This is a genomic window from Streptomyces griseoluteus (genome assembly GCF_004784465.1).
GTDB lineage: Bacteria > Actinomycetota > Actinomycetes > Streptomycetales > Streptomycetaceae > Streptomyces > Streptomyces griseoluteus.
The window spans coordinates 1-56,556 of the sequence record NZ_SRRU01000005.1; the positions used below are offsets into that span (position 1 = coordinate 1).

Sequence of the window (56,556 nt, forward strand, 5' to 3'; positions counted from 1 at the left end):
GGGCTTTCCTCCGGGCTTCCCTTCGGTGTTTCCGACTCTATCAGATCTTTTTCCGATCCGATTTCCTCGGTGCTTTCCAGTTCTTCGCTTTCGCGTTTCCCTTTCCGGCGGTTCCGACTCTATCAGAGGTTTTCGGCCGGTCTTACCGGCTTCATTTCCGATTTATCGGGGGTGCTTCTCGGGAATCACATTCAGCGATGTTCCGACGAAGCCAGATAAAGCTTAATGGTTAGCCTTGAACTTGTCCAGCTCCAGGCAACTGTTCAACTCTACCTCCCCGCTCCACCCGTGTCAACAGGTTTTGTGGGGCGATGAGGAGACTAGCAGCTCGGCGGGGTCCCGCGCACATCAGGCGGCGGTAGGGACCGTGGAGCTGCGTTCGGCCTCCTGGAGGTCGCCGGTCTCCCCCTCGCGCACCGCCCGGCCGCCGAGGACGTACACATAGGTGAGGAAGGCCAGCTCGGCCAGGACGCCGATGGCGATCCGGGCCCAGGTGGGCAGGCCGGACGGGGTCACGAAGCCCTCGATGGCGCCGGACACGAACAGCACGAGGGCGAGGCCGATGGCCATGCCCACGGCGGCGCGGCCCTCTTCGGCGAGCGCGGCCCGGCGGGTGCGCGGGCCGGGGTCGATCACGGTCCAGCCGAGGCGCATGCCCGTGCCGGCGGCCACGAAGACCGCGGTGAGTTCGAGCAGGCCGTGCGGGAGGACGAGGCCGAGGAAGGTGTCGAGGCGACCCGCGGAGGACATCAGGCCGAAGCCGACCCCCAGGTTCAGCATGTTCTCGAACAGGATCCAGAGGACCGGGAGGCCCAGGAAGACGCCCAGGACAAGGCAGAGCGCGGCCGCCTGGGCGTTGTTCGTCCACACCTGTGCGGCGAAGGACGCGGCGGGGTGGCTGGAGTAATAGGTCTCGTAGCCGCCGCCGGGGCGAGTCAGTTCGCGGAGGTGGCCGGGGGCCGCGATCGACGCCTGCACCTCGGGGTGGGTGCCGATCCACCAGCCGAGGAGGATCGCCACGGCGGTGGAGACGAGGGCGGTCGGCACCCACCAGTGCCGGGCGCGGTAGACGGCGGCGGGGAAGCCTCGGCCCAGGAAGCGGGTCACGTCGCGCCAGGAGGCGCGGCGGGTTCCGGTGACGGCGCTGCGAGCGCGGGCCACGAGCTGGCTGAGGCGACCGGTGAGCTGGGGGTCCGGGGCGCTGGAGCGGATGAGGGAGAGGTGTGTCGCCGTGCGCTGGTAGAGGGTGACGAGTTCGTCGGCCTCCGCGCCGGTGAGGCGGCGCCGGCGGCGGATCAGGGCGTCGAGGCGGTCCCACTCGGCCCGGTGTGCGGAGACGAAGACGTCCAGGTCCATGGGGTCTGCCTGCTCCTCGACTCGTCGTGGCCAGCCGCCACCGGACAACGGGACACTGTCAGCTTGTCGTACCAGGATGCGATGCGCCCTCAGCTTGGCAGACTTGCGTCCACAGGGGTGGGCGAGGGAAGGACGGCGGGCGTGAGTGAGCTGGTGACCGGTGAGGCGGTGGCGTTGGAGCTGCGGCCCGCGAAGCTGCCGAGCAGGGCGTTGGCCGTGCTGATCGATCTGATCGTGGCCGTGCTCGTCTACATCGCCGTGGTGATCGGGCTCGTGGCGGCCACCTCTTCGCTGGACGATGCCGCGCAGGCCGCGATGTCGGTGGCGGCCTTTCTGCTGGTGCTGGTCGGCGGGCCGATCGCGGTGGAGACGCTGAGCCATGGGCGGTCGCTGGGGAAGCTGGCATTCGGGCTGCGCGTGGTGCGTGACGACGGTGGGCCGGTGCGGTTCCGGCATGCGCTGGTGCGCGGTGGCGTCGGGATGATCGAGATTCTGATGACGTTCGGGGTGGTGGCGTGCATCGCCTCGCTCGTCTCGGAACGGGGGCGGCGGCTCGGGGACGTGTTCGCGGGGACGCTGGTGGTGCGGGAGCGGATTCCGGTGGGCCGGGCCGGTGTGGTCCCGCCCCCGGCGCCGGAGTTGGCGGGCCGGTTCGCGGAGCTGGATCTGTCGGGCGTGCCCGACGGGCTCTGGCTGGCCGTGCGGCAGTACCTGACGCGGATGCACCAGCTTCAGCCGCAGGTCTCCTGGTCGATGGCGTCGCGGCTGGCCGCCGATGTGGCCGCGCGGACGGGGGCCGCGGTGCCGCCGGACCTCCAGGCGCGGCCTGCCGTGTTTCTGGCGGCCGTGGTGCATGAGCGGCAGTCCCGGCAGGCGCGGCAGCAGCCTCGGTACGAGGGCGGTGGGGACCACGCGGTGACTTCCGTGTCTCCGCCGCTCGTCGCGCCGGTGAGCGAGAAGAACGTGAAGGCGCCGGAGCACCCGCAGAGCCGGTCGACGGGGTTCGCGCCGCCCGCCTAGTCGGCCGGGCCGGTCAGGGGAACGTCGACGGTGGGGTCTGGAGGTCCTCCAGCTCGATGCCGGGGGCCGCGAGGACGACGTCTCCGGCGATGTGCACGGCGTGCCTTTCCCCCGTGTCCAGGGCTGTGACCTGGTATTCGTCCACGAGCAGGGGGCCGTTGTCAGTGGCGTGTGCTTCTCTGTCGATCAGCGCCCAGGACTGGTCCACGGTGCGGGGGGCGAGGACCGGGTCGGTCAGCGCGACGAGGCGTACGCGGGTCGCGGAGGAGGAGGGGGTGAGGCGCAGGAGACGTGCGGTGGCGACGAGGAATGCCGGGGACGTGCCGGTGAAGGCGTGGGCGGGCACATTGCCCTCCGTCGCTTCCAGCCCGGCCGGGTCGGTGCGGACCCAGGTGACGCCGTCGAGGGCGGCGCCGCGCACCTGCCAGCCGCCGGCGTGGAGTTCGAGGCGGATGGGGCGGCCGAGGTCGTCCAGGGCGAGGTCGACCGAGCCCCGGTGCGTGCCGTCGGGGGCGGTGAGCTGGGAGACGTAGCGCCAGCCGGAGGGGCCGGGGGCGCACTGGAAGTGTTCTTCTGCGAGGGGGGTGTGATCGTGCGGATCGTGGAGCGAATATCGGCCGCGCGGCATGGGAGGTCCTGGGGTCTGGCGGGCTGACGGTCCGGGGCCGCTGGTCCGGCGCAAAGGGGCAGGCCCCCGGCACGGGGGTGCGGGGGCCTGCCTCGGGTGGTGCGGGAATCAGCGGCTCAGTAGCGGTAGTGGTCCGACTTGAAGGGACCGTCGACCTCGACACCGATGTACGCGGCCTGCTCCGGGCGGAGCTGGGTGAGCTTGACGCCCAGCGAGTCCAGGTGGAGGCGGGCGACCTTCTCGTCCAGGTGCTTGGGGAGCACGTAGACGCCGGTCGGGTACTCGTCGGGCTTGGTGAACAGCTCGATCTGGGCCAGGGTCTGGTCCGCGAAGGAGTTGGACATCACGAACGAGGGGTGGCCGGTGGCGTTGCCCAGGTTCAGCAGGCGGCCCTCGGACAGGACGATGATCTTCTTGCCGTCGGGGAAGGTCCAGGTGTGGACCTGCGGCTTGACCTCGTCCTTGACGATGCCGGGGATCTTGGCGAGGCCGGCCATGTCGATCTCGTTGTCGAAGTGGCCGATGTTGCCGACGATGGCCTGGTGCTTCATCTTGGCCATGTCCGAGGCCATGATGATGTCCTTGTTACCGGTCGTGGTGACGAAGATGTCGGCCTTGTCGACGACCTCGTCCAGCGTGGTGACCTGGTAGCCGTCCATCGCCGCCTGGAGCGCGCAGATCGGGTCGATCTCGGTGACGATCACACGGGCGCCCTGGCCGCGGAGGGACTCGGCGCAGCCCTTGCCGACGTCGCCGTAGCCGCAGACGACGGCGGTCTTGCCGCCGATGAGGACGTCGGTGGCGCGGTTGATGCCGTCGACCAGGGAGTGGCGGCAGCCGTACTTGTTGTCGAACTTCGACTTGGTGACGGCGTCGTTCACGTTGATCGCCGGGAAGAGCAGGACGCCGTCGCGCTGCATCTCGTACAGGCGGTGGACGCCGGTGGTGGTCTCCTCGGTGACACCGCGGATCTCGGAGGCGAGCTGGGTCCACTTCTGGGAGCCGTCGGTGATGGTGCGGTTGAGCAGCTCGAGGATGACGCGGTGCTCGTCGGACTCGGCGGTGTCGGGCGAGGGGACCTTGCCGTCCTTCTCGTACTCGACGCCCTTGTGGACGAGGAGGGTGGCGTCGCCGCCGTCGTCCAGGATCATGTTCGGGCCGCCGGTGGGGCTGTTCGGCCAGGTCAGCGCCTGCTCGGTGCACCACCAGTACTCGTCCAGGGTCTCGCCCTTCCAGGCGAAGACGGGGACGCCCTGCGGGTTGTCCGGGGTGCCGTTCGGGCCGACGGCGATGGCGGCGGCCGCGTGGTCCTGGGTGGAGAAGATGTTGCAGGAGGCCCAGCGGACGTCGGCGCCGAGGGCGACGAGGGTCTCGATGAGCACGGCGGTCTGCACGGTCATGTGCAGGGAGCCGGTGACGCGGGCACCGGCCAGGGGCTGGGCCTCGGCGTACTCCTTGCGGATCGACATCAGGCCGGGCATCTCGTGCTCGGCGAGGGTGATCTCCTTGCGGCCGAACTCGGCCAGGGAGAGGTCGGCGACCTTGAAGTCCTGTCGGTTGTCGACAGTGGTCATGGCGGGCTGCTCCTCGAAGTCGGGGCGAGGTGGGTACGGCTGGTCTGCACGGCGACGGACACAGGGGTGCCCCGAGAAGAGGACACAGGCATGCCCGCGTACGCGCAGCGCAGTCCGTCGGAGGCCCTCTCTCCCTCGGCCGGTCCGCTCCGGGACCGCCCGACCGCCATCAGCAGCGACGTCTGGCTCCGTCCCAAGCTACACCGGACGGCGGGGCGCGCCCCAGTCCGCGTTCGGACACCGCGTGCCGTCCAGGTGACGGATGTGGCGCGAACGAATGGGTGCGGGGCTACATCTTCGGGCACGCCGAGGCCCCCGGCGCGGCCGGTGGGGACCGGGGTGCGGCGGGGGCCTCGGCGCGGCGGCCTGGGGGTCAGTGGTCGGCCGGGTGGGGGTTCGGGCCGCCCGGCGTGGCGAGGGGGTCGGGACCCTTGGCGGCCTCGGCGGCGCTGTAGATGTCCGGCTCCAGGTAGATGACGCGGGCGATCGGGACGGCCTCGCGGATGCGGGCCTCGGCGCGGTCGATCGCGTTGGCGACCTCGGCGGCCGTGTCGTCGTGCTGGACGGCGATCTTGGCGGCGACGAGCAGTTCCTCGGGGCCGAGGTGGAGGGTGCGCATGTGGATGACGCCGGTGACGGTGTCGCCGTCGACGATGGCGGCCTCGATCTTCTTGACGTCCTCCAGGCCGGCGGCCTCGCCGAGCAGCAGGGACTTGGTCTCGGAGGCGAGCACCAAGGCGATGGCGACGAGCAGGACACCGATGCAGACGGTGCCGATGCCGTCCCAGACGCCGTTGCCGGTGAGCAGGGCGATGCCGACGCCGCCGAGGGCGAGGACCAGGCCGATGAGCGCGCCGAAGTCCTCCAGCAGCACGACGGGCAGCTCGGGCGCCTTGGCGCGGCGGATGAACTGGGCCCAGGAGAGCTTGCCGCGCAGCTCGTTGGACTCCTTGATGGCCGTACGGAAGGAGAAGCCCTCGGCGATGATCGCGAAGACGAGGACGCCGACCGGCCAGTACCAGTGCTCCACCGGGTGGGGGTGGCTGATCTTCTCGTAGCCCTCGTAGATGGCGAACATGCCGCCGATGGAGAAGAGGACGATGGAGACCAGGAAGGCGTAGATGTACCGCTCGCGGCCGTAGCCGAAGGGGTGCTGCGGGGTGGCCTCGCGCTGGGCCTTCTTGCCGCCGATGAGCAGCAGGAACTGGTTGCCGGAGTCGGCGACCGAGTGGACGCCCTCGGCGAGCATCGACGAGGAGCCGCTGAACGCGAACGCCACGAACTTCGATGCCGCGATCGCCAGATTGGCGCCGAGTGCCGCCACGATCGCCTTGTTACCGCCTGACGCGCTCATGAGTTCGCGTTTTCCCTTCGCCCTTGTCGCCTTCTCGGCACCCCCGCACGGCTCTTGTGCCCCGACGGGTCGCTTCTTTGCACGTGCTTTGCCGGTGGGCCATTGTTGCAGTCCCACCGGCATGCGGCGCCTCAGGTAGCCACAGGGGCGGTCATACGATCACAGTGGCGCGGAACAGCGTGCCCTCGCCGGACGCCTCGGCCTTCTCGGCCGCCGGGACGAAGACCGACCGGCCGGGCAGCAGGCCGTGCTCGCCGACGCGGACCGAACCGGCCGTGCACAGGAGGACCTGGGGGGTCGGCAGGGTCAGGTCGCGGGTGGTCTCGCCGGGCAGGACCCAGCGGGAGAGCCGGAATTCGTCGATGGGGGTCTCGTAGACCTCCTCGCCCTCCGGGGACGCCTCGGGACGCAGGACACCGGGGTCGCTCGCCTCGAAACGGACCACGCGCAGGAGTTCGGGGACGTCGATGTGCTTGGGGGTCAGGCCGCAGCGCAGCACGTTGTCGGAGTTGGCCATGATCTCGACGCCGAGGCCGTCCAGGTAGGCGTGCGGGATGCCCGCGCCGAGGAACAGGGCCTCGCCGGGCTGGAGCCGGACGTGGTTGAGCAGCATGGCCGCGATCACGCCGGGGTCGCCGGGGTAGTCGCGGGCCATGTCGGCGTACGGGGTGTACGGGCCGCCGAGGCGGGTGCAGGCGGCGGTGGCCTCGGTGACGGTGTCGGCCATGTCCTCGGGGTTCGCGGTGAGGATGGCGGTGAGCACCTCCCGCAGGGCGGCGTCCTCGGGCTGGGCGCGCAGCAGGTCGACGTACGGCTTGAGGGAGTCCACGCCCAGGCCGTCGAGCAGGCCGGCCGCCTCGACGGGGGCGCGGAAGCCGCACAGGCCGTCGAACTCGGTGAGGGCGCAGATGAGTTCGGGCTTGTGGTTGGCGTCCTTGTAGTTGCGGTCGGGGGCGTCCACGGGGACGCCCCTGCGTTCCTCCTCGGCATAGCCCTCGCGCGCCTGGGCCAGGTCGGGGTGGACCTGGAGGGAGAGCGGGGCGCCCGCGGCGAGGATCTTGAGCAGGAAGGGCAGGCGCGGGCCGAACTTCGCCACCGCCCCGGCACCCAGCTCGCGCTCCGGGTCGGCGTCGATGACCTCCACCAGCGTGCCGCGCGAGGTGCGCGAGGGAGCGCCGGGATGGGCGCCCATCCACATCTCGGCCTGCGGTTCGCCGGTGGGCTCGGTGCCCAGCAGCCGCGGGATGGCGGTGGTCGACCCCCAGGCGTAGGGGCGGACGGTGTTGTCGAGGCGGTCCATGTGTCTTCTCTGTCTCCGTACGGGCGCCGCGGGCGGGTGCCTGGGGTCAGCTCAGGCGCCGGCGGCGAGCGCCAGGTAAACGGCGGCGAAATCGGTGACGGCGATCAGGTCGGCGAGGGTCTCCAGTTCGCCGCCCTCCTCCGGCTCGAGTTCGCTGATCGGCGTGTCGTGGCCGAGGGCCAGGTCGCGGGCGGCGGGGGCGGCGGTGAGGCCGCCGATGGGACGGTCCCGGAGCAGCACCACGCGCGCGTGCATCGCGGGCGCCTCCTCGACGCGGTCGCGGAAGAAGTCCTCCGGATCGGCGCGGGCGGCCAGCGGGCCGGAGAGCAGGGCCTCGTGCGCGAGGAGCGCCTCGGGGAGTTCGGCCACCAGGGCGGGGCGGCCCGCGAGTTCGGCCAGGGCGGCGGCGAAGCGGCGGCCCGCCGGGCCGGCGGAGGTGCCCTCCGTCCAGACGACGGGCAGGGCGTCGGCGAGTTCCGCGGCGAGCGTCTTGGCCGCGTTGCCGTACGTGGCGATGGCGGGGCCGCAGCGCTCGGCGACCTGGTCGAGGCGGTCGGCCACCTTCTCCAGCGCGTCGGGGCCCGCGGTCAGCAGGCCGACGCGGTCCAGGAGGGCCAGCAGCGGGGTGAGCAGGGCCCAGAAGACGCCGGAGGAGGACGCGGCGACCGGCTCGCCCTGGTCGTACGGGGCTGTCGCCATCGGGACGAACATGCCGTGCGCGGCCGCGACCGCCTCCGCGAGCGGGGTGCCGGCGGGGGCTACGGCCACCACGGAGCAGCCTCTGCGGTACGCCTGTTCCGCGAGGAGGCCGAGGCTCGGTTCGGTGCCGTCGGGGGTGGCGATCAGCAGCAGGTCCACGGAGCCCGCCCAGCCGGGCAGTTCCCAGCGCAGGGCGCCGGGGGCAGGGGCGACTCCGCTGGCCTCCAGGCGGATCACCGGGCTGCCGGGGCCGGCCAGGGTGCCGAGGAGGTCGGCGGTGTGGGTGGCGGCGGCGCCGGGGCCCGCGATCAGTACGGCGCGGGGGCGGCCGTCGGGCTGGAGCGCGCCGACTCCGGCCTCGGCGGCGTGCCGGGCCGCGGTACGGACCCTCGCGCCCGCCTCCGCCGCGCCGCGCAGCAACCCTCGGCGGTCGGCCTCGGCGAGGCCCTCCGGGGCGTCCAGGAGCGATTCGTCGAGCATGGGCGGGGTGCCTCCGATCGCCGGGGTCCTACTGCGCGGTGTGTTCCGGCCGTGCTTACGCCGGGCGGCGGGCCTCGTCGACCAGGAGGACGGGGATGCCGTCGCGGACGGGGTATGCCAGGCCGCAGTCCTGACCGGTGCAGATCAGCTCCGCGTCCTGCTCCTTGAGGGGAGCGTGGCAGGCCGGGCAGGCCAGGATCTCCAGGAGACCGGCTTCGAGCGGCATGGGGTGTCCCTTCGGGCGGAAACGGGTGCTACGGATGTGCTGGTCAGGGTACCGCGAGTCGCTTCGCGGGTTCGGGGGGATGTTGCCCACCCAGCCGCCCGTGCCGGTCGGCTGAGGGGGAGCCGTTGCGCTCCGCCAGGGCTACGCGCGGATGATCGCCAGAACCTCGTCCCTGATCTTCGTCATCGTCGCCTCGTCCTCCGCCTCGGCGTTCAGGCGGAGCAACGGCTCCGTGTTGGAAGGGCGGACGTTGAACCACCAGGTGGGGGTGGAGACCGTGAGGCCGTCGAGGTCGTCCAGGGTCGTGTCGGGGGCCGGGGCGTAGGCGGCGCGGAGGGCGGCCAGGCGGGCCTGCTGGTCGGCGACCGTGGAGTTGATCTCGCCGGAGCCCGCGTAGCGGTCGTACTGGGCGGTGAGGGTGGACAGGGGGGTGGGGTGGGTGCCCAGGGCGGCGAGGACGTGGAGGGCGGCCAGCATGCCGGTGTCCGCGTTCCAGAAGTCCTTGAAGTAGTAGTGGGCGGAGTGCTCGCCACCGAAGATCGCGCCGGTCCGGGCCATCTCCGCCTTGATGAAGGAGTGGCCGACGCGGGTGCGGACCGGGGTGCCGCCGTGCTCGTGGACCACCTCGGCGACCGTGCGGGAGGTGATCAGGTTGTGGATGACCGTGCCCCTACCGCCGTTGCGCGCGAGTTCGCGGGCGGCGACCAGGGCGGTGACGGCGGACGGGGAGACGGGGTCGCCGTTCTCGTCCACGACGAAGCAGCGGTCGGCGTCGCCGTCGAAGGCGAGGCCGATGTCCGCGCCCTCCTGCACGACCCGCTTGCGCAGGTCCACGATGTTGGCCGGGTCCAGCGGGTTGGCCTCGTGGTTGGGGAAGGTGCCGTCCAGCTCGAAGTACATCGGGACGACGGTGAGCGGCAGTCCCGCCAGGACCGTCGGGACGGTGTGCCCGCCCATGCCGTTGCCCGCGTCCACGACGGCCTTCAGCGGGCGGATCGCGGTCAGGTCGACCAGCGAGCGCAGGTAGGCGGCGTAGTCGTCGAGGGTGTCGCGCGCGGTGAGGGTGCCCGGTGCGGCGGCCGGGGCCGGGGCGCCCGTTTCCGTCCAGCGCTCGACCAAGGCGCGGATGTCGGCGAGCCCGGTGTCCTGGCCGACGGGGGCGGCGCCCGCGCGGCACATCTTGATGCCGTTGTACTGGGCCGGGTTGTGCGAGGCGGTGAACATCGCGCCGGGCAGGTCCAGCGCGCCGGAAGCGTAGTAGAGCTGGTCCGTGGAGCAGAGGCCGATCTCGGTGACGTCGACGCCCCGGTTCAGCGCGCCGCGTGCGAAGGCGTGGGAGAGGCCGGGCGAGGAGGGGCGCATGTCGTGGCCGACGACGATCGCGGTCGCGTCCGTCACCTCGGCGAAGGCGGCGCCGAAGAGTTCGGCCATGGCCTCGTCCCACTGGTCCGGAACGACTCCGCGCACGTCGTACGCCTTCACGATCTGCGACAGATCTGCCACGGCCGGCCCTCCTGAAAGTCCATTGGGGGCCCAAAACTACCCGTTGGGGTGCGCGGCTGCGGGGAGGGGCGCTCTAGTTGTCCGGCGAGCGGAGGACCCGTAGGTGGCCGCGCCGGGCGACTTCCATCGGGTCGGCGCTGCGTGCGCCGCCGCCCGCTCCGGCCGCGCGCTCCTGCGGACGGGCCGCCTCGCGAACCGCGTTGGCCAGTGCCTCCAGGTCGTCGCCGCTGGGGCGGGCCGGGGCGGAGCCGTCGAGCAGCCGGACGACTTCCCAGCCGCGCGGGGCGGTGAGGCGCTCGGAGTGCTCGGCGCACAGGTCGTAGCAGTGGGGCTCGGCGTAGGTGGCGAGGGGGCCGAGGACCGCGGTCGAGTCGGCGTAGACGTACGTCAGCGTCGCAACGGCGGGTCGGCCGCAGGCGGTGCGCGAACAGCGACGTACAAGGCTCACGATGTTGGACGGTACCGCACTCTTGAGCGGGCCGCGACGACTCTCCACCAGGTCACTCCCCCGTGTCGTGGCCTGCGGGGTTCCCCGGGCCCCTCGGGGGGAGCCCCGGTGAGCGCGCCGCGCGGGGGTGCATCCGGTGATGATCCGGGACAAAGCCCGGCGGACGACGTCGGTTCTCGGCCACCCGGCGCACCCGAGCGTGGCCGGAACCGTGGTGCGCCGCGCGGGAGACGACTGAGCGAACACCGGGAGAAAAGTGCGCGAAGAGTCCGGGGAGGGGGTGCGAAGGCGCGGTCCCTCCGGCGGGGAGCGGGTGGCTGTCGCGTGGAGCCGGGCGTCGGTGGCGGGCGAGGACTACGCTTCTGCGGTGATGGACAACCGTGTACCGCCCCGTGCCGCAGGTCCCCGACCCCGACGCCGTGATCGTCACGGGCGGGGCATGCGTGGCCCCATCGCACCGCCCCAGGTGCCCCTGGCGGCCAGCCGCGCCGACGTGTTCGCGGACCTCGTGCGGGACTCCGTGGAACGGCTGGAGCGGCGCTGGCAGCAGCTCGCCGAGGTGGAGTTCCTGGTGATGGAGGTGCCCCGGCTGGAGGGCACCGGCGACGGGCCGTGGAGCGACGAGGGTGTGCCGCTGGGCGGGATCGCCCCCGCGCGGGACGGCCGGCGGGCGCGGGTCGTGGTGTACCGGCGGCCGATCGAGATCCGCACCAAGGGGCGCGACGAACGCGCCGAGCTGGTGCACGAGGTGGTCGTGGAGCAGGTCGCCGAGCTGCTGGGGCTGACCCCGGAGACGGTGGACCCCCGGTACGGCGAGGAGTAGCGGGCGGCCGTCCCCGAGGGCGGCCGCCCGGCACTCGCCCTACCGCTGGAGCACCGACAGGTCCTGCTCCGCGCGCGGCACCGCCACCAGGCCCCGGTCGCTCGGCAGGGTCTGGATCGTGAAGCCGGGGACGCCGTCGGAGGAGCCCGTGAGGGTGCGGGCGGCGTAGACCGGGCCGCCGGAGACGGGTTCCACGGTCAGCGCGTAGGTGCCCTTGCCACCGGTGGGGGCGCTGATGTCCTGGCTGGTGCCGGACTTGATCGTGTACGTCTTCGTCGCGGGGGACCCGCCGTCGCTGCCCGCCGAGGCGGTCACCTTGACGGTCGCGTCGGCCGTCGGCGCGGTCAGGGACAGGGTGGTGCTCTTGGCGCTGTTGTCGGCGGCGGTGGCGCGGCGGCCGACGGGGGCGGTGGCGGGGATGTACGCCGTCTCCTGCGAGCTTCCCTTGCCGCGCACCACGCGCAGCGCCGCGACCACGGGGACCGCCTTGTCGGTGGGCGTGAGGATCAGCGAGCCCGGCTCGCCCCGGGTGACCGGGCCGAGGTCGACGGCGCTGGTCATGCCCGCCCTGACGTGCACGGTCTCGTTGCCGGCCGGGGTGATCGAGCCGTTCGGGGAGGCCAGGCGGACCTTGAGGTCGGCGTCGTCGTCGCCCGGCGTGAAGGCGACCAGGCGGACGTCGGCGGCGTCCTTGGGGATGCCGGGCAGGACCAGGCTGCCGGCCGGGTCGGCGGCCGCGGGCAGCCAGTCGCCGCCGCCCGCGTCGTCCTGGGCCTGCACGGTGGCGCCGACCCGGCCGCTGCGCACGCCGACGTGCACGGTCAGGTCGGTCTGTGCGTCATCGGTGAGCGTGGACAGCAGCACCGGCTCGCTGGAGTGCGGAGGCACGGTGATGCCGTCGGTCACCGTGGTCTTCACGGCACCGGACTTGCCGTACAGCTTGATGTCGACGACGGCCGCCCCGTCGTCGGGGTTGGTGAGGTGGACGTAGTCGGTGCGGCCCTTGGCGGTGCTGGCGCCGGGGAACCAGAAGTCGGTGTCGGCGGGGGTGCAGGTGACGCCCTGGAGGCCGCGTCCGGTGCCCGCGGCGATCCGGGTGGTCTCCTGGACGGTCCAGCCGGGCGCGTACTTGCCGTCGGCGGTGCCGATCAGGGCGGGTGTGTCGCTGCCGGAGGTGTCGCCCAGGGCCGGGGTGCCCGGCGGCTTGGGCGTGAGCACCGCCTGGTCCTTCTTGCCGGCGTCCTTGCCGCCCTTGCCGTCGGCGGACTGCTCGGCGGCCGCCTCCAGCGTGGCCTTGCCACCGCTGTCCGCGCCCTGGGTGACGGGCGTGAACGAGGTGTACGCGGTGTCGGCGATGTCGGAGAAGCTCGGCGCCGGGCACAGCAGGCCGGTGCGCTCCACGGGCCGCTCGGTGGCGCTGCCGGCCGCGCTCGTGCCGGGGGCGGGGGGCGGGTCGAAGGCGGCGAACCCGGTGACGGCGGCCAGGGCGACGGTGCAGGCGATCAGGGACAGGGTCGTGCGGTTCACTGCTGGCTCCCGTCGTGGCGCTCACTGCCGTCGCCGTAGGGCGGCTGCTGGGCGGGGTCGTAGCCCTGCGGGTGGGCCGCCGGGTCGTACGGCTGCTCCTGCTGCGCCCCGTACCCGTAGGGGTCGTAGGCGTTCTGGCCGTAGGGGTCGGGGTGGTAGGCGCCCTGGTCGTACCCGGTGTGCTGGTACGGGGCCTGGTAGGGGTCGGCGGGGTAGGCCGCGTACTCGGGGTCGGCGTAGGTGGTGGTGCCGGTGTCCCAGTCGGCGTAGGGCTGCTGGTGCGGGATGACCGGCTGCTCCTGCTGTCCGTACGGCGGCGCCTCCGGCCCTTCCTCGGCGGCCTCGGTGGCTTCCCGGGCCTCCGCGGCCTCTTCCGTCTCCTCGGCCTCGGCCTGCGCGCGCAGGCGACGGGCGCGGCGGCCCTCGCCCTCCATCGCCTGGGCCGGGACCGGCTCCTCCTCGGGGAGGTCGTCGTCGACGTCGCGGCGGCGGCCCGGCAGTGCGAGGACGACCAGGAGGACGGCGAGCGCGCCCTGCACCCACAGCCAGACGGTGTGGGTGAACGGGGCTTCGTAGGTGACGTCCAGCTTGCCGCCGCCGGCCGGGAGTTCGAAGCCCTGGGCCCAGCCGTCGACGGTCTTCGGGGTGAGGGGCTTGCCGTCCAGGGTGGCGGTCCAGCCGTCGGAGACAGCGTCGGCCAGGCGCAGCACACGGCCGCCCGAGCCCTGGGGGACGGTGGTGTGGATCTCCACCGGGCCCGCCGCGACGGCCTGCGGGGTGCCGGAGCCGCCCGCGCCGATCAGGGTGGCGCGGGAGACCTCACGGTCGACCCGCCACAGGGCGTTGCCGTTCTGCTGGCTGAGCCGGTTCAGGCCGGGGGTGGCGTCCAGGACGCGGGTGATCTGGCGCGGGGTGCCCTGGTGGACGAGGACGTAGCGGACGGCGAAGCCGCCGAGCTGGCCCGTCTGGTCGGCGCCGGAACCGGCGACCAGGTTGGCGACGACCTTGTCCAGCCCGGTGTCGGACCCGTCGGCCGCGGCGATCTCGCCGTCGCCCATGCGGGCGCCCGCGCCCCGGACCAGGGTGTAGCGGACCCGCGCGGTGGAGTCGCTGTCGAGGACCAGGGTGCGGGCCTGGTCGCGGGTGCCGGCGTCCTCGGCGACGAAGGCGGGGACCTGGGCGGGGTCGCGGCGCTCCAGGGGGCCGTCGGCGCCCCGGATCATCCAGCCGGCGGCGGCGACCAGCGGGCCCACGGCGCAGGCCAGCGCGATCAGCGCGGCGACCGGCTGGCGCCAGCCGAAGCTCTGCTCGGCCACCCGCGCGCGTGCCCCGTCGGCGCCGAGCGCGGCGGCGGCCAGCAGGGCGATGCCGTAGACCAGGGTGGCCGGGCCGGCCCAGGCGGAACGGTTGGCCAGCACCGCGAGCAGCAGCCCGGTCAGCGCGACGGCCCAGGCGGCGCGGATGCCCAGCCGGCGCTCGGAGCGCAGGAGGGCGGCCAGCGCGGCCGGCACGATGCCGATGAACAGCAGGCCGGAAAGGGTGCCGGGCCCGCCGGGGCTGGTGCCCAGCAGGTCGGAGGCGGAGGCCGCAGAGGCGCCGAAGTCCAGTCCGGCCTCGGTGAAGAAGCCGGTCGGCAGCAGGGTCAGCGACCAGGGCGCGAGGACCAGCAGCGGGGTGCCGAGCTGGGCCAGGAAGCGCAGGAGGTGCGCGACCGGGTCGGAGCGGCGCAGCACCAGCACGCCGACACCGAGCACCAGCGCGGCGGGCCAGACCACGGGCGTGAACGCGGTGGTGATGGTCAGCAGCAGCGCGTACGCCCAGGTGGCGCGCCAACTGCCGCGCCCGCCGGACGGGTTCGCGAGGCCGCTGGCGGCGACGCCCGCGCGGGCGATCAGCGGGAGCAGCACGGCGAGTACGGCGGTGCCGATGCGGCCCTGCGCCAGCGCGCCGGTGGTGGCGGGCAGGAAGGCGTACGCGACGGCCGTCCAGGCGCGCAGCAGCCGGGAGCTGACGAGGGGCCGGGAGGCGAAGTAGGCGGTGAAGCCGGCCAGGGGCACCGAGCAGACCAGCAGCACGGTGACCGCGAGCCCGGTGGAGCCGAGGAAGAGCGAGGCGAGCGTCGCCACCACCGCGAGGTAGGGCGGCGCGGAGGTGGTGCTGCCGGCGCCGACCGGGTGCCAGGCGGCGGCGAAGCCTGCCCACAGGTCGCTCGCGCCGGGCGGGACGGGCAGCAGCGCGCCTCCCGCGAGGGCACCGCCGCCCAGCAGGGCGCGGCAGGCGGCCAGGGAGATCACCAGCAGGGCGAGGAAGAGCACCGGGCCCGGCTTGCGGGCGATGCGCTTGAGCCGGGCGAACTGCTCGATCTCCAGGAAGTCGGCGTCGTCGCCGCCGGGTCCGGACTCGACCGCGCTGCCGTGGCGGCCGGCCGAGGTGTCGACGTCGGAGTTGCTGGAGAAGTTGGCGGCGATCTGCTCGGCCGTGGCGCGGATGGTGGCGCCGGGCGGCGGGAACAGCTGCCGCAGTTCGTCCTTGTCGATCTGGGAGGGGCCCCGGCTGCGGCGGGCGGCGAGGATGCGCTCGGGGCGCAGCAGGACGCCCAGCAGGCCGCGGATCTCGTCGAGGGCCTGGCCGGGCACCTTGCCGACCAGGTAGGCGAGGGTGCGCAGCAGGGTGCCGAGGACCAGCCGGAGCAGCACCCAGGGCAGCGCGGCCGTGCGGGTGTTGGCGAGCAGGGTGTGGACGGCACCGGCCTTGTCGACCTTGTGCGGGGAGGCGGTGGTGCGGCCCGCGCAGTCGACGGTGCGGCGCTCGCGGGAGGCGGCCTCCGCGTGCCGGACGACGGCGTCGGGGGCGATCAGGACGCGGTAGCCCTCGGTGTGGGCGCGCCAGCACAGGTCGACGTCGTCGCGCATCAGGGGCAGCCGGCGGTCGAACCCGCCGAGCCGCTCGAAGACATCACGGCGGATCAGCATGCCCGCGGTGGAGACGGAGAGCACGGTGCGGACGTGGTCGTGCTGGCCCTGGTCCTGTTCGCGGCGGTCCAGACCGGTCCAGCGGCGGCCGGAGTTGGCGATGGACACGCCGACCTCAAGCAGTTGCCTGCGGTCGTACCAGCCGCGGAGCTTGGGGCCGACCACGGCCACGTCGTCGCGGCCGAGTTCGAGTTCGTTGTCCACGACCCGCAGCATCTGGGCGAGCGCGTCGGGCTCCGGGGCGCAGTCGTCGTGCAGCAGCCAGAGCCACTGGACCGGCTCGCCGTACGGCAGTTCGGGCAGGTCGTAGGCGTCGTCGCGCCAGGTGCGCGTGGCCGGGTCCCAGCTGTTCGGGCGCCTGAGGTAGGGCAGGTCGTCCGGGGTGAGGACGGGGGCGAGGCGGGTGGCCTCGTCCACGGCCTGGCCGAAGCCGGTGCGCCGGGCCAGGTGGACGACGGCCTCGTCCCCCAGGGTCTCGGTGACCAGTTGGGCGGAGTCGTCCGCGCTGCCGGTGTCGGCCGCCACCGCGTACTGCACGGGGCGCTCCTGACTCAGCAGCCCGGCGAGCGCGTCGGGCAGCCAGCGGGCGCCGTCATGGGTGACGAGGACGGCCGTCACCACATGGCGCGGGAACTCAGGGGTGGCAGCGTCGTGTTGGGCTGCCGTATGGCTGTGCACGGACATCGAGGTACGGGCCCCGGTTCGATGGACTGCGGTGGACGCCTGTGCCCATCAAGGACAGCGGGGCGTCTCGGACGAGCGCCCACACTATCGGTCGGTCATGACGACGGCCCGCCGCCTGTGGACAACCCACGTGCGACGGACCGTTCGCCCCGTATGTGCCTGTGCCCGGCGGCCGTTCGCCGGCCGGCGGCGCGGGCGCCGGTCAGACGGCGGCCTTCTTCAGCCGGCGGCGCTCCCGCTCGGACAGACCGCCCCAGATGCCGAAGCGCTCGTCGTTGGCGAGGGCGTACTCGAGGCACTCGGAGCGCACCTCGCAGGCGAGGCAGACCTTCTTGGCCTCTCTCGTGGAGCCGCCCTTCTCCGGGAAGAAGGACTCGGGATCGGTCTGGGCGCACAGAGCGCGCTCCTGCCAGCCGAGTTCCTCGTCCGCGTCGTCGACCAGCAGTTGCTCCACCAGCTCGGTCATGTGCGCCCCTCGTCTGTTCTTCACGTCCCCGTGCCTGGCCGGTCCCGGCCGAACGACACGAGTGAAATTACAAGTGTGCTGCTCCGAGCGAGTCAAGCCGAGATCTGCTATTGAGCCCGTTATTCACTCTGCGGAACCAAGGCCTTGCGTTAAGTGTTCAAATCGGCATAAACCTTGACACACGGCTGTGGACGCCGAGGAGCGCCGCCCGGATGTGCGCCATGTGTCCCGAGGACTGGGTGCACAAACCTTTCACCTGAGAGATGCACCGGATGAGGTGACGGATGTCCCTCGAACCGGGCCCCGAGTTGACACGGCAGGTATGAACCGGTGTCCTATTGGGCATGCTCGCCGACTTCGCACCCGCCACGACCCGCACCGCCGGGTCCCTCGGTGCTGTCGGCATGCGTCTCAGCTGTTGTTGCTGTCCCTGCTGTTGAGCCGACCGCGCTCCAGCGGACCCCGGGCCCACTCCGGCCCCGCGTGTCCCGCCGTTCCCCCACCCCTTCGGGGACACCCGCCCGTACGCCCGTGATCCGGGCCGGGGCCCAGCGACACCCAGCCGCCACCTCTCCGCCGAGGAACCCCACACCCCCATGAACAGCGACAACGACCTCCAGATCGCCGGTGACCTCCTCGAAGTCCCCCACCTGCTGCAGCCGCCCCGCGAGCACCCGGTGACCGTCGCCGAGTTCGCCGGGCTGGCCCGCGCGGTCGCCGCCGACCGCGACCGGTGGGCAGACCTGGTCCGCTACGACGCCACCACCCGCTGGTACCACCGGCTGCGCACCGGCCCCGGCTACGAGGTGTGGCTGCTGTCCTGGGTGCCCGGCCAGGGCAGCGGGCCGCACGACCACGGCCGCTCCTCCGGCATCCTCACCGTGCTGGAGGGCACCCTGACCGAGCGCACCGACCGGGGCACCCGCACCCTTACCGCCGGCGCCCAGCGGGTCTTCGCGCCCGGCTATGTACACGACGTGGTCAACGACGCGCTGGAGCCCGCGGTCAGCCTGCACATCTACTACCCGGGCCTCACCGAGATGCCCATGCACACGGCACAGCACTGCGAGGCCCGTACGGAGCCGAGCCCGGCCGCGGTGTGATCACCGGCCGCACGCGCTGTCGGCGGCTGCTGACACACTGATCCCATGCGCATTGTGGTTCTGGCAGGCGGCATCGGTGGTGCCCGGTTCCTGCGCGGTCTGAAGCAGGCCGCCCCGGACGCGGACATCACGGTCATCGGCAACACCGGCGACGACATCCATCTCTTCGGGCTGAAGGTCTGTCCCGACCTCGACACCGTGATGTACACGCTCGGCGGCGGCATCAACGAGGAACAGGGGTGGGGGCGGGCGGACGAGACCTTCCACCTCAAGGAGGAGCTCGCGGCCTACGGCGCCGGACCGGGATGGTTCGGGCTCGGCGACCGGGACTTCGCCACTCACATCGTGCGGACCCAGATGCTGGGCGCCGGGTATCCGCTGAGCGCGGTCACCGAGGCGCTCTGCGACCGCTGGAAGCCGGGCGTGAAGCTGATCCCGATGACCGACGACCGGGTGGAGACCCACGTCGCCGTCGACCTGGACGGCGAGCGCAAGGCGGTCCACTTCCAGGAGTACTGGGTGCGGCTGCGCGCCTCGGTGCCCGCCGAGGCGGTCGTGCCGGTCGGCGCCGAGCAGGCCAAGCCCGCGCCCGGTGTGCTGGAGGCCATCGCGGAGGCCGACGTCATCCTCTTCCCGCCGTCCAACCCGGTGGTGTCCGTGGGCACCATCCTCGCGGTGCCCGGCATCCGGGAGGCCATCGCGGAGGCGGGCGTCCCGGTGGTCGGGCTCTCCCCCATCGTCGGTGACGCGCCGGTGCGCGGGATGGCCGACAAGGTGCTCGCCGCCGTCGGCGTGGAGTCCACCGCCGCCGCGGTCGCCGCACACTACGGCTCCGGGCTGCTGGACGGCTGGCTGGTCGACACCGTGGACGCCGGTTCCGTCGGGACGGTGGAGGCGGCCGGCATCCGCTGCCGTGCCGTCCCGCTGATGATGAGCGACCTGGACGCGACCGCCGCGATGGCGCGCGAGGCGCTGGAGCTGGCCGGGGAGGTGCGGACCGCGTGAGTGAGTACCGGGTCTGGGCCCCCTCCGGTCTGCCCGAGGTGGCGCCGGGCGCCGACCTGGCCAAGCTGATCGCCGCGGCCGAGCCGGGTCTTGCCGACGGGGACGTGCTGCTCGTCACCTCCAAGATCGTCTCCAAGGCCGAGGGACGCATCGTGCGGGCCGCCGACCGGGAGGCCGCGATCGACGCCGAGACCGTGCGCGTGGTCGCCCGGCGCGGGCCCCTGCGCATCGTGGAGAACCGGCAGGGCCTGGTCATGGCCGCCGCCGGGGTCGACGCGTCCAACACCGCCGAGGGCACCGTGCTGCTGCTGCCCGACGACCCGGACGCCTCCGCGCGGGCGATCCGCGAGGGCCTGCGGGAGGTGCTGGGCGTCACCGTGGGCGTGATCGTCACCGACACCTTCGGCCGCCCCTGGCGCGCCGGGCTCACCGACGTGGCGATCGGCGCGGCCGGGGTGCGGGTCCTGGACGACCTGCGTGGTGGCACCGACGCGCACGGCAACCCGCTCTCCGCGACCGTCGTCGCCACCGCCGACGAACTCGCCTCGGCCGGCGACCTGGTCAAGGGCAAGGCGTCGGGCCTGCCGGTGGCGGTCGTCCGCGGCCTGCCCCACGTGGTCACCGGCGCTACCGAGCAGGGCGAGGGCGCGCGGGCGATGGTGCGCTCCGCACGGGACGACATGTTCCGGCTCGGCACCTCCGAGGCGGTACGGGAGGCGCTGAGCCTGCGCCGTACCGTACGGGCCTTCACCGACGAGCCGGTCGACCCCGGCTCGGTGCGCCGGGCGGTGGCCGCCGCCGTGACCGCGCCCGCCCCGCACCACACCACCCCGTGGCGGTTCGTGCTGCTGGAGTCGGCCGAGTCCCGGCTCGCACTGCTGGACGCGATGCGGGACGCCTGGATCGCCGACCTGCGCCGGGACGGCAAGAGCGAGGAGTCCATCGCCAAGCGGGTCCGGCGCGGGGACGTACTGCGCAACGCGCCGTACCTGGCCGTGCCCTGCCTCGTGATGGACGGCTCGCACACCTACGGCGACGCGCGGCGGGACGCGGCCGAGCGGGAGATGTTCGTGGTCGCCACGGGCGCGGGCGTGCAGAACTTCCTGGTCGCGCTGGCCGGGGAGCGGCTCGGCTCGGCCTGGGTGTCGTCCACGATGTTCTGCCGTGACGTGGTCCGCGAGGTGCTGGATCTGCCCGCCGGCTGGGACCCGATGGGCGCGGTGGCGATCGGTCACCCGGCCCAGGAGCCCCCGGCCCGGCCGGCGCGGGAGGCGGGGGCCTTCATCGAGGTGCGCTGAGGCGGGTTCCGCCCAGGAGGCCCTAGTCTCATAGGGCACCCCCGCCCCATCCGCACCCCTAGGACCTCTCCCCGTGGCAGGACGTTTCGCCCCCCGGCCCCCGTCGCACGCGACCGTGCGCGACGCGGTTCCGGCACCCGTGGTGCCCCGGCAGGCGGCCGGCCCCCGGACGCGGACGTGGGTGCCCCAGGGGCCGTACGACCTCGGTCTGGTGCTCGGGCCGCTGCGGCGCGGGGGCGGTGACCCGACGTTCCGCGCGACGCGCGACGGCTCGGTGTGGCGGGCCACCCGTACCCCCGCCGGGCCCGGAACGCTGCGCGTGTCCGCGTGCGGCGGCGAGGTGCGCGGCGAGGCGTGGGGACCCGGCGCCGACTGGTTGCTCGACCGGCTGCCCGAGCTGCTGGGCGCCGCCGACGACCCCGACGTCTTCGAGCCCCGGCACCGGCTGGTCGCCCTGGCCCGGCACCGGCGCCCCGGACTGCGGCTGACCCGGACCGGGCTGGTGCTGGAGTCGCTGATCCCCTCGGTGCTGGAGCAGAAGGTCACCGCCGACGAGGCGTACCGGGCCTGGCGGCGGCTGGTGAGCTGGTTCGGGGAGCCCGCGCCCGGCCCCGCCGGTAGGGGCGAGCGGCCGATGTGGGTGATGCCCGCGCCCCGGACCTGGGCGCTGATCCCCTCGTGGGAGTGGCACCGGGCGGGCGTGGACGACAAGCGGGCCTCCACCATCCTGCGGGCCGTCCGGGTGGCCGCGCGGCTGGAGCAGGCGGTGGGGATGGCTCCGGCCGAGGCGCGGACCCGGCTGGAGGTCGTCCCCGGCATCGGCCCATGGACCTCGGCCGAGGTGGTGCAGCGCAGCCATGGCGCGCCGGACGCGGTGACCACGGGCGACCTGCACCTGCCCCGCATCGTCGGCTGGGCGCTGGCCGGGAACCGGGACGCGGACGACGCCGAGATGCTGCGCCTGCTGGAGCCGTACGCCCCCGACGGCCAGCGTCACCGGGCCGCCCGCTACGTTCTGCTCAGCGGCAGCACCCCGCCGCGCCGGCACCCGAAGATGCGGAAGACCGACATCGGCAAGTGGTGAACCGGGGTCACTGGTCCGAGGAGAACCTGACCGCCCCGGCCGGGATGCGTGCGTCGCACCACACCCGGACGCCGTCCCGCAGTTCGTTGTCGGCTCCGACCACGGCGCCGTCCCCGACCACCGCACCCGTGAGGACCGACCGTTCGCCCACGCGGGCCCGGCTGCCGATGAGGGAGTCGGTGACGACCGCGTCGGGCTCGATGACCGCGCCCGGCAGGATCGTGGAACCGCACACCCGCGCCCCCTCGGCGACGAACGCGCCCTCGCCCACCACCGTGCCCCCGGTCAGCTTGGCGTCCGGCGCGACCCTGGCCGTCGGCAGGATCAGCCGGTCCCCGCGCCGGCCGGGCACGGCGGGTGAGGGGGCGCGGCCCATGACGAGGTCGGCGGAGCCCCGGACGAAGGCGGCCGGGGTGCCGAGGTCCAGCCAGTAGGTGGAGTCGACCATGCCCTGGAGGTGGGCCCCGGCGGCCAGCAGGTCGGGGAAGGTCTCACGCTCCACGGACACCGGGCGCCCGGCGGGGATGGTGTCGATGACGGAACGGCGGAAGACGTAGGCGCCCGCGTTGATCTGGTCGGTGACGATCTCCTCCGGCGTCTGCGGCTTCTCCAGGAAGGCCAGCACGCGGCCGGTGTCGTCGGTGGGGACCAGTCCGTAGGCGCGGGGGTCGGTGACCTTGGTCAGGTGCAGGGAGACGTCGGCGCCGGTGGACTCGTGGGTGTCGACCAGGGCCCGGATGTCGAGGCCGGTGAGGATGTCGCCGTTGAAGATCAGGACGGGCTCGTCCGGGCCGGAGCGCAGCCGTTCGGCGACGTTGCGGATGGCGCCGCCGGTGCCGAGCGGCTCCTTCTCGGTGACGTACTCCAGGTGGAGGCCGAGGGCGGAGCCGTCGCCGAAGTGGGGTTCGAAGACCTCGGCGAGGTAGCTGGTGGCGAGGACGATGTGGTCCACGCCCGCGGCTCTCGCTCTCGCCAGCTGGTGCGTGAGGAACGGCACCCCGGCCGCCGGGACCATGGGCTTGGGCGTGTGCACCGTGAGCGGCCGCAGCCGCGTGCCCTTGCCGCCGACCAGGAGGATCGCTTCTGTCACCTGTCGTCTCCGCTTCCTGCCGGGACCGGCGGAACGTCTCGTTTTCGGCCGGCCAGTGTAGGCAGACGGTGCGGTGCCGGCCCTCGCCGGCCGCGCGGTGTCGGGAGGATCGGCGGGCGCCGTCCCCCGGCCGTACGCGTCCGCACATGCGAGTGGCAGCCGGACACCGGGCGCGGGCAGCGGTGCTGAGCGGCCGTCGGGCGCGGGCAGCGGTCCTGAGCGGCCGTCGGGCGCGGCGCCGCCCGCGTACCCTTGCGCGGATGAACGCCACCGATCGCACCCCAGCCGGCCTGCTGCGTTCCGCGCTCGCCGCGGACGCCGGACGCCCCCTGGTGACCTTCTACGACGACGCCACGGGCGAACGCGTCGAGCTGTCCGTCGCCACCTTCGCCAACTGGGTGGCCAAGACCGCCAATCTGCTCCAGGGCGAGCTCTCCGTGGCCCCCGGCGACCGGGTGGCGCTGCTGCTGCCCGCGCACTGGCAGACGGCCGTGTGGCTGCTGGCGTGCTCGTCGGTGGGCGCGGTGGCCGACGTCTCCGGGGACCCGGCCGCGGCCGACGTGGTGGTGAGCGGGCCGGACACCCTTGAGGAGGCGCGGGCCTGCCGGGGCGAGCGGGTCGCGCTGGCGCTGCGTCCGCTGGGCGGGCGGTTCCCGCAGGTGCCGGAGGGCTTCATGGACTACGCCGCCGAAGTGCCGGGGCAGGGCGACCGGTTCGCCCCCTTCGCGCCGGTGGACCCGGAGGAGCCCGCGCTGATCGTGGCCGGAGCCGAGTTCAGCGCGGCCGAGGTGGTGGAGCGGGCACTCGCCGACGCACCCGGCCTCGACCTGACCGGGCCGGGCTCCCGGCTGCTGTCGGGGCTGCCGTACGACACCTGGGCCGGGCTGAGCGCGGGGCTGTACGCGCCGCTGGCCGCCGGGGGCTCGGTGGTGCTGTGCCGCAACCTCGACAAGCTGCCCGCCGACGCGCTGGCGCAACGCATCGACACCGAGCGGGTGACGGCCTCCCGGCACTAGGGGGTGTCTTGTCGGTCGGGCCGGGTCCACGGAGCGGCGTCTGGCGCCGTGGACCGCAAGGCGGAGGAGGGAGTCGATGCGGAGCGGTGGGGCCCCCTGCTCGAGCGAAGCCGAGAGCTCGGGGGAGAGTGACGACAACGCGGCGAGGTGCGGTGCCATCATGCCGCGAGCCCGGCGTGATCGACGGGACACCCCCTGAGGGATGCCTCGTTCGGCCCAGTAAAGGGCGGCCCGGAGCCGTCCGCGCGGCCATGGTCGTAGGAGCAGGACGTGACGCCGGACGACCGCGAGGAGGGGTGCCGCCGTGCCCGAGAGCGGGGATGCCTCGTTCGGCCCAGTAAAGGGCGGCCCGGAACCGTCCGCGCGGCCATGGTCGTAGGAGCAGGACATGACGCCCGGACGACCGCGAGGAGGGGTGCCGCCGTGCCCGAGAGCGCGGACGATCCGGCCGTGCCCGGCGCCTCGGCCACCGGGGACGGGCTCGCGCGGCGGCGCCGGCGGCGGTGGCTGAGGGGCGGCGCGCTCGGCACGGCCGTACTGCTCCTGGCGGCGGGCGGGGCCGGCTGGGCGCTGTACGCCCGGCTCAGCGACAACATCACCCCCGACGAGGCGGCCGCGCGCGAGCTGGCCCGCTATGACAAGGAGCGGCCCACCGCGCTGGTGTCGGGCGCGCAGAACATCCTGCTGATCGGCACCGACAGCCGCGCCGGGGACGGCAACGGGCAGTACGGGCGGGACTCGGGCGCGGAGCGCTCGGACACCACGATCCTGCTCCACCTGGCGGCCGACCGGCGCAGCGCCACCGCCGTCTCGCTCCCCCGCGATCTGATGGTGCGCGTCCCGGCCTGCCCGCGCGCCGGCGGCGGGCGGACCGAACCGTCGTTCGCCATGTTCAACACCGCCTTCGAGGTCGGCGGTTCGGCCTGCACCATCCGTACCGTCGAGGAGCTGACCGGCATCCGGGTCGACCACCACATGGTCGTCGACTTCAGCGGTTTCAAGCAGATGGTGGACGCCGTCGACGGGGTGCCGGTGTGCCTGCGCAAGCCCGTCGACGACAAGGCGGCCAGGCTGAAGCTGCCCGCAGGACGGGTCACCCTCGACGGCGAGCAGGCGCTCGGCTACGTACGGGCCCGCAAGACGCTCGGGGACGGCAGCGACACCGAGCGGATGGGCCGCCAGCAGCGGTTTCTCGGCGCGCTGGTGGAGAAGGTCCGTGGTGACGGCGTCCTGCTGAACCCGGTGAAGCTGTATCCGCTGCTGGACGCGGCGACCTCGGCGCTCACCACCGATCCCGAACTGGCCAGTCTGCGCGGCTTGTACCGGTTGGTCCGGGGAGTGCGCGACATCCCCACCGCACATGTGCGGTTTCTTACCGCTCCGCGCGAGGCATATGTATACGACTCCGACCGTGACCAACTGGTGCAGCCCGAGGCCGGGGAACTGTTCGCCCGGCTGCGCGCGGACCGGCCCGTCGCGGTGGCGGACATTCCACCGGATACCGGTGGTAAATCCCCCGGCGACAACGCGGGAAACTCCCCTTCCGCCACCCCGACCTACCGGGGCAGCACGGCCGCCGCCCACACGTGTGAGTAATCCCCACACCAAATCGGCGAACTTTTGTTCAGAGGAATGAGCGGGATTGCCCAGTTCTAAGAACGTGGAATTCGTCACCGGCGTGGCCCGACCCTGAACAGGGCGGATAGTGTGAGCGATCCGGTGCACCCCGGCCCGTGAGGTCCGTCCTCCGACCGCGCACCGTTTCACCGAGACCCGAGCGCCTACAAGGGGGAAGGCGCCGCGTGGCCCCGACGGAGGATTCGGACAACCGTGGACGCGCAAAGCCGTGGGCGGGCGGAGAACATCGACCCCGCAGACCAGTGGGTACTCAATCCGAACACCGGCGAATACGAACTGCGACTGGGCAATTCCGCACCGCAGTCACCGGTTCCGGGACCGCGGGCCTCCCGGCGCGGCCGTCCCGCTGATCCCGGGGCCGAGCGCGGCCGGGGCGGTGCGGCGGTGCGGGAGGCTCCGGAGCGCGGCGCCGAGGTGCCGCAGCCGCGTCGCCGCAGGGGGGCCGAGCCGGAGCCGCCGCCGGGACGGCGCAGCCGGCGCCCGGTGAAGAAGAAGTCGAAGGCCAAGAAGATCGTGGCCTGGACCGGCGGGAGTCTGGCGGTGGTGCTGGTCGCCACGGGCTCGGCGGGCTACCTCTACCTCAAGCATCTCGAGGGCAACGTCTCCGCGACCGACGTCGGCAGCGCGGCGAAGCAGGGCTTCAGCAAGGACGACGCCTTCAACATACTGATCATCGGCACCGACAAGCGCACCGGTGCCGGCAACGAGGGCTACGGCGACAAGAACAGCGTCGGCCACGCGGACACCAACATCCTGCTGCACGTCGCCAAGGACCGGACCAACGCGACGGCGCTGAGCATCCCCCGCGACATGATCGTGGACGTGCCGGACTGCGAGACCCTCCAGCCCGACGGCAGCAGGAAGGTCATCCCCGGCTCCAGCGAGGTCCGCTTCAACACCAGCCTCGGCCAGGAGGGCCGGGACGCGGGCTGCACCATGCGCACGGTGAAGGCGGTCACGGGCATCACGCCGGACCACTTCATGATGGTCGACTTCAACGCGGTCAAGACGCTGACCTCGGCGGTCGGCGGCGTCAAGGTCTGCCTGAAGCACCCGGTGAACGACAAGGACTCCCACCTGCAGCTGCCCGCCGGCGAGTCCAAGATCGAGGGCGAGCAGGCGCTGGCGTTCGTCCGTACCCGGCACGCCTGGGGCAACCAGGGCGACCTGGACCGGATCAAGGTGCAGCAGCAGTTCATGGGGTCGCTGATGCGGGACATGTCCTCCAGCGACACCCTCACCAACCCGGGCAAGCTGCTGGACCTCGCCGAGGCGGCGACCAACGCGCTCACCGTCGACCAGGGCATCAAGTCCGTGAGCACGCTCAAGGACATCGCGCTGGAGATGAAGAAGGTGCCGCCGAAGAACATCACCTTCCTCACGGTGCCGGTGAAGGACAACCCCGCGGATGGCGTGATCCACAAGACCGTGATCGTCAACCCCGAGCTGGGGCCACCGGTCTTCGACGCCATCAACAACGACGTCTCCTTCACCGACGTCAAGAAGAAGGAGAAGGCCGCCAAGGACGCCCAGGCCGCCCGGCTGAAGGGCACCAGGTCGGCCCCCTCCGACGTGCGGGTGCGCATCATGAACGGCGGCGCGGCCGACGGCGCCGCGCAGGATGTCGTGAACTGGATGCAGACCGAGAAGGGCATCCTCAAGTCGGAGAACGCGGGCAACGCCCCGGCCGAGGTGAGCAGGACGACGCTGGAGTACGCGCCCGACCAGGCACCGCAGGCACGCGAACTGGCCGCCCTCATGGGTCTGTCCGGCTCGGCGCTGAAGCCGGGTAAGAGCGTCACCAACGCCCAGGGGCTGCCCACGATGTCGCTGACGCTGGGCAAGGACTTCAAGGGCGCGGGCGTCTCGCTCACGGCTCCGGCGAAGGCACCGGATGTGGGTGAGAAGTCCACCGCGGACAAGGTGGAGTGCGCCTCCTAGGTAACCCAATGGGCCCGTCGTGCGTCTAACTCGGCGCGGGACGGGCCCGTTTGCTGCGTGTGTGGTGGAAGGACGGGGAGTTGTCGCAAAGTCGGGTTCGGGGGAGGGGTTCGGTGGCGCAGGACACCAGAGAGCGCGCACCGAGGGCCAGGGGCCCGCGCGACGGAGGCTCGGGGCGGGGCGGCGGCCGGGGCCGCGCCGCGAAGGGGGGCGGGCGGCGCGCGCTGCGCTGGTCGGCGAGTGTGCTGGCGCTGCTGATACTCGGCACGGCCGGCGCCGGATACCTGTACTACCAGCATCTCAACGGCAACATCCAAAGGGGCGCGCGCAGCGGCAGCGACGACTCGCGGGCCCAGCGGACCCGGCCCAACGCGGACGGCCAGACCCCGCTGAACATCCTGCTGATCGGCTCCGACAGCCGCGCCTCCGCGGAGAACGTCAAGCTCGGCGGCAGCAAGGACAACCGCGACAACCCGCCCCTCGGTGACGTGCAGATGCTGATCCACGTCTCCGCGGACCGCAAGAGCGCCGCCATGGTGAGCATCCCCCGCGACACCCGCGTGGACATCCCCGAGTGCAAGGACGCCAGGACCGGACGGGTCTACCCGGCGACCAACGACATCATCAACACCACGCTCGCCCGGGGCGGCGCCGGCTGCACGCTGGCGACCTGGGAGAACCTCACCGGGGTCTACATCGACCACTGGATGACGATCGACTTCGCCGGTGTGGTGCGGATGGCGGACGCGATCCGCGGGGTCGACGTCTGCGTCAACCAGAACGTCTGGGACCGCTCCACCGCCGCCCAGCGCGGCGGCTCCGGCCTGAAGATGACGGCCGGGACGCACAAGGTCAAGGGCGAGCAGGCCCTCCAGTGGCTGCGCACCCGGCACGCCTGGGGCAGCGACGTGATGCGCGCCCGCGCCCAGCACATGTACCTGAACTCGATGATCCGCACCCTCAAGGGCCAGAACGTCTTCACCGACAGCGGCCGGCTGATGGACCTCGCCGAGGCGGCCACCAAGTCCCTGACCGTGTCCGACGAGATCAGCAGCGTCAAGAAGCTGTACGACCTCGGCATGGAGCTGAAGGCGGTGCCGACCAACCGGATCACCTCGGTGACGATGCCGAACATCGAGGACCCGCAGAACAGTTCGCATGTGCTCCCCGCCCAGGGCAGCGCTGACAAGCTGTGGCAAATGCTCCGCGAGGACGTCTCCCTCGACAAGAACGGCAAGCCGGCCAAGAAGACGGTGGCGGACGCCGAGCCCGCCAAGGCGCCTTCGGCGGCTCCCGAGCGGCTCGGGGTGCAGGTGCAGAACGGCACCCGCAGCGACACCCTGGCCCCGGTCAGCGGCCGCGCCCGCGCGGTGGCGAGCGCCCTGGGAGCCAAGGGGTACGGCCAGGCCCAGGCGGACACCACGGCCGCGCCGGCCGCCGACGAGACGGTGGTGCGCTACCCGAGCGCCGACCTGGAGGGCGACGCCCAGGCGGTGGCCAAGGCGCTGGGCATCCCGGTGAAGCAGGTGGAACGTTCCACCGACGTCTCCGGCGTGACCGTCGTGGTCGGCGCGGACTGGCGCACCGGCGACACGTACCCCAAGAAGGCCGCCCCGAAGGCCGGCGACCTCCCCACCGGCACGGACGCCATCAACGGCTCGGACGACAAGTCCTGCATGGACGTGTACAAGCCGTACCGCTGGTGACCGAGTGAGGGGCAGCGGTTCGCCGACCTGGAACCTAGGTGGCAGGTGGCAGGTGGCAGGTGGCGCACATCACATCCTGGCAAGTTGCCCACCCGTCACGTCCCCGAAATGATCACATCAAATCCTCAGGGACCTGACAGGAGATCAAGAATGCACGTGGGCAAGCGCATTGGCTCGGCCGCGGCCGTCCTCGGCCTGACCGCCGTCGGAATGGTCGCGGCCACCGGTACGGCCGCGGCCGCCTCCTACAACGGCGGCTGCGGGTCCGGCTACAGCGTGATCGACTCCAAGGACGTCGGGGACGGCAACACCTTCCTCACCTACAACAGCTCCACCGGGTACAACTGCGTCGTCACGGTCAGCGACACGCCGGGTAAGCCGATGCACCTGAGGGCCGCGCTGCGAATCCACCGGACGGACACCGTGTGGAAGGCGGCCGAGCTGGACGAGGGCACCTACAACTACTACGCAGGCCCCGTCTACCTGTACGCCTCCCACTCCTGCATCGACTTCGGTGGCTCGGCGAACTCGAGCTACTTCCAGGTCGACTACGGCGTGCACTGCGGCTGACGGTGATTGCGGAGCCCGGCAGATCTGCTCCGGGCTCCGCGAAGGACAGCGACGAGGGCCGACCCTGCTCAGACGGCGTCGTTCTCCAGCACCGCCGGGCGGCGGGAGGCGATGACGCGCTTCGCCAGGGATCTGGGGCTGGTCAGGAAGCCGAAGCCCCAGGACATGTGCATGGTGGCGAGGGCGACCGGGATCTGGAGGCGGGCCTTGAGGGGGAGGCCCTTGCCGGCCGGTATCGAGCCCGCGGCGATGGCGGCCAGGTAGCCGGCGGGAACCACGAAGCCCCAGGGGGTCAGGGCCACTCCGACCACCACGCCCGCCGCGATGGCGCACACGGCGGCCGGCGGGGCGAGGTAGCGGAGGTTGATGGAGCCCTCGTGGTAGCGGGCGACGACATGCCGCCAGCGGCCGTAGTCCTTGTACTGCTTGGCCAGCGCCTTGATGCTCGGGCGCGGCCGGTAGGAGACGCGCAGCTCGGGCGAGAACCAGATCAGGCCGCCGGCCTCGCGGATGCGGAAGTTCAGCTCCCAGTCCTGGGCGCGGATGAACTCCTCGTTGTATCCGCCCTGTTGCTCCAGCGCCTCGCGGCGGAACACCCCGAGGTAGACCGTCTCCGCGGGGGCGGCCGCGCCACCGGTGTGGAAGGCGGCGTTGCCGACACCGATCTTGGAGGTCATCGCGGCGGCGACCGCGTGCTCCCAGTCGTTCTCGCCCTCGGCGTGCATGACGCCGCCGACGTTCTGCGCGCCGGTCTCCTCCAGGAGCCGTACGGCGGTGGCGATGTAGTTCGGCGAGAGGATGCCGTGGCCGTCCACGCGGACGACGACCGGGTGCCGGGACGCCTTGATCGCGGCGTTCAGCGCGGCGGGGGTCCGGCCGGTGGGGTTGGGGACCGTGACCACGCGGGGGTCCTCGGCCACCAGCTCGGCCGCGATCTCGTCCGTACGGTCCGACGAGGGACCGAGGGCGATCACGACCTCCATGTCGCCGGCGTACTCCTGCGCGAGGATCGCCTGGACGGCGCCGCGCAGATGCCGCTCCTCGTTGAGCACGGGCATGATCACGGACACGGCGGGGTGCCGCACGTCGGGCTTGGCGTTCATAGGGGGCTCACGTTACCGCGAATGGGGGACACCATTGCGCGCCGCCGCGGCCGCGACGCGGGCTGGAGATCGTATCGGCCTACGGTGATCACATTCCCACGTACGGCCGCATCCCGGAGGTGTCCCTTGCCCAGACCGCCTCGGCCCCCCGCCCCGTCCGTCCGGGGTGCGGGGGGCGCTCCCACGCCGCCGCGCCGGCCGCGGCCGGCAGGCAGGGTGCGACGGGCTCCGCTCGCCCGCAGGCGGCGGCCGCGCTGGGCTGTGCGGGCGGTGACCGCGCTGTCGGTGACGGTCATGGCCTCGGCCGGGATCGGCCACGCGGTGGTCACCGGCCTGGACTCCGGCATCGCCCGGGTCGACGCCTTCAAGGACATGAAGAACCGGCCCCGCGCGGGCCACGGCATGAACGTGCTGCTGGTCGGCACCGACGGCCGGGACAAGATCACCGAGGCGGAGCGGCGCGCGTACAAGCTGGGCGGCGCGCCCTGCCACTGCACCGACACGGTGATGATCGTGCACATCTCGGAGGACCGGGAGCGGGCCAGTGTGGTGAGCCTGCCGCGCGACTCCTACACCGAGGTGCCCGAGCACGTCGACCAGAACACCGGCGTGCGGCACCCCGCGCACCCGACGAAGCTGAACGCGGCGTACGCCGAGGGCGGCCCCCAGCTCACCGTGCGCACGGTGGAGGCCATGACGCATGTGAAGGTCGACCACTACGTGGAGGTCGATTTCACCAGCTTCATGAAGACAGTGGACGCGCTCGGCGGGGTGAAGATCTGCACCCCGACCCCGCTGAAGGACTCCTACACCGGGCTCGACCTCGCGCCCGGCCCGCACACCCTGGGCGGCGGACAGGCACTCCAGTACGTCCGTGCCCGGCATGTGGACGGGGCGAGCGACCTGGGCCGGATGCAGCGCCAGCAGCGGTTCATGGCGGCGCTGATCGAGCGGGCCACGTCCTCGGGGGTGCTGTTCAACCCGATGCGGTTCCGGGACGTGACGCGGGCGGTGCTCGGCTCGGTGCGGGCGGACAACGGGTTCGGCACCGACGAGCTGCTCGACCTCGGCCGGGCCATGCGGAACTTCTCGCCCTCGTCCTCGGAGTTCACCACCGTGCCCATCGAACAGATGGGGTACGCCGTGAAGGGCATCGGCTCGACCCTGAAGTGGGACCCGGTCAAGTCCGAGCGGCTCTTCACGAACCTGCGCGACGACAAGCCGCTCGGCGCCCACCTGGCGACGAAGGCCACGGCGGCCACCACCGTCGAGGTAGACCCGCACACGGTCCAGGTCCGGGTGGAGAACGGCACCGGCACGGCGGGGCTCGGCCGCAAGGTGGACGCGGCCCTCGCCGCGACCGGCTTCGCCACCACCCGCCGGCCGCTGACCGCCGCGCACCCCGTCGCCCGCACGGTCATCTCCTACGACCCCCGCTGGGACCGCTCCGCCCGCTCCCTCGCCGTCGCCATCCCCGGCAGCGAACTCCACCCGACCCCCGGCCTCGGCCCCGTCCTCCGTGTGACAGCCGGCGCCGACTGGAAAGGCGTCCACCCGGTGAAGCCCCCTCAGATCGCCGCCTCGGAGGCCCCGGTGGTCCGGGGGGACGAGGTGGTGTGCTCCGGGGAGGCGTGACGCTGCGCGGCTTGGACGGGTATGGCGGTGCGGCACGGCCGCCCTCCCGGACCCGGCGAGGAGCGGGCGGGGCGACGGTCGGGTAGGGCTGCCCATCCCGCCCCAGCGTCGGCGCCGACTACGGCGGGACACATGGTCTGGTGAGGCGGCCGTCCGGTACCAACGACACATCCACCGCCGCACTCCGCCCCTCACGGCAGGGCGCGGAAAGCGAGACCCGTGGGTCTCGGTGGCGCACCAGCGACGCGCGGTACGCGGCGCCGCGGTTGGTCGACGCTCAGCGCGGGCGTTCAGTCGGTGATGCCCTCCGCCGCGCGGCGTTCGCGGAGTTCCCGGATGGCTCGGCGGCGGGCGAGACGGTGGGTGCGGCGGATCTGGGCTTCCTGGTGGCGGCGGCGGTCGCGTTCGGTCTCGGGGAGGACCGGGGGGACCTGACGGGGCTTGCCGTCGGCGTCGACGCCGGTGAAGACGAGGTAGGCGGAGCCGACCTGGGTGGGGGGCGCGGACTCGTTCCAGCGCTCGGCGAGGACCCGTACGCCGATCTCCATGGAGGTGCGGCCGGTCCAGTTCACCTGGGCCTTGACGTGCACCAGGTCGCCGACGCGCACCGGCTCCAGGAAGACCATCTCGTCCATGGACGCGGTGACGGCGGGCCCGCCGGAGTGGCGGCCCGCCACGGCGCCCGCGGCGTCGTCGACGAGCTTCATGATCACACCACCGTGCACCGTCCCCAGCAGGTTGGTGTCGTTGTGGGTCATGATGTGGCTGAGGGTGGTGCGGGAAGCGGAAGTGGGCTTGCCCGGAATCTCCGGAGAAGCGGCGGGCGCCTGGTGTGTCATGTCCCCCACCTTATGCCGAAGCGGCTTTCGCGGAATTTATGTCGGGTTCGCAACAGAGGCGCTCCGATTTTCCGACAACCCTTGTAAGGCATCCGTGGGCACCCTGCACACTGGGGCGCATGAATGACTGGCCCGAGGGATGGTCCGACGACGAGCGCGGCCCCCGCTACGGACGCGGCAGCGCCGGTGCGCAGCCGGAAGGCCCGCGCATGATGCGGCAAGTACGACGCCCGGCCGCGCCGCCCGGCGCTCCCGCGCCGCAGTACGGCGGCGGTGTGCCCCGGCAGCCGTCGTACGTCGACGGCCAGGGTCACGACGGCTACGACAGCGGTTACAACACCGGCCAGGTGTACGGCGGTGGCGGCCCGGGGGGTCCCGGCGCCCCGGCCGGTACTCGCGCACCCCGCCCGGCGCCCAATTGGGGCCGCCGGATCAAGGTCGGCGCGATCACCCTGGCCACCGTGCTGGTCGTCACCTCGGTGGCCACCTACTTCTGGGCCGACTCCAAGCTGAACCGGGACGTCGACCTGTCCCAGGTGATCGACCGCCCCTCGGAGGGTGAGGGCACCAACTACCTCATCGTCGGCTCCGACAGCCGCAAGGGCATGACGAGCGAGGACAAGAAGAGACTCCACACGGGGTCCGCCGAGGGCCAGCGCACGGACTCGGTGATGATCCTGCACGTCGGCTCAGGCGGCGACACCCTGATATCCCTGCCCCGCGACTCCGACGTGGTCGTCCCCTCCTACAAGGGCTCCACCTCGGGCAAGGTCTACCCCGCCACCGGCCGGCACGCGAAGCTGAACGCGACCTACGCCGAGGACGGCCCGACCCTGCTGACGCGGACCGTGGAGTACAACACCGGGCTGCGCATCGACCACTACGTGGAGATCGGCTTCGCCGGCTTCGCCAACATCGTGGACGCGGTCGGCGGCGTCGACATCAAGATCGACAAGGGCTTCAAGGACAAGTACTCCGGCGCCGACTTCCAGGCAGGCGAGCAGACTCTCAACGGCGAGCAGGCCCTCGCCTTCGTCCGTACCCGGCACGCCTTCGCCGCCTCCGACCTGGAGCGGACCAAGAACCAGCAGAAGTTCCTCGCGGCGCTGGCCCACCAGGTGGCGACCCCGTCGACCGTGCTGAACCCCTTCAAGTTCTATCCGACGATGGGCGCGGGCCTGGACTCCCTCAGCGTCGACAAGGACATGGGCCTGTTCGACCTGGCCTCGATGTTCTGGGCGATGAAGGGTGTCAACGGCGGCGACGGCACGTCCCTGAACATGCCCGTCTCCGGCTCCGTCGGCGGCAACCTCGTCTGGGACAAGGCGAAGGTGAAGACGCTGGTGGACGAGCTGAAGAACGACGAGAAGGTCACCGTCTCGGGCAACTGAGCCCGTACGTGCCGAAGGCGCCTCCCCCGCTCGGCCGGGGAGGCGCCTTCGTCGTCGGCTACTTCGGCAGGTTGCGGGCCATGACGATCCGCTGGACCTGGTTGGTGCCCTCGTAGATCTGGGTGATCTTGGCGTCGCGCATCATGCGCTCGACCGGGTAGTCACGGGTGTAGCCGTAGCCGCCGAGGAGCTGGACGGCGTCGGTGGTGACCTCCATCGCCACGTCCGAGGCGAAGCACTTGGCGGCGGCGCCCTGGAAGGTGAGGTCGGCGTCGACGCGCTCGGAGGCGGCCGCGGCCTGGTAGGTCAGGGCGCGGGCGGCGGCGATCTTCATCGCCATGTCGGCCAGCATGAACTGGATGCCCTGGAAGTCCGCGATCGGCTTACCGAACTGTTTGCGCTCCTGGACGTAGCCCTTGGCGTAGTCGAGGGCGCCCTGGGCGACACCGAGGGCCTGGGCGGCGATGGTGATGCGGGTGTGGTCCAGCGTCTTCATCGCGGTGGCGAAGCCGGTGCCCTCCTCGCCGATCATGCGGTCGGCGGGGATGCGGACATTGTCGAAGTAGACCTCGCGGGTCGGCGAGCCCTTGATGCCGAGCTTCTTCTCCGGGGCGCCGAAGGACACGCCCTCGTCCGACTTCTCCACCACGAAGGCGGAGATGCCCTTGGAGCGCTTGGTGGGGTCGGTCACGGCCATCACCGTGTAGTACTCGGAGACGCCCGCGTTGGTGATCCAGCGCTTGACGCCGTTGAGCACCCAGAAGTCGCCGTCGCGCACGGCCTTAGTCTTCATGCCGGCCGCGTCCGAGCCCGCCTCCGGCTCGGAGAGGCAGTACGAGAACATGCCGTCGCCCTTGGCCAGCGGGCCCAGGTACTTCTTCTTCAGCTCGGTGGAGCCGGAGAGGATCACCGGAAGGGAGCCGAGCTTGTTCACGGCCGGGATCAGCGAGGACGACACGCAGGCGCGGGCCACCTCCTCGATCACTATGACCGTGGCGAGCGCGTCGGCGCCGGCGCCGCCGAACTCCTCGGGGACATGGACTGCGTGCAGGTCGTTGGCGACCAGCGCGTCCAGCGCCTCCTGCGGGAAGCGGGCCTCCTCGTCCACCGCGGCGGCGAACGGCGCGATCTTCGCCTCGACCAGCGAGCGGACGGCGTCCCGGAGCATGTCGTGCTCCTCGGACGGGCGGTACAGGTCGAAGTCAGCCGATCCGGCCACGGTCTCTCACGCTCCAAAGACGCTGTGATACTGACGCTAATTACCGTTAAGTAACTGAAAGTTTAGAGCGCCGCCCCCGGCCCGCATAGGTGAGGTTGGCGACAGCTGGAGATTTCCCCCGGTCGCGACACGACTATGCTCGGGGGCCGCATCATCGACGTACCCCGGCTGGAGCACCCATGAGCCTGAAGATCACCGTGATCGGCACCGGCTATCTCGGCGCCACGCACGCCGCGGCCATGGCCGAACTCGGCTTCGAGGTGCTGGGGCTCGACGTGGTCCCCGAGAAGATCGCGATGCTGGAGCGGGGCGAGACCCCGATGTACGAGCCCGGTCTGGACGAATTGCTGCGCGCGCATGTCGCGGGCATCGAGGGCTCGACCGGCCGGCTCCGCTTCACCACCGACTTCGCCGAGGCGGCGGAGTTCGGCGACGTCCACTTCGTCTGCGTCAACACCCCGCAGAAGCACGGCGAGTACGCCTGCGACATGAGCTACGTGGACTCCGCGATCGCCTCCCTCGCCCCGCATCTGCGCCGCCCGGCGCTGGTGGTCGGCAAGTCGACGGTGCCGGTGGGCTCGGCCGACCGGCTCGCCGCCTACCTCGCCGAGCACGCGCCCGCCGGGGCCGACGCCGAGCTGGCCTGGAACCCCGAGTTCCTGCGTGAGGGCTTCGCCGTGCAGGACACCCTGCACCCGGACCGGGTCGTGGTCGGTGTGCGCGGGGAGCGCGCGGAGAAGCTGCTGCGCGAGGTGTACGCGACCCCGCTGGGCGAGGGCACGCCGTTCGTGGTGACCGACTTCCCGACCGCCGAGCTGGTGAAGACGGCCGCGAACTCCTTCCTCGCCACCAAGATCTCCTTCATCAACGCCATGGCCGAGGTGTGCGAGGCCGCCGACGGCGACGTCGTGAAGCTGGCCGAGGCCATCGGGCACGACGAGCGGATCGGCAAGAAGTTCCTGCGCGCCGGGATCGGCTTCGGCGGCGGCTGCCTGCCCAAGGACATCCGGGCCTTCATGGCGCGCGCCGGTGAGCTGGGCGCGGACCAGGCGCTCACGTTCCTCCGTGAGATCGACTCCATCAACATGCGCCGACGCGGCGAGATGGTGGAGATGGCGCGGGAGGCGCTCGGCGGGGGCTCGTTCCTCGGCAAGCGGGTCGCGGTGCTCGGGGCCACCTTCAAGCCCGACTCCGACGACGTCCGGGACTCCCCCGCGCTGAACGTGGCCGGCCAGATACACCTCCAGGGCGGCCAGGTCACGGTGTACGACCCGAAGGGCATGGACAACGCCCGCAAGCTGTTCCCGACACTGGGCTACGCCGAGTCGGCGCGCGAGGCGGTACGGGGCGCGGACGTGGTGCTGCACCTGACCGAGTGGCGGGAGTTCCGCGAGCTTGACCCGGCGGTGCTGGGCGAGGTCGCGGCGTCGCGGGTCGTACTGGACGGACGGAACGCGCTGGACCCGGTGCCGTGGCGCAAGGCGGGCTGGACGTTCCGGGCGATGGGCCGCCCGACCGCGTAACCCTGCATCTGTACGACGCCGGTTCGGCCGAGGCTCAGTCGGCCGAACCGGCGTCTGTGCGCATTGTGCACCACCGGGCCGGGCGGAGGCCGCACAACCCCCCGTCTCTTACCTGTCCTTGGCCCGGTAGCGGCGCATCTTCGCGCGCGCCCCGCACACCTGCATCGAGCACCATCGGCTCCGGCCCGCGGGGCTGCGGTCGTAGTACGCCCAGTGGCAGGCCGGCGCCTCGCACGCCTTGAGCCGCTGCCAGGTGCCCTCGACCAGCGCACCGGCCACGGCGGCGGCAACACGGCAGAGCAGCGGGCCGGGATCGGCGGGGGCGAGGGCGGCGGAGCCGTCGGTGTCGCCCACCGTGACCAACAGCGGGGCGTGGGCGAGCAGTTCACCGAGCGGGGTGACCGCGGCGTGCGGCGGGTGTCCGGCGTGCGCGAGGAGCGCGGCGCGCAGCGACTCCCGCAGGGCGCGGGCGGTGTCCAGCTCGCCGTCCCCGATGCCGAGGGCCGCGCGGCCCTCCTCGGTGTCGAGCGCGTCGCGGCCGCTCTCGATGTCCAGGGTGTTCACCAGGGACTCCACCAGGGCGAGGCTGCCCGGCGCGGCCGATCTCTCACTCATGCTTGCGACGTTACCCCTCATGAGGGACCATGGGGTAACCGTTACCGGTGACCGAGCTTTACTGGTAACCGAGCTCTACTAGCACCGAGGAGGAAGTCATGGCTCTCGCCGAGCTGGGCGCGATCGTCCTGGACTGTCCCGACCCCGAGGCACTGGCCGGTTTCTACGCCGAGATCCTGGGCGGTACGACGGAAGGAGACGCGGACTGGGTGGACCTGCGCACCCCCGCCGGCCAGACCATCGCCTTCCAGCACGCCCCGGACCACGTCCCCCCGGCCTGGCCCTCCCCCGACGCCCCGCAGCAGTTCCACCTCGACCTGAGGGTCCCGGACCTGGACGAGGCCGAGAAGCAGATCCTCACCCTGGGCGCCAAGCCCCTGGACACGGACGCCCCCAACCGCAACTGGCGCGTCTACGCCGACCCGGCGGGCCACCCCTTCTGCCTCTGCGCCTGCTGAGACCCCCGGCGGGTCAGCCGTAGTGGTACCGGGCCTTCAAGATCTTCACTTCCTTGTCGTCGGCCCGGTACACCAGCCGGTGCTCGTCGTCGATGCGACGGGACCAGTAGCCGGACAGGTCGGCCTTGAGCGGCTCCGGCTTGCCGATGCCGGTGAAGGGGTCCCGCTGGATCTCCGCGCTGAGCCGGGTGATCCGGCGGGCCATCCGACGGTCGGCGGCAAGCCAGAAGAGGAAGTCCTCCCACGCGTCGGGGTCGAAATGGACGCTCCTCACTCCTCACCCGCCAGCTCACGCAGTTCGTCCAGCGACTTGGTGACGGCGCCGGCCGCCGCCTTGTCGCGGGCCACCGCCTCCATCAGGCGCCGTGCGTTCGCGGGTGAACGCAGCAGGTACACCGTCTCCTGCCAGGACTCGTAGTCATCGGCGGACATCAGGACGGCGTCCCCGCCCCTGGAACTGATCCGGACCGGCTCGTGATCGTCGTTGACGCGCTTGATCAGGGGAAACAGATCCCGGCGTGCCTCGCCGGCGCTTATGGTCATGGTCCGTCGCCTTCCCTGGTGGTACCGAGAACCGGTACTACACGTGTACTACCTTCCGGCACCACGCCGCATCGCAATGGACGTCACTCTCCGCCCGCGGCCTCGATGACCTCGTCCAGCGTGTCCCTGGTGCGGTGGAGGTCGGTGATCAGGCGGTCTATGCGGGTGCGTTCCTCGGTGAGGTCGGCCAGGAGGCGGGGGGTGGCCTGGGCGGAGGGGCCGCCGTCCTGGTCGCGCATGCAGGGGAGGAGGTGGCGGATGCGGTCGCTGTGGAGGCCGGCCGCGTACAACTCCTGGATGCGGACCACGCGGTCGACGGCGGCCTCCGGGAACTCCCGGTGGCCGCCCGCCGTGCGGTCGGCCGCGAGCAGCCCACGGCTCTCGTAGTAGCGCAGCGACCGCTCGCTCACGCCGGTGCGCCGGGCCAGTTCACCGATCCGCATGTGCGCCTCCCCAGGGCTTGAACCTGACATCGGTGTCAGCTTCTACCGTACGGCCATGACGGACTTCCTGGCCCCGGCCCGGCTCGGCCAACTCGCCCTCCCCCACCACCTGTTGATGGCCCCGCTCACCCGCAACCGCGCGGAGGCGAACGGCACCCCGACCCCGCTCATGGCGGACTACTACGCCCAGCGCGCCTCCGCCGGGCTCATCATCGGCGAGGCCGCGACCCCGAACGCGGTCGGCCAGACGTACCCGGACATCGCCGCGCTGCACACCGACCGGCACACCGACGGCTGGCGCAAGGTCACCGACGCGGTGCGGGCGGCCGGCGGGCACATGTTCCTCCAGCTCCAGCACGGTGGCCGGGTCAGCCACCCGGCGACGACCGGGCTGACCCCCGTGGCGCCCTCGGCCGTGCCGCTCCCGGAGACGATCTTCACCCGGCAGGGGCACCTGCCCGCCCCTGTGCCGCGCGCGATGACGCCCGACGACATCCGCGCCACCGTGGCGGACTTCGCCTCCGCCGCCCGGCGGGCCGTCGACGCCGGGTTCAAGGGCGTGGAGGTGCACTCGGCCAACGGGCATCTGCTGCACCAGTTCCTCGCCGGGAACACCAACCGCCGCACCGACGGCTACGGCGGCCCGCCCGAGCACCGGGTGCGCTTCACCGTGGAGGTGACCGAGGCGGTGGCCGAGGCGATCGGTGCCGGGCGGACGGGCGTACGGATATCGCCGGGCGGCACGGTCAACGGCATCCAGGAGGACGACACCGCCGCCCTGTACCCGGCACTCGTGCACCGCCTGCGCGACCTGGGCCTCGCCTATCTGCACGTGGTCCGCGCCGACCCCGGCGACGAGCTGTACCGACGGCTGCGCGCCGACTGGCCGGGCACCCTGATCGGCAACCCGGTGCTGACCGACCTCACCACCGAGGCGGTGGCACGGGCGGCGCGGGAAATGCTGGCCTCCGGCGCGGATCTCGTCGCCCTGGGCCGCCCCTACATCGCCAACCCGGACCTGGTGGCCCGGCTGCGCCGGGGCGCCCCGCTCAACCCGCTCCGCGAGCGGTATCTGATGTACGTGGGCGGGGCGGACGGCTACACCGACTACCCCGCCCTCGCGGACCGCTAGGGCCTCTCGTTTGGATCTTGCCGAGCTCGCGGGCCCTGGCACCGCGCCCTGATCCGGCCTGATCCAAACGAAAGACGCTAGCCGTCCAGCGACTCGATCGTCGCGTGCGACGCCGGGCGGGCGGCGCGCTGCTCGCGGGCGACGTCCTCCGCCGCGCCCAGGACGCGGACCGCGTTCTGCCAGGTCAGCTTGGCGAGGTCCGGCTTGGACCAGCCGCGCTCCAGCAGCTCCGCGATCAGGTTCGGGTAGGCGGAGACGTCGTTCAGGCCGTCCGGGGTGAAGGCGGTGCCGTCGTAGTCGCCGCCGATGCCGAGGTGGTCGATCCCGGCGACCTCGCGCATGTGGTCGAGGTGGTCGGCGACCGTGGAGACGGTGGCGACCGGACGCGGGTGGCGCTCCTCGAACTGCCGGTGGACCTTCATGCCCTCCTCGGTGGTGTCGAGGTGGTGCAGACCGTGCGCGCGCATGTTCTCGTCCGCGGCCACCGTCCAGTCCACCGCGGCCTGGAGGACGAACTTCGGCACGAAGGTCACCATCGCCATGCCGCCGTTGGCCGGCAGCCGCTCCAGCACGTCGTCCGGGATGTTGCGCGGATGGTCGCAGACGGCACGGGAGGAGGAGTGCGAGAAGATCACCGGCGCCGAGCTGGTGTCCAGCGCGTCCCGCATCGTCGTCGCCGCGACGTGGGAGAGGTCGACCAGCATGCCGAGCCGGTTCATCTCGCGGACGACCTCACGGCCGAACGCGGTCAGACCCCCGGCCTTCGGCTCGTCGGTCGCGGAGTCCGCCCAGTCCACGTTGTCGTTGTGGGTGAGCGTCATGTACCGCACGCCCAGCGCGTACAACCCCCGCAGCGTGCCGAGGGAGTTGGCGATGGAGTGGCCGCCCTCGGCCCCCATCAGCGAGGCGATCCGCCCGGAGGCGCGGGCCGCCTCCATGTCCGCCGCTGTCAGCGCGGGCGCCAGCTCGGCCGGGTACCGCTCGATCAGCCGCGTCACACAGTCGATCTGCTCCAGCGTGGCCGGCACCGCGTCGGGCAGGTCCGACCGCACGTACACGGACCAGTACTGCGCCCCCACGCCGCCCTCGCGCAGCCGCGGGAGGTCGGTGTGCAGATGCGCGGCCTGGTCACCGGCGATGTCCCGCGCGTCCAGGTCGTAGGCGACCTGCTCCCGCAGCGCCCACGGCAGGTCGTTGTGCCCGTCGACGACGGGGAACTCCCGCAGCAGCGCGCGGGCCTCGTCCAGCGAAGTCATCCGGGCCTACTTCCCGAACCCGAAGCCGGCCGAGCCCTCGACCTTGGCGCGCAGACGCTTGCCCTTCTCGGTGGCCTGGTCGTTGAGGTCCTGCTGGAAGTCGCGCATCCGCTGGAGGAGGTCCTCGTCGTGCGCGGCGAGCATGCGGGCGGCCAGGAGACCGGCGTTGCGGGCGCCGCCGACGGAGACGGTGGCCACGGGCACACCAGCCGGCATCTGGACGATGGAGAGCAGCGAGTCCATGCCGTCGAGGTACTTCAGCGGCACCGGCACGCCGATGACCGGCAGCGGCGTCACCGAGGCGAGCATGCCGGGCAGGTGGGCCGCGCCGCCCGCGCCCGCGATGATGGCCTTCAGCCCCCGGTCGGCGGCGTGCTCCCCGTACGCGACCATCTCGCGCGGCATCCGGTGCGCGGAGACGACGTCGACCTCATACGGGATCTCGAACTCGTCGAGGGCCTTGGCGGCGGCCTCCATGACGGGCCAGTCGGAGTCCGACCCCATGACGATGCCAACAACGGGGCTCATTCGGTGATCGTGCCTCTCAGGTAGCCGGCTGCGTGACGGGCGCGCTCCAGCACGTCGTCCAGGTCGTCGCCGTAGGTGTTGACGTGCCCCACCTTGCGGCCGGGTTTGACGTCCTTGCCATACATGTGGATCTTGAGCTGCGGGTCGCGGGCCATGCAGTGGAGGTACGCGGAGTACATGTCCGGGTAGTCGCCGCCGAGCACGTTGACCATGACCGTCCAGGGCGCGCGCGGGCGCGGGTCGCCGAGGGGGAGGTCGAGGACCGCGCGGACGTGGTTGGCGAACTGCGAGGTGATCGCGCCGTCCATCGACCAGTGGCCGGAATTGTGCGGCCGCATCGCCAGCTCGTTGACGAGGACACGGCCGTCACGGGTCTCGAAGAGCTCCACCGCGAGGTGCCCGACGACGCCCAGCTCCTTGGCGATGTTCAGCGCCATCTCCTCGGCCCGCAGCGCGAGGGACTCGTCCAGGTCCGGCGCGGGCGCGATCACGGTGTCGCAGACCCCGGCGACCTGCCGGGACTCCACCACCGGGTAGGCGACGGCCTGGCCGTGCGGGGAGCGGACGACGTTGGCGGCCAGCTCGCGGACGTAGTCGACCTTCTCCTCGGCCAGTACCGGCACGCCCGCCTGGAAGGGCTCGGCGGCCTCGGCCTCGGAGTCGACGACCCACACGCCCTTGCCGTCGTAGCCGCCGCGCACCGTCTTGAGGACGACGGGGAAGCCCTCGCCCTCGGCGGCGAACGCGGCCACGTCGGCCGGGTCGCGCACGATGCGGTGGCGCGGGCAGGGCACGCCGATCTCCGTGAGCTTCGCGCGCATCACGCCCTTGTCCTGGGCGTGCACGAGCGCCTCGGGCCCCGGCCGGACGGGGATGCCGTCCGCCTCCAGGGCCTTGAGGTGCTCGGTCGGCACGTGCTCGTGATCGAAGGTGATCACGTCACAGCCGCGCGCGAACTCACGCAGCGTGTCGAGGTCGCGGTAGTCGCCGATGACGACATCGCTCACGACCTGCGCCGCGGAATCCTGTGGAGTGTCACTGAGGAGCTTGAACCTGATGCCCAACGGGATGCCCGCTTCGTGCGTCATACGCGCGAGCTGCCCCCCGCCGACCATGCCGACTACCGGGAACGTCACCCCCCTAGCGTATCGGCCGTGCGGACCGGCGCGGACGGCCGCCGTCCCGGCCGGCCGGACGCGCATCTCTTACCCGGCCCTTGTCCGCCTCTTGCCGACCCGTATCCCGGCCGGGGCCCGGCGCGCGGGCATGGGAGGGATCGCGTGGATAGCATGGCGGGGCCGAGAAGAACCTATGGACGGGAGCTGCACAGCCATGGAACGTCGTTCCTCGGGGCTGCAACGGCTCGCCCGTGAGGTGGCCAAGTTCGGTGCGGTCGGAGGAGCCGGGGTCCTGGTCAACCTCGGTGTGTTCAACCTGGTCCGGCATGTGTCCGACCTGCCCGTGGTCCGGGCCAGCGTCATCGCCACCATCGTGGCCATCGTCTTCAACTACCTGGGCTTCCGCTACTGGACGTACCGGGACCGCGACAGGGGCGGCCGCCCGCGCGAGCTGATGCTGTTCCTGGTGTTCAGCGTGATCGGCCTGGTCATCGAGAACGGGGTGCTCTACCTCGCCACCTACGGGTTCGGCTGGGACACCCCGCTGCAGAGCAACGTCTTCAAGTTCGTCGGCATCGGCGTGGCCACGCTGTTCCGCTTCTGGTCGTACCGCACCTGGGTTTTCCGCGCCCTGCCCAGCGAGCCGGGCAGGGAGCCGGTGGCCCGGCACGAGCCGGACAGCTCCGAGCGGGTCCGCTAGCGGACCGTCGCTTCCTCGCCCTTCTGCGTGGGGGCGGTGCGGGACAGGAACAGGCCGAACACCGGCGGGTGCGTCTGGAGCAGCTCCAGACGGCCGCCGTCGGCCTCGGCGAGGTCGCGGGCGACGGCGAGCCCGATACCCGTGGAGTTGCGGCCGCTGATGGTCCGCTCGAAGATCCGCGCACCGAGGTCGGCGGGGACGCCGGGGCCCTCGTCGGTGACCTCGATCACGGCCTGGTTGCCGGTGACGCGGGTGCGCAGGGCCACCGTGCCGCCGCCGTGCATCAGCGAGTTCTCGATCAGCGCGGCCAGCACCTGCGCGACCGCGCCGGGCGTGCCGACCGCCGTCAAGTGCCGCTTGCCCGAGCTGACGATGGCCCGGCCCGCGCTGCGGTAGGCGGGGCGCCACTCGGCGAGCTGCTGCTGGATGACCTCGTCGAGGTCGAAGGTGACCGCGGAGCCGGTACGGGGGTCGCGCGAGTTGGTCAGCAGCCGCTCCACCACGTCGGTCAGCCGCTCCACCTGCGCCAGCGCGATGGTCGCCTCCTCCTTCACCGTGTCCGGGTCGTCGGTGAGGGTGATCTCCTCCAGCCGCATGGACAGCGCGGTCAGCGGCGTACGGAGCTGGTGCGAGGCGTCGGCCGCGAGGCGCCGCTCGGCGGTCAGCATGCGGCCGATCCGCTCGGCGGAGGAGTCCAGCACATCGGCGACCCGGTCCAGCTCGGGGACGCCGTACCGCTTGTGCCGGGGGCGGGGGTCGCCGGAGCCGAGGCGTTCGGCGGTCTCGGCGAGGTCGGTGAGCGGGGAGGCGAGCCGGTTGGCCTGGCGTACCGCGAGCAGTACGGCGGCGATGACCGCGAGCAGGGCGACCAGGGCGATGATCAGCAGGGTGCGGCCGACCTCGCGGGTCACGGCGGAGCGGGGCTCCTGCACGGTGACGGTCTCGCCCTCCTCGCCGTGCTGCGTGGAGTGGATGACGTCACCCTGGGGCCTGCTGCCGATCTCGATCGGGGCCCGGCCGGGCATCTTGATCACCGCGTACTGGGTCTTGCTGACCGGGTTGCGCAGTACGTCGGCGTTGACGTTCTCGGCGGCGAGGATGCGGCTGTCCACGATGCTGGCCAGCCGCACCGCCTCGGACTCCACCCGCTCCTGCGCGCTGTTGCTGATCGTCCGCGTCTCCACGATCACCAGTGAGACCCCGAACACGGCGATCACCACCAGCACGACGGCAAGCGTGGACTGAATAAGACGACGACGCACAGGGTCCCTCCGGGAAGACTAAGGACCACCAGTCTCCCCCGGCCCGGCGCAGCACCCTAAGGGACGCGGGGAACTGCGCGACCGGCCACGACGCGGGGTCGGCCGCCGACGCCCCCGCGGCCCCCGTCCGGAAGGCGGGACTCAGCTCTTCTCGAACCGGAAGCCCACACCGCGCACCGTGGCGATGTACCGGGGGTTCGCGGCGTCATCGCCCAGCTTCTTCCGCAGCCACGAGATGTGCATGTCCAGCGTCTTGGTGGAGGACCACCACGTGGTGTCCCACACCTCCCGCATCAGCTGATCCCGCGTGACCACGCGGCCGGCGTCCCGCACCAGCACCCGCAGCAGATCGAACTCCTTGGCCGTGAGCTGGAGTTCCTCCTCGCCCATCCAGGCCCGGTGCGACTCGACGTCGATCCGCACACCGTGGGTGGCCGGGGGCTGCTGGGGCTCGGCCGAGCCGCGCCGCAGCAGCGCCCGGACCCGGGCCAGCAGCTCGGCGAGCCGGAAGGGCTTGGTGACGTAGTCGTCGGCGCCCGCGTCGAGCCCGACGACGGTGTCCACCTCGTCGGCGCGCGCGGTCAGGATGAGGATGGGCACGGTGTGGCCGTCGGCACGCAGCCGGCGGGCGACCTCCAGGCCGTCCATGCCGGGCAGTCCCAGGTCCAGCACGACGAGATCGACCCCGCCCTGGAGTCCGGCGTCGAGCGCGCTGGGGCCGTCCTCGCGCACCTCGACCTCGTAACCTTCCCGGCGCAGGGCGCGGGCCAGCGGCTCCGAGATGGACGCGTCGTCCTCGGCGAGCAGTACACGGGTCATGAGCTGATGGTAGACCGCCCGCGCGTGAGGCCGGGGTGTGGTCGGCAGCAGTGCTCTTACCTTTGTACCCTGCTGGTACAAACCAATGACGGTGCGATGCGAATGTGGAAGACACCTTGGAAACAGGTCGCGCGGTTCCCATGATTCCTGTGATCCGTGTCTCAAGTCCTTCCATATCCGGCAGTGTCCTGCCGTATGGTGACCTGAACGCCTGTAGCACACCGGGGGCCTTTTGGCGGGCACATGACGCCAAGGGTCTCCCTTTCTGTGCGGGCTGACTCCGCTCAGCCTTGAAAGGAATGACCTCTGGCCGGGCTCGTTACGCAGTGACGCGTAGGAGCGTGGATCCCGGTGGTCGCCGTCCTCCGCCTTCGATGCCTTCGATGCGGGAACCCCCAGGGCGTGGGGGCGGACGCCCGACCCTGCCGGTGCCGGCCGCACCCCCCACCGGGCGCGCAGCGCTCCATCGCGCGTCCCGACCAGCAAGGAACGACCATGGCGTCCAGCCTGACGAAGGACTCGGTCCGTCCGGAGACCCCGGGCACCGAGAAGACCTTCTTCGGCCACCCCCGCGGCTTGGCCACTCTCTTCATGACCGAGATGTGGGAGCGGTTCTCCTACTACGGCATGAGGGCCCTGCTCCCGCTGTATCTGGTCGCTCCGGGCGGCCTGCACCTCAGCGCGGGCACCGCGACGGCGATCTACTCGGTGTACCTGTCGCTCGTGTACCTGCTCGCCCTGCCGGGCGGCTGGGTCGCGGACCGCCTGCTCGGCCCCCGCAAGACGGTGGCCGTCTCCGGTCTGATCATCATGCTCGGCCACCTGTGCCTGGCGCTGCCCGTGGCCGCGAGCTTCTACGTCGGCCTGGTACTGGTCGCCATCGGCTCGGGTCTGCTGAAGGCCAACATCTCCACGATGGTCGGCCACCTGTACAAGGGCGTGGACGACCCGCGCCGTGACGGTGGCTTCACCGTCTTCTACATCGGCATCAACCTGGGCGCCTTCATCGCTCCGCTGGTCATCGGCACGGTGGGCGAGAACGTGAACTGGCACCTCGGCTTCGCGCTGGCCGCGCTCGGCATGGCGCTGGGCCTGGTCCAGTACCTGCTGGGCGGCCGTCACCTCGCCGCGCGGAGCAACGAGGTCCCGACCCCGCTGTCCGCCGAGGAGAAGAAGTCCACGCTGCGCAAGGGCCTGATCTGGCTCGGCATCGCCGTGGTCTTCTACGCCCTGGTGGGCGGCACCGGCCACTTCACGCTGAACTGGGCGCTGATCCCGCTCACGATCATCGGTCTGATCGTGCCGATCCTGGTGATCGCCCGGATCTACCGCGACAAGGACCTGGAGCCCGCCGAGCGCTCGAAGGTCTCCGCGTACATCTGGTTCTTCGTCGCCGCCGCCGTGTTCTGGATGATCTACGACCAGGGTGGTTCCACCCTGTCGCTGTTCGCCGACAGCTCGGCCAAGAACACCATCGCCGGCTGGGAGTTCCCGGTCTCCTGGTACCAGTCGGTCAACCCGGTCATGATCATGGCGCTGGCCCCGGTCTTCGCCTGGCTGTGGCTGTGGCTGAACCGCCGCGGCAAGGAGCCGAGCACGATCGTGAAGTTCGGCTCCGGTCTGGTCCTGGTCGGCGCGTCCTTCTTCCTCTTCCTCGCTCCGCTGTCGATCGCCGAGGGCGGTCACAAGGCCGCGGCGATGTGGCTGGTGGCGATCTACTTCGTGCAGACCGTCGGTGAGCTGGCGCTGTCGCCGGTGGGCCTGTCGGTGACCACGAAGATGGCGCCGAAGAAGTACGCCTCGCAGATGATGGGCGTCTGGTTCCTCGCGGTCACCGCGGGCGACTCGATCACCGCCCTGCTGTCGAACCCGGCCGTGGGCGGGGTGAACCTCGACAAGATGGGCTTCGTCGCCCTGGAGGCGATCCTGGCCGTCGTCGCCGGTGTCGCCGTCTGGATGTACCGCAAGAAGGTCAAGGCTCTGATGGGCAGCGTCAACTGACCTGACCCCGCTCCGCCGGACACACGAAGGGCCCCGCATCGAGGATGCGGGGCCCTTCGCCGTTCTCGTAGAGCCCGGTGCGTAGAGCCCGGTGCGTAGAGCCCGGTTCTAGGCGGGGGCGGCCAGTTCCGCCCAGACCGTCTTGCCGGAGCCGTCGGGGGTGCGTACGACGCCCCAGTCCAGGCTCAGGCGCTGCACGATGAACATGCCGTGGCCGCCGGGTCGGCCGGCCTGGTGCGGGGTCCGGGGGGCGGGCTGGCCGGCGCCGCGGTCGGTGATCTCGAGACGGATCACCTTGCGGTCGCAGGACAGGAGCAGCTCGTCGGGTCCGTCGGCGTGCAGGCAGGCGTTGGTGACCAGCTCGGAGACGACGAGGAGCACGTCCTCGGCGGCGGCCCGCTGCTCGGCGCCCGAGGCGGGGAGCCAGCCCCACTCGTAGAGCGCCTGGCGGGTGAAGTCACGGGCGAGCGGGACCACCCCGCTCTCGCCGTCCAGGCTGAGCCTGCGGACCTGCCGTCCCCTCGCCTCCGGCGCGGCCTCGGAGGGGGCGACGGGCAAGGCGGCGCTCAAGGCCGCCTCGGACGCCGTCGCGCCTCCTTCGGGCATGCCGGAAGCGCCGCTCGGCTCCGGGCCACCATCGCCCGGCGAGTAGGGCCGGGTGGTGCTCATCAGCGCTTCACCTCACCGATCCACCAGTACACGATTCCAAAGTCCGACTCCGTTCGGTCCCGGACGGCCGATTCACCGTCCGCCCGGTGTCCGCGTGCTGCCTCCGTCACCTTCCGCGTCCGCCCTCGTCTCATACGTCGCGCCGGACCCCTTCTCCGGTTCCCGGAGCGGGTTCGGCGGCGGGGCTGCCGAAAGGTTTCAGATGTCTCCTGCCCGACTGATCCCCCGGAACACCCCCTCATTCACCCGACGCAGGGAAGCGACGGCCGGAGGGGGCGCGCGGGAGGAGTCAGCCGGTCTCGCCCGCCAGGGCGGCCTCCACGGAGTCGTGGACGGTGAAGACCGCCTCGGCTCCTGTGATCTCGAACACGCGCGCGACTACGGGCAGCATGCCCGCGAGGTGCACGCCACCGCCGGCGGCGTCCGCCTTCAGGCGGGCCCCCAGCAGCACGTTCAGTCCTGTCGAGTCGCAGAACTCCAGCCGTGAGCAATCCACGACGAGTCGCGTGAAGCCCTTCTCCAGGAGGTCGTCGAGCGGCTCGCGCAGTAGATCGGCGGTGTGGTGATCGAGTTCACCTGCCGGCGTCACTACGGCGCTGGAACCCTCTTCCCGCACCTCCACCAGAAGCCGGCCCGACTGTGCGCTGCCGACCGTCCCGTGGTCCATGCCGTCTCTCTCCCGAGTCTTGGCTGCTGATGCCCTCGAACATTACGCCTTCCAGCCACACTTCGACACCCGAACAACCCCCCAGAAACGGGCATATAGCCGCAAATGACACTTGCGACCAACTCGCCGAAGCAGGTAGGGCTAGTACGACACACATCCCTACACGCCGGCTTCGGAGGCGCCGCACACCGCAGTGCACGTATCGGCTTCGGCAGCCATATGCCGAGAACGATGGAGGACACCCATGTCAGCCCGGCTCGACGGATCGCCTACCCACAAAGCGGCGTCGACACCCCCACCGGAAATGCTGGACCACACCATCGACCCTCTCGACCCCCTGGCGGGGCTCCCCGAGATCCCGCCCTTCGACGAGGTCGGCCCGGTGGACGCGCGAGCCCTGTCCAAGACGCTCTTCGAGCGCCTGGAGTCGCTGGAGGAGGGCACGTACGAATACTCGTACGTCCGCAACACCCTCGTCGAACTGAATCTGGCGCTGGTGAAGTTCGCCGCCTCTCGGTTCCGTTCCCGCAGCGAGCCGATGGAGGACATCGTCCAGGTCGGCACGGTCGGCCTGATCAAGGCGATCGACCGCTTCGAGATGTCGCGCGGGGTCGAGTTCCCGACCTTCGCCATGCCGACCATCATCGGCGAGATCAAGCGCTTCTTCCGTGACACCTCGTGGTCCGTGCGCGTCCCGCGCCGCCTGCAGGAGCTGCGGCTGGACCTGGCCAAGGCCGGGGACGAGCTCGCCCAGCGGCTGGACCGCGCCCCCACCGTCGCGGAACTGGCCGAGCGCCTCGGGCTCTCCCACGAGGAGGTCGTCGAGGGCATGGCCGCCTCGAACGCCTACACCGCCTCCTCCCTGGACGCGCAGCCCGCCGAGGACGACGCCGAGGGCGCGCTCGCGGACCGGATCGGGTACGAGGACCACGGGCTCGAAGGCATCGAGTACGTCGAGTCGTTGAAGCCCCTCATCGCCGAACTGGCGCCCCGCGACCGGAAGATCCTCTCCCTGCGGTTCGTGGCGGGGCTGACCCAGTCCGAGATCGGCGAGGAGCTGGGCATCTCGCAGATGCACGTCTCCCGGCTGCTGTCGCGGACGTTGACGCGGCTGCGCAAGGGACTGACGCTGGACGAGTGAGGGTGGGCGCCGCCGGGAGGCGGACCTTTCCCGTACGCGTGAGGCGGCCCGGCCGAAGATGCCGGGCCGCCTCTTCCGTGCCGCCGGTGCGCGAACCGTTATGTGTTACCTGAAGTAACCCCTTTCCCGGACCGCACCCCTCCAGCACCATGGGCCCCCCGACTGACTGGTATGTCAGAACCCCAGGGGACGGAGGGTGCGCATGGCTCAGCCCGAGCCGGACAAGGACGTCCAGGACACGCCGGACGCGCGGCTCACCGAACTGCTGCGCGCCCCCACCCAGACGGCGTACCCGGCGCTCCAGGAGTTGCGCCGCCGCCACCAGCCGGCGGTACTCGCCTACGCCCGCCTGTGCACCACCGGCGAGTCCACCGCCCGCAGGCTGGCGGCCGAGGCCCTCACCGAGGCCGCCCGGGACACGGCGCGCGGCATCGAGCCGAACGTGCCGCTGCGCCACCACCTGTTGCTCCTGGCGGGGCGGGCCGCGGCCTCCTGGGCCCGCGACGAGCGGGCGGCGGGCCTCGATCCAAGTCTGCTGCTGGTGCTCAATTCCGTTGCCGCGCCCGAGGGTCCGACCCCGCCCCTGCTCCCGGCGTTCCAGGCGCTGCCCTCCCGCGACCAGGGCCTCGTCTGGTACGGCGTCCTGGAGGAGGAGGCCCAGGAGCGGACCGCCGCCTACCTCGGCCTCGCCCCCGCCGCTGTCGCCCACGGCACCTCGCAAGCCCTGCAGGCGCTGGCCCAGGCGTGTCTGCGCCACCGGCTGGCCGCGTCCGACGACCCGCGCTGCGCCGACTTCCGCCGGCTGATCGAGGAGGCGGTACGGCCGGAGCGGCCCCGCCGCAGCGTCGACCTGGACGCGCACAAGGCCCGATGTCCTTGCTGCACGGCCGCGTTCGAGGACCTGAGCGCGCTGCGGGACGCCCCGCGGCAGGCCCTCGCGGAGGGGCTGCTGCCCTGGGGCGGCACGGCATACGCCCACCGAGGCGGCCCCGCACCGGCCACGGCGCCCGGAGGGCCCGCCCCCCGCCGGAACCGGCCACCGCGGCGGCGTTATCTGCCGGCCGCGGTGGTCCTGGGCGCGGGCCTCGTGACGCTCCTGGGGTTCCTGCTCCTGCGCACCGACGACTCCCCCGGACAGCCCGTGGCCAACCCGGCGCCCCCGCGGGTGACGGTCACGGCGACGTCCTCCTCCTCGCCCGTCGCCTCCCCCACCCCGTCCCGGACGGCGAAGTCCCCCTCTCCGAGCAGGACTTCGCACCGTCCGGCACCCCGGCCGACCCACCGCGAGCCCAGGCCCTCCCCCACGCCTGCGCCCCCGCCGCCTCCGGCGCCGGGCGCCGCCTACGCCCAGGTGGTGAATCTGGCCACCGGCTTATGCCTGGACGTACGCGACGGCGACTTCGACAAGGGCACCGACGTCATCACCGCTCCCTGCACGTCCTCGCCCGCCCAGCGCTGGAGCGTCGACAGCGACCTGGGGGTCGTCCGCTCGGCCGCCGACTCCGATTTCTGCCTGGACAGCCGGGGCGACGTCGACCGGGGCGTGGGCATCTGGGCCTGCGACTCGGTCAACGGCAGCAACGGCCAGAACCTCCGCTTCACGGTCGACCCCGACGGAACCATCCGGCCCGGCATCGCCATCGAGACGGCCTTGGTGCCCGACGGCGGTGGCGGGGTGGAACTGCGGCCCCTGGACGGCGGGCGGGAGCAGCGGTGGCGGGCGGGAGCCCGCTGACGGGGACGGGGCCCGCGCGCGGAGGGCACCGGGCCGGTCAGGCCACCCGGACGCCGCTCCGCCACACCTCGCCGACCAGCGGGACGCCGGGACGGTAGGCCAGGTGGACGTGGCTGGGCGCGTCGAGGAGGACCAGGTCGGCGCGGGCGCCGGGGCCGAGACGGCCGACGTCGGTGCGGCGCAGGGCCGCGGCCCCGCCCGCCGTGGCGGCCCACACGGCCTCGTCCGGGGTCATCCCCATGTCCCGCACCGCGAGCGCCACGCAGAACGGCACGGACGAGGTGTACGACGAGCCGGGGTTGCAGTCCGTGGAGAGCGCCACCGTGACCCCCGCGTCCAGCAGACGGCGCGCGTCCGGCCACTCGGCACGGGTGGAGAACTCGGCGCCGGGCAGCAGCGTGGCGACCGTGTTGCCGCCGGCCAGGGCGTCCACGTCGGCGTCCGTGAGGTGGGTGCAGTGGTCGGCGCTGGCCGCGTCCAGCTCCACGGCCAACTGGACGCCGGGGCCGTACGAGAGCTGGTTGGCGTGAACGCGCGGGTGCAGGCCCTTGGCGCGGCCGGCGGTGAGGATGGCGCGGGCCTGGTCGGCGCCGAAGGCGCCCTTCTCGCAGAACACGTCGATCCAACGGGCGTGCGGGGCGCAGGCGTCCAGCATCTCCCCGGTCACCAGGGCGACGTACGCGGCCGGGTCCTCGGCCAGTTCGGGGGCGACGATGTGAGCACCGAGGTAGGTCACCTCGTCGGTGTGGGCGGCCGCGAGGCGCAGGGCGCGGGACTCGTCCTCGACGGTGAGGCCGTAGCCGGACTTGGTCTCCATCGTGGTGGTGCCCTGGCGGAGCGCCTCGGCCAGGTGGCGGGCGAGATTGGCCTCCAGCTCCGCGTCGGAGGCGGCGCGGGTGGCGGCGACCGTGGTGCGGATGCCGCCGGCGCTGTAGGCGCGGCCGGACATGCGGGCGTTGAACTCGGCGGTGCGGTCCCCCGCGAAGACCAGGTGCGAGTGGGAGTCCACGAAGCCCGGCAGGACCGCCTTCCCACCGGCGTCGAGGTGATTGTCGGTGGCGGGTGCTTTGCTTGACTCACCGGCCCACACGACGCGTTCGCCGTCGATGACCAGGGCCGCGTCCTGGATGAGTCCGAGAGGGGAATTGTCACCGAGGGAGGGGTCGTTGGTGACCAGCGTGGCGATGTTGGTGATGGCGGTGCTGCTGCTCATGGTGTGCTCGGTGTCCTCAGTCGTGCCGGTGGGGGTGCCGGTGGGGGTCAGTCGCGCAGGGCGCCGATCGCGTCGGCGAGGGCCGAGGGCACATCGGGCACACGCGTGTGCGCCCCGTCCCGTACGACCTGGCGGCCGCCCACGACCGTGTGCCGGACGTCCGCCGCGCTCGCCGCGAATACGGCTGTCTCGGCGCCTAGCCGGGGCGGCGGTCCGGCCGTCCTGACCGAGTCGAGGGCGATGGTCGTGAAGTCGGCCAGGCGTCCCGGCTCGATGGCGCCCGCCTCCTGCCAGCCGAGCGCCGCGTGTCCGTCCTCGGTGGCGGCGCGCAGCAGCGCGGCCGCGGTCCAGTGGCCGCGGGTGCGGGTGCGCAGCCGCTCGTCCAGCTCCATCGCGCGCGCCTCTTCGAGCAGGTCGATGACGGCGTGGCTGTCGGAGCCGAGGGAGAGCGGGGAGCCCGCGCTCTGCAGGGCGGCGGCGGGCCCGATGCCGTCGGCCAGGTCGCGTTCGGTGGTGGGGCACATGCAGGTGCCGGTGCCCGAGCCGCCGAGCAGGGCGATGTCCTCGCCGGTCAGGTGGGTGTTGTGCACACCGGTGGTGTGCGGCCCGAGCACGCCGTGGTCGGCGAGCAGCCGGGCCGGGGTGACGCCGTGCGCGGCGAGGCAGGCGTCGTTCTCGGCGGTCTGCTCGGAGAGGTGGACGTGCAGCGGGGCCCGCCGCTCCTGGGCCCAGCCCGCGACGGTCGTCAACTGGGCGGCGGGCACGGCCCGTACGGAGTGAACGGCCGCGCCGATCCGCGCGTGATCCTGTGCCTTGAGAACTGAACAGCGCTCCGCCCAGGCGTCCGCGGTGCCGTCGGAGAAGCGGAGCTGATGGCGGTTGGGGGGCTCGCCGAAGCCCGCCGAGAGGTAGGCGGTGTCCAGGAGGGTGATGCGGATGCCGGCCTCGGCGGCGGCCGCGATCAGGGCCTCGCCCATGGCGTTGGGATCGGCGTAGGGCGTGCCGCCGGGGGCGTGGTGGAGGTAGTGGAACTCCCCCACGCAGGTGATCCCGGCGAGGGCCATCTCGGCGTACACCGCGCGGGCGAGGGCGTGGTAGGTGTCCGGGGTCAGCCGGTCGGCCACGGAGTACATCACCTCGCGCCAGGTCCAGAAAGTCCCGGAGCCGACCTGGACGGTGCCGCGCAGGGCCCGGTGGAAGGCGTGGCTGTGCGCGTTGGCGAGGCCGGGCAGGGTGAGGCCGCGCAGGACCTCGGCACCGGGCGGCGGGGCGGGCGTGCCGGTGCGGACGGCGGTGGTACGGCCGTCCGCGACCTCGACGAGCACCCCCGGCTCGACATTGCTGCCGAGCCAGGCGTGCTCCAACCAGTAGGTTCCCTGGGTCACCTGCGGGTCAGTCCTTCCAGTACGTCGGCGAGGGCGCGCACCCCGGCCACGCAGTCGTCCTCGGTCGCGGACTCGGCCGGGGAGTGCGAGACCCCGGTGGGGTTGCGTACGAACAGCATGGCGGTCGGGACGCTCCCGGAGAGAATCCCGGCGTCGTGCCCGGCGCCGGTGCCCAGCACGGGCACCGTCAGCCCGGTGTCCCGGCCCAGCAGGCGGCCGAGCTCGTCGCGCAGGGCGTGGTCGAACTCCACGACCGGGGTGAAGGACTCCCGGGCCACGTCCAGGTCGATGCCGTGGGCGTCGGCGTACTCCCGCGCGGCCCGCGTGATCCCGGCGAGGACCGTGTCCAGCGCCTCCTGGCCGGGGGCGCGGGAGTCCAGCCAGCCCCGCACCAGGGAGGGGATGGCGTTGACCCCGTTGGGCTCCACGGAGATCTTGCCGAACGTGGCCACGGCACCGGCGAGTTCGGCCTCCCGCCGGGCGGCCAGCACGGTCTCGGCATAGGTCGGCATGGGGTCGCGCCGGTCCACGAGCCGGGTGGTGCCGGCGTGGTTGGCCTCGCCCCGGAAGTCGAACCGCCAGCGCCCGTGCGGCCAGATGGAGCTGGCGATGCCGACCTGGTCGCCGGACAGGTCCAGCGCGCGGCCCTGTTCGACATGCAGCTCTACGAACGCGCCGATACGGGCGAGGCGTTCGGGGTCGGCACCGATGGCGTCGGGGTCGTGACCGGCGGCCGCCATCGCCTTGGGCAGGCTGATCCCGTCCCCGTCGGTCAGCAGATGCGCCTGCTCGACGGTGAGCTGCCCGGCGGCCAGCCGCGACCCCACACAGGCCAGTCCGAACCGGGCCCCTTCCTCGTCCCCGAAGTTGACGATCCCGAGGGGCCGGTCGAACGTGGCGTTCCTGAACCGGAGTTCGTCCAGCGCGGCAAAGGCGGACACGACTCCCAGGGGGCCGTCGAAGGCCCCACCGTCGGGCACGGAGTCCAGATGCGACCCGGTGACGACGGCATCCCCGTCGGCGGGGTCACCGAGCCAGGCCCACTGATTCCCGTTCCGGTCCACCTCGTAGGCCAGCCCGCGCGCCTCGGCCTGCTCCTGGAACCAGGCCCGGCATTCGGCGTCGGCGGAGGTCCACGCGTGACGCCGGTACCCTCCGGAGGCGGAGCTGCGCCCGATGGGAAGCAGCTCGGCCCACATCTCCTGGAAGGAAGCCGCACGGGGGGAGGCCCCCTCCGCCCCCACCGCGGAGCCGTGCCTCACGCGTCGCCACCCTCACGCATGGGCACCCGGACGTCCCGCTCCTCGGCAACGGACTCCGCGATGTCGTACCCCGCGTCCACGTGCCGGATGACACCCATCCCGGGGTCGTTGGTCAGCACCCGCCGGATCTTCTCCCCCGCCAGCGCGGTCCCGTCCGCCACACTGACCTGCCCGGCGTGGATGGACCGGCCCATCCCCACACCGCCCCCGTGGTGGATGGAAACCCAGGAGGCCCCGGAAGCCACATTGACCATGGCGTTCAGCAGCGGCCAGTCGGCGATGGCGTCGGACCCGTCCAGCATGGCCTCGGTCTCGCGGTAGGGCGACGCGACGGACCCGCAGTCGAGATGGTCACGCCCGATGGCGAGCGGAGCGGCAAGCTCACCGC

The 56,556-nt window shown here is 72.2% G+C and carries 51 protein-coding genes (1 of these 51 only partly in view); 20 read left to right on the forward strand and 31 right to left on the reverse strand.

Going from position 1 to position 56,556, the window contains the following annotated elements; all coding sequences use genetic code 11:
* Positions 1-348 precede the first annotated feature (348 nt).
* On the reverse strand, positions 349-1,356 hold the full coding sequence (locus E5082_RS14660) for a stage II sporulation protein M (protein WP_135791706.1): 1,008 nt from the start codon (positions 1,354-1,356) through the stop codon (positions 349-351).
* Positions 1,357-1,497: 141 nt separating this feature from the next.
* On the opposite strand from E5082_RS14660, the gene E5082_RS14665 reads away from it, so the two are divergent.
* A complete protein-coding gene (locus tag E5082_RS14665) occupies positions 1,498-2,376 on the forward strand; it encodes an RDD family protein (protein WP_135791707.1) in 879 nt (292 codons plus the stop codon).
* 13 nt (positions 2,377-2,389) lie between these two features.
* Here the strand turns inward: E5082_RS14665 and E5082_RS14670 are convergent, their stop codons facing one another.
* The 8 genes from E5082_RS14670 to E5082_RS14705 all read right to left on the reverse strand — a co-directional run bounded on the left by E5082_RS14670 (position 2,390) and on the right by E5082_RS14705 (position 10,636).
* A complete protein-coding gene (locus E5082_RS14670; RefSeq protein ID WP_135791708.1) occupies positions 2,390-3,004 on the reverse strand; it encodes a hypothetical protein in 615 nt (204 codons plus the stop codon).
* Between the two features lie 116 nt (positions 3,005-3,120).
* Positions 3,121-4,578, reverse strand: a complete 1,458-nt coding sequence (ahcY, locus tag E5082_RS14675; RefSeq protein ID WP_135791709.1) for an adenosylhomocysteinase — start codon at positions 4,576-4,578, stop codon at positions 3,121-3,123.
* 373 nt (positions 4,579-4,951) lie between these two features.
* On the reverse strand, positions 4,952-5,932 hold the full coding sequence (locus E5082_RS14680) for a cation diffusion facilitator family transporter (RefSeq protein WP_135791710.1): 981 nt from the start codon (positions 5,930-5,932) through the stop codon (positions 4,952-4,954).
* Positions 5,933-6,083: 151 nt separating this feature from the next.
* Positions 6,084-7,232 (reverse strand): mannose-6-phosphate isomerase, class I, encoded by a 1,149-nt coding sequence (gene manA / locus E5082_RS14685; RefSeq protein WP_135791711.1) that lies wholly within the window; start codon positions 7,230-7,232, stop codon positions 6,084-6,086.
* A 51-nt stretch (positions 7,233-7,283) separates the two neighbouring features.
* Positions 7,284-8,411 (reverse strand): SIS domain-containing protein, encoded by a 1,128-nt coding sequence (locus E5082_RS14690; protein WP_135791712.1) that lies wholly within the window; start codon positions 8,409-8,411, stop codon positions 7,284-7,286.
* Positions 8,412-8,466: 55 nt separating this feature from the next.
* Positions 8,467-8,637, reverse strand: a complete 171-nt coding sequence (locus tag E5082_RS14695) for a Trm112 family protein (RefSeq protein WP_020940431.1) — start codon at positions 8,635-8,637, stop codon at positions 8,467-8,469.
* A 141-nt stretch (positions 8,638-8,778) separates the two neighbouring features.
* Entirely contained in the window at positions 8,779-10,140 is a 1,362-nt protein-coding gene (locus E5082_RS14700) for a phosphomannomutase/phosphoglucomutase (RefSeq protein WP_135791713.1), read from the reverse strand.
* Positions 10,141-10,213: 73 nt separating this feature from the next.
* Positions 10,214-10,636 (reverse strand): DUF3499 domain-containing protein, encoded by a 423-nt coding sequence (locus E5082_RS14705; RefSeq protein ID WP_086695352.1) that lies wholly within the window; start codon positions 10,634-10,636, stop codon positions 10,214-10,216.
* Between the two features lie 322 nt (positions 10,637-10,958).
* Here E5082_RS14705 and E5082_RS14710 point away from each other — a divergent pair, with 322 nt between their 5' ends.
* Positions 10,959-11,411 carry a metallopeptidase family protein gene (locus tag E5082_RS14710; protein WP_135792105.1) on the forward strand — a complete coding sequence of 151 codons (453 nt, stop codon included), beginning with the start codon at positions 10,959-10,961 and terminating at the stop codon, positions 11,409-11,411.
* A 39-nt stretch (positions 11,412-11,450) separates the two neighbouring features.
* Here E5082_RS14710 and E5082_RS14715 read toward each other — a convergent pair whose 3' ends face one another.
* From E5082_RS14715 to E5082_RS14725, 3 genes are all read right to left on the reverse strand, one after another.
* Positions 11,451-12,938 (reverse strand): DUF5719 family protein, encoded by a 1,488-nt coding sequence (locus E5082_RS14715; RefSeq protein WP_135791714.1) that lies wholly within the window; start codon positions 12,936-12,938, stop codon positions 11,451-11,453.
* On the reverse strand, positions 12,935-16,594 hold the full coding sequence (locus E5082_RS14720; RefSeq protein WP_135791715.1) for a glycosyltransferase family 2 protein: 3,660 nt from the start codon (positions 16,592-16,594) through the stop codon (positions 12,935-12,937). The genes E5082_RS14715 and E5082_RS14720 overlap by 4 nt, the downstream gene beginning before the upstream one ends.
* Positions 16,595-16,796: 202 nt before the next feature.
* On the reverse strand, positions 16,797-17,060 hold the full coding sequence (locus E5082_RS14725; protein WP_030377564.1) for a WhiB family transcriptional regulator: 264 nt from the start codon (positions 17,058-17,060) through the stop codon (positions 16,797-16,799).
* 596 nt (positions 17,061-17,656) lie between these two features.
* Here E5082_RS14725 and E5082_RS14735 point away from each other — a divergent pair.
* The 4 genes from E5082_RS14735 (at position 17,657) to E5082_RS14750 (ending at position 21,550) form a co-directional block, all read left to right on the forward strand.
* Positions 17,657-18,163 (forward strand): cysteine dioxygenase, encoded by a 507-nt coding sequence (locus tag E5082_RS14735; protein ID WP_135791716.1) that lies wholly within the window; start codon positions 17,657-17,659, stop codon positions 18,161-18,163.
* A 45-nt stretch (positions 18,164-18,208) separates the two neighbouring features.
* The gene (cofD, locus tag E5082_RS14740; protein WP_135791717.1) at positions 18,209-19,168 is read left to right on the forward strand and encodes a 2-phospho-L-lactate transferase; all 960 of its coding nucleotides are present in this window, start codon (positions 18,209-18,211) and stop codon (positions 19,166-19,168) included.
* Positions 19,165-20,466, forward strand: coding sequence for a coenzyme F420-0:L-glutamate ligase (locus E5082_RS14745; protein WP_135791718.1), 1,302 nt, complete (start codon positions 19,165-19,167; stop codon positions 20,464-20,466). Before cofD ends, E5082_RS14745 begins: the two co-directional genes overlap by 4 nt.
* 73 nt (positions 20,467-20,539) lie before the next feature.
* Positions 20,540-21,550 carry a DNA-3-methyladenine glycosylase family protein gene (locus E5082_RS14750; RefSeq protein ID WP_135791719.1) on the forward strand — a complete coding sequence of 337 codons (1,011 nt, stop codon included), beginning with the start codon at positions 20,540-20,542 and terminating at the stop codon, positions 21,548-21,550.
* Between the two features lie 7 nt (positions 21,551-21,557).
* Here E5082_RS14750 and manB read toward each other — a convergent pair whose 3' ends face one another.
* Positions 21,558-22,640, reverse strand: coding sequence for a mannose-1-phosphate guanylyltransferase (gene manB, locus E5082_RS14755; RefSeq protein ID WP_135791720.1), 1,083 nt, complete (start codon positions 22,638-22,640; stop codon positions 21,558-21,560).
* Positions 22,641-22,900: 260 nt separating this feature from the next.
* On the opposite strand from manB, the gene E5082_RS14760 reads away from it, so the two are divergent.
* From E5082_RS14760 to E5082_RS14780, 5 genes are all read left to right on the forward strand, one after another.
* Positions 22,901-23,656, forward strand: a complete 756-nt coding sequence (locus E5082_RS14760) for a TIGR03089 family protein (RefSeq protein WP_135791721.1) — start codon at positions 22,901-22,903, stop codon at positions 23,654-23,656.
* Between the two features lie 423 nt (positions 23,657-24,079).
* A complete protein-coding gene (locus E5082_RS14765; RefSeq protein ID WP_229918909.1) occupies positions 24,080-25,252 on the forward strand; it encodes an LCP family protein in 1,173 nt (390 codons plus the stop codon).
* 234 nt (positions 25,253-25,486) lie between these two features.
* Positions 25,487-27,235, forward strand: coding sequence for an LCP family protein (locus E5082_RS14770; RefSeq protein WP_135791723.1), 1,749 nt, complete (start codon positions 25,487-25,489; stop codon positions 27,233-27,235).
* An 80-nt stretch (positions 27,236-27,315) separates the two neighbouring features.
* Positions 27,316-28,941: an LCP family protein gene (locus E5082_RS14775; protein ID WP_135791724.1), complete on the forward strand. Its 1,626-nt coding sequence runs from the start codon at positions 27,316-27,318 to the stop codon at positions 28,939-28,941.
* Between the two features lie 156 nt (positions 28,942-29,097).
* Positions 29,098-29,511, forward strand: coding sequence for a spore-associated protein A (locus tag E5082_RS14780; protein ID WP_208766240.1), 414 nt, complete (start codon positions 29,098-29,100; stop codon positions 29,509-29,511).
* Positions 29,512-29,579: 68 nt separating this feature from the next.
* On the opposite strand, the gene E5082_RS14785 is transcribed toward E5082_RS14780, so the two are convergent.
* Entirely contained in the window at positions 29,580-30,614 is a 1,035-nt protein-coding gene (locus E5082_RS14785; RefSeq protein WP_135791726.1) for a glycosyltransferase family 2 protein, read from the reverse strand.
* A gap of 126 nt (positions 30,615-30,740) precedes the next feature.
* Here E5082_RS14785 and E5082_RS14790 point away from each other — a divergent pair, with 126 nt between their 5' ends.
* Positions 30,741-32,249, forward strand: coding sequence for an LCP family protein (locus tag E5082_RS14790; RefSeq protein WP_435844205.1), 1,509 nt, complete (start codon positions 30,741-30,743; stop codon positions 32,247-32,249).
* A gap of 290 nt (positions 32,250-32,539) precedes the next feature.
* Here E5082_RS14790 and E5082_RS14795 read toward each other — a convergent pair whose 3' ends face one another.
* Positions 32,540-33,088: an acyl-CoA thioesterase gene (locus E5082_RS14795; RefSeq protein WP_135791727.1), complete on the reverse strand. Its 549-nt coding sequence runs from the start codon at positions 33,086-33,088 to the stop codon at positions 32,540-32,542.
* Between the two features lie 119 nt (positions 33,089-33,207).
* Here E5082_RS14795 and E5082_RS14800 point away from each other — a divergent pair, with 119 nt between their 5' ends.
* Complete coding sequence (locus tag E5082_RS14800) at positions 33,208-34,479, forward strand: LCP family protein (RefSeq protein WP_190045333.1); 1,272 nt, start codon at positions 33,208-33,210, stop codon at positions 34,477-34,479.
* A gap of 58 nt (positions 34,480-34,537) precedes the next feature.
* Here the strand turns inward: E5082_RS14800 and E5082_RS14805 are convergent, their stop codons facing one another.
* Entirely contained in the window at positions 34,538-35,698 is a 1,161-nt protein-coding gene (locus E5082_RS14805; protein ID WP_030814394.1) for an acyl-CoA dehydrogenase family protein, read from the reverse strand.
* A 179-nt stretch (positions 35,699-35,877) separates the two neighbouring features.
* Here E5082_RS14805 and E5082_RS14810 point away from each other — a divergent pair, with 179 nt between their 5' ends.
* Positions 35,878-37,221, forward strand: a complete 1,344-nt coding sequence (locus E5082_RS14810) for a UDP-glucose dehydrogenase family protein (protein WP_135791728.1) — start codon at positions 35,878-35,880, stop codon at positions 37,219-37,221.
* 108 nt (positions 37,222-37,329) lie between these two features.
* Here the strand turns inward: E5082_RS14810 and E5082_RS14815 are convergent, their stop codons facing one another.
* Positions 37,330-37,836 carry a CGNR zinc finger domain-containing protein gene (locus E5082_RS14815; protein ID WP_135791729.1) on the reverse strand — a complete coding sequence of 169 codons (507 nt, stop codon included), beginning with the start codon at positions 37,834-37,836 and terminating at the stop codon, positions 37,330-37,332.
* Positions 37,837-37,934: 98 nt separating this feature from the next.
* Here E5082_RS14815 and E5082_RS14820 point away from each other — a divergent pair, with 98 nt between their 5' ends.
* Positions 37,935-38,294, forward strand: a complete 360-nt coding sequence (locus E5082_RS14820) for a VOC family protein (RefSeq protein WP_135791730.1) — start codon at positions 37,935-37,937, stop codon at positions 38,292-38,294.
* A gap of 13 nt (positions 38,295-38,307) precedes the next feature.
* Here the strand turns inward: E5082_RS14820 and E5082_RS14825 are convergent, their stop codons facing one another.
* The 3 genes from E5082_RS14825 to E5082_RS14835 form a co-directional block, all read right to left on the reverse strand.
* Positions 38,308-38,568, reverse strand: a complete 261-nt coding sequence (locus E5082_RS14825; protein ID WP_135791731.1) for a Txe/YoeB family addiction module toxin — start codon at positions 38,566-38,568, stop codon at positions 38,308-38,310.
* Positions 38,565-38,837 carry a type II toxin-antitoxin system Phd/YefM family antitoxin gene (locus E5082_RS14830; protein ID WP_135791732.1) on the reverse strand — a complete coding sequence of 91 codons (273 nt, stop codon included), beginning with the start codon at positions 38,835-38,837 and terminating at the stop codon, positions 38,565-38,567. The genes E5082_RS14825 and E5082_RS14830 overlap by 4 nt, the downstream gene beginning before the upstream one ends.
* 83 nt (positions 38,838-38,920) lie before the next feature.
* Complete coding sequence (locus tag E5082_RS14835) at positions 38,921-39,280, reverse strand: MerR family transcriptional regulator (RefSeq protein ID WP_135791733.1); 360 nt, start codon at positions 39,278-39,280, stop codon at positions 38,921-38,923.
* 55 nt (positions 39,281-39,335) lie between these two features.
* Here E5082_RS14835 and E5082_RS14840 point away from each other — a divergent pair, with 55 nt between their 5' ends.
* Positions 39,336-40,412, forward strand: a complete 1,077-nt coding sequence (locus E5082_RS14840; protein WP_135791734.1) for an alkene reductase — start codon at positions 39,336-39,338, stop codon at positions 40,410-40,412.
* Positions 40,413-40,489: 77 nt separating this feature from the next.
* On the opposite strand, the gene E5082_RS14845 is transcribed toward E5082_RS14840, so the two are convergent.
* From E5082_RS14845 to E5082_RS14855, 3 genes are read right to left on the reverse strand one after another with little or no spacing between them, the layout of a single operon-like run.
* Entirely contained in the window at positions 40,490-41,668 is a 1,179-nt protein-coding gene (locus E5082_RS14845; RefSeq protein ID WP_135791735.1) for a dipeptidase, read from the reverse strand.
* Positions 41,669-41,674: 6 nt separating this feature from the next.
* On the reverse strand, positions 41,675-42,196 hold the full coding sequence (gene purE / locus E5082_RS14850; protein ID WP_086695398.1) for a 5-(carboxyamino)imidazole ribonucleotide mutase: 522 nt from the start codon (positions 42,194-42,196) through the stop codon (positions 41,675-41,677).
* Positions 42,193-43,332: a 5-(carboxyamino)imidazole ribonucleotide synthase gene (locus E5082_RS14855; RefSeq protein WP_135791736.1), complete on the reverse strand. Its 1,140-nt coding sequence runs from the start codon at positions 43,330-43,332 to the stop codon at positions 42,193-42,195. The genes purE and E5082_RS14855 overlap by 4 nt, the downstream gene beginning before the upstream one ends.
* Before the next feature lie 196 nt (positions 43,333-43,528).
* On the opposite strand from E5082_RS14855, the gene E5082_RS14860 reads away from it, so the two are divergent.
* Positions 43,529-44,014 carry a GtrA family protein gene (locus E5082_RS14860; protein WP_135791737.1) on the forward strand — a complete coding sequence of 162 codons (486 nt, stop codon included), beginning with the start codon at positions 43,529-43,531 and terminating at the stop codon, positions 44,012-44,014.
* Here the strand turns inward: E5082_RS14860 and E5082_RS14865 are convergent.
* Together E5082_RS14865 and E5082_RS14870 are read right to left on the reverse strand one after the other, a co-directional pair.
* The gene (locus E5082_RS14865) at positions 44,011-45,276 is read right to left on the reverse strand and encodes an ATP-binding protein (protein WP_135791738.1); all 1,266 of its coding nucleotides are present in this window, start codon (positions 45,274-45,276) and stop codon (positions 44,011-44,013) included. The two genes, E5082_RS14860 and E5082_RS14865, sit on opposite strands and share 4 nt — an antisense overlap.
* 141 nt (positions 45,277-45,417) lie before the next feature.
* On the reverse strand, positions 45,418-46,095 hold the full coding sequence (locus E5082_RS14870) for a response regulator transcription factor (RefSeq protein WP_030814361.1): 678 nt from the start codon (positions 46,093-46,095) through the stop codon (positions 45,418-45,420).
* Between the two features lie 495 nt (positions 46,096-46,590).
* On the opposite strand from E5082_RS14870, the gene E5082_RS14875 reads away from it, so the two are divergent.
* Entirely contained in the window at positions 46,591-48,096 is a 1,506-nt protein-coding gene (locus tag E5082_RS14875; RefSeq protein ID WP_135791739.1) for a peptide MFS transporter, read from the forward strand.
* A gap of 108 nt (positions 48,097-48,204) precedes the next feature.
* On the opposite strand, the gene E5082_RS14880 is transcribed toward E5082_RS14875, so the two are convergent.
* Together E5082_RS14880 and E5082_RS14885 are read right to left on the reverse strand one after the other, a co-directional pair.
* Positions 48,205-48,765 carry an ATP-binding protein gene (locus E5082_RS14880; protein WP_135791740.1) on the reverse strand — a complete coding sequence of 187 codons (561 nt, stop codon included), beginning with the start codon at positions 48,763-48,765 and terminating at the stop codon, positions 48,205-48,207.
* Positions 48,766-49,054: 289 nt separating this feature from the next.
* Positions 49,055-49,432, reverse strand: a complete 378-nt coding sequence (locus E5082_RS14885; protein ID WP_030814352.1) for an STAS domain-containing protein — start codon at positions 49,430-49,432, stop codon at positions 49,055-49,057.
* A 244-nt stretch (positions 49,433-49,676) separates the two neighbouring features.
* Between E5082_RS14885 and E5082_RS14890 the strand changes: the two genes are divergently transcribed.
* Positions 49,677-50,573: an RNA polymerase sigma factor SigF gene (locus E5082_RS14890; protein WP_135791741.1), complete on the forward strand. Its 897-nt coding sequence runs from the start codon at positions 49,677-49,679 to the stop codon at positions 50,571-50,573.
* A gap of 202 nt (positions 50,574-50,775) precedes the next feature.
* Positions 50,776-52,308, forward strand: a complete 1,533-nt coding sequence (locus E5082_RS14895) for an RICIN domain-containing protein (protein WP_135791742.1) — start codon at positions 50,776-50,778, stop codon at positions 52,306-52,308.
* Between the two features lie 37 nt (positions 52,309-52,345).
* Here the strand turns inward: E5082_RS14895 and hutI are convergent, their stop codons facing one another.
* The 4 genes in view from hutI to hutU are tightly spaced (at most 59 nt apart) and all read right to left on the reverse strand, a layout consistent with a single transcriptional unit that may run on beyond the window.
* Complete coding sequence (gene hutI / locus E5082_RS14900) at positions 52,346-53,521, reverse strand: imidazolonepropionase (protein ID WP_135791743.1); 1,176 nt, start codon at positions 53,519-53,521, stop codon at positions 52,346-52,348.
* 47 nt (positions 53,522-53,568) lie between these two features.
* Entirely contained in the window at positions 53,569-54,906 is a 1,338-nt protein-coding gene (locus tag E5082_RS14905) for a formimidoylglutamate deiminase (RefSeq protein ID WP_135791744.1), read from the reverse strand.
* A complete protein-coding gene (locus tag E5082_RS14910; RefSeq protein ID WP_135792109.1) occupies positions 54,903-56,105 on the reverse strand; it encodes an allantoate amidohydrolase in 1,203 nt (400 codons plus the stop codon). The genes E5082_RS14905 and E5082_RS14910 overlap by 4 nt, the downstream gene beginning before the upstream one ends.
* Positions 56,106-56,164: 59 nt before the next feature.
* Positions 56,165-56,556, reverse strand: partial view of a urocanate hydratase gene (hutU, locus tag E5082_RS14915; RefSeq protein ID WP_135791745.1) — the final stretch only. 1,273 nt of this gene lie beyond the right edge of the window; only the last 392 of its 1,665 coding nucleotides appear in the window; its start codon lies off the right edge, out of view — the gene reads right to left on this strand; its stop codon occupies positions 56,165-56,167.

Excerpts from the sequence above, each read along its gene's own strand:
- E5082_RS14660 (WP_135791706.1), bottom strand. The coding sequence starts at position 1,356 with ATGGACCTGGACGTCTTCGTCTCCGCACACCGGGCCGAGTGGGACCGC.
- E5082_RS14670 (WP_135791708.1), bottom strand. The coding sequence starts at position 3,004 with ATGCCGCGCGGCCGATATTCGCTCCACGATCCGCACGATCACACCCCC.
- ahcY (WP_135791709.1), bottom strand. The coding sequence starts at position 4,578 with ATGACCACTGTCGACAACCGACAGGACTTCAAGGTCGCCGACCTCTCC.
- E5082_RS14680 (WP_135791710.1), bottom strand. The coding sequence starts at position 5,932 with ATGAGCGCGTCAGGCGGTAACAAGGCGATCGTGGCGGCACTCGGCGCC.
- manA (WP_135791711.1), bottom strand. The coding sequence starts at position 7,232 with ATGGACCGCCTCGACAACACCGTCCGCCCCTACGCCTGGGGGTCGACC.
- E5082_RS14690 (WP_135791712.1), bottom strand. The coding sequence starts at position 8,411 with ATGCTCGACGAATCGCTCCTGGACGCCCCGGAGGGCCTCGCCGAGGCC.
- E5082_RS14695 (WP_020940431.1), bottom strand. The coding sequence starts at position 8,637 with ATGCCGCTCGAAGCCGGTCTCCTGGAGATCCTGGCCTGCCCGGCCTGC.
- E5082_RS14710 (WP_135792105.1), top strand. The coding sequence starts at position 10,959 with ATGGACAACCGTGTACCGCCCCGTGCCGCAGGTCCCCGACCCCGACGC.
- E5082_RS14720 (WP_135791715.1), bottom strand. The coding sequence starts at position 16,594 with ATGTCCGTGCACAGCCATACGGCAGCCCAACACGACGCTGCCACCCCT.
- E5082_RS14725 (WP_030377564.1), bottom strand. The coding sequence starts at position 17,060 with ATGACCGAGCTGGTGGAGCAACTGCTGGTCGACGACGCGGACGAGGAA.
- E5082_RS14735 (WP_135791716.1), top strand. The coding sequence starts at position 17,657 with ATGAACAGCGACAACGACCTCCAGATCGCCGGTGACCTCCTCGAAGTC.
- cofD (WP_135791717.1), top strand. The coding sequence starts at position 18,209 with ATGCGCATTGTGGTTCTGGCAGGCGGCATCGGTGGTGCCCGGTTCCTG.
- E5082_RS14760 (WP_135791721.1), top strand. The coding sequence starts at position 22,901 with ATGAACGCCACCGATCGCACCCCAGCCGGCCTGCTGCGTTCCGCGCTC.
- E5082_RS14785 (WP_135791726.1), bottom strand. The coding sequence starts at position 30,614 with ATGAACGCCAAGCCCGACGTGCGGCACCCCGCCGTGTCCGTGATCATG.
- E5082_RS14795 (WP_135791727.1), bottom strand. The coding sequence starts at position 33,088 with ATGACACACCAGGCGCCCGCCGCTTCTCCGGAGATTCCGGGCAAGCCC.
- E5082_RS14800 (WP_190045333.1), top strand. The coding sequence starts at position 33,208 with ATGAATGACTGGCCCGAGGGATGGTCCGACGACGAGCGCGGCCCCCGC.
- E5082_RS14810 (WP_135791728.1), top strand. The coding sequence starts at position 35,878 with ATGAGCCTGAAGATCACCGTGATCGGCACCGGCTATCTCGGCGCCACG.
- E5082_RS14815 (WP_135791729.1), bottom strand. The coding sequence starts at position 37,836 with ATGAGTGAGAGATCGGCCGCGCCGGGCAGCCTCGCCCTGGTGGAGTCC.
- E5082_RS14820 (WP_135791730.1), top strand. The coding sequence starts at position 37,935 with ATGGCTCTCGCCGAGCTGGGCGCGATCGTCCTGGACTGTCCCGACCCC.
- E5082_RS14830 (WP_135791732.1), bottom strand. The coding sequence starts at position 38,837 with ATGACCATAAGCGCCGGCGAGGCACGCCGGGATCTGTTTCCCCTGATC.
- E5082_RS14835 (WP_135791733.1), bottom strand. The coding sequence starts at position 39,280 with ATGCGGATCGGTGAACTGGCCCGGCGCACCGGCGTGAGCGAGCGGTCG.
- E5082_RS14840 (WP_135791734.1), top strand. The coding sequence starts at position 39,336 with ATGACGGACTTCCTGGCCCCGGCCCGGCTCGGCCAACTCGCCCTCCCC.
- E5082_RS14845 (WP_135791735.1), bottom strand. The coding sequence starts at position 41,668 with ATGACTTCGCTGGACGAGGCCCGCGCGCTGCTGCGGGAGTTCCCCGTC.
- purE (WP_086695398.1), bottom strand. The coding sequence starts at position 42,196 with ATGAGCCCCGTTGTTGGCATCGTCATGGGGTCGGACTCCGACTGGCCC.
- E5082_RS14860 (WP_135791737.1), top strand. The coding sequence starts at position 43,529 with ATGGAACGTCGTTCCTCGGGGCTGCAACGGCTCGCCCGTGAGGTGGCC.
- E5082_RS14870 (WP_030814361.1), bottom strand. The coding sequence starts at position 46,095 with ATGACCCGTGTACTGCTCGCCGAGGACGACGCGTCCATCTCGGAGCCG.
- E5082_RS14875 (WP_135791739.1), top strand. The coding sequence starts at position 46,591 with ATGGCGTCCAGCCTGACGAAGGACTCGGTCCGTCCGGAGACCCCGGGC.
- E5082_RS14880 (WP_135791740.1), bottom strand. The coding sequence starts at position 48,765 with ATGAGCACCACCCGGCCCTACTCGCCGGGCGATGGTGGCCCGGAGCCG.
- E5082_RS14885 (WP_030814352.1), bottom strand. The coding sequence starts at position 49,432 with ATGGACCACGGGACGGTCGGCAGCGCACAGTCGGGCCGGCTTCTGGTG.
- E5082_RS14890 (WP_135791741.1), top strand. The coding sequence starts at position 49,677 with ATGTCAGCCCGGCTCGACGGATCGCCTACCCACAAAGCGGCGTCGACA.
- E5082_RS14895 (WP_135791742.1), top strand. The coding sequence starts at position 50,776 with ATGGCTCAGCCCGAGCCGGACAAGGACGTCCAGGACACGCCGGACGCG.
- hutI (WP_135791743.1), bottom strand. The coding sequence starts at position 53,521 with ATGAGCAGCAGCACCGCCATCACCAACATCGCCACGCTGGTCACCAAC.
- E5082_RS14910 (WP_135792109.1), bottom strand. The coding sequence starts at position 56,105 with ATGTGGGCCGAGCTGCTTCCCATCGGGCGCAGCTCCGCCTCCGGAGGG.